The sequence below is a fragment of the Parafrankia sp. FMc2 genome, from assembly GCF_041008525.1.
Lineage (GTDB): Bacteria > Actinomycetota > Actinomycetes > Frankiales > Frankiaceae > Parafrankia.
Genome location: NZ_JBFLUG010000062.1, coordinates 1 through 45,924, shown reverse-complemented (window position 1 = coordinate 45,924; position 45,924 = coordinate 1). Strand labels below are relative to the sequence as shown.

The window sequence follows — 45,924 nt, the reverse complement described above, 5'->3', positions numbered from 1 at the left end:
GGTGTGGATCTTTCCGGGGTGGGTGGCGGGGGTCTGCCGTTGGCACATGCGGTGGAGGTGGCCGCCCTGGTGGTCGAGGGCGGTCGGGAGGCGGGTGACGAGCGCAGCGGTCCGGTGCTGCGGGCGTGGTGGTCGTGGGCGCCGGCGCTGTTCGACGGAGGTGAGGTGGAGCAGCTCGCCCGTCGCTGGGTGGACGCGCTGACCGACCTCGCCGCGCTGGCCACGCGGGCACCCACGGGCCCCGGCCAGCCGGGTGGACCACGCCCGGGGCTGCCGGCCGGCGGGTACCTCCCGTTCGACTTCCCTCTGGTGCCGCTGAGCCAGGCCGAGGTGGACGAGCTGGCGGACCGGGTGCCGGGCCTGGTCGACGTGCTGCCCATGGCCCCTCTGCAGGAGGGCCTGCTCTTCCACGCCCTGTACGACGATGACGGCGGGCGGGACACCCCCGGGCCGGGCACGTCCGACGTCTACACCCTCCAGCTGGCGCTGGACCTCGCCGGAGCTGTCGACCCGGCCCGCCTGCGCCAGGCGCTGGAAAGCGTGGTGGCCCGGCACCCGGCCCTGCGCGCGGCCTTCCTGACCGGTCTCGACAGCATGGGTGAACGCCCTGAAGCCGCGTCCCACGGCCCCGGGCTCCGAGCGGTCCAGGTGATCGCCGGCGCGGTCACCCTGCCCTGGCGGGAGTTCGACCTGGCGGGCCTGCCCGCCGCCGAACGCGAGGCCCAGGCCGAGCGGATCGCCCGGGCACAACGGGCCGAGCGATTCGACCTCTCCCGGCCGCCACTGCTGCGCGCGGCACTGCTTCGACTCGGCTACGGGGAAGCCCGGGGGGATCGGCTGCGGCTCCTCCTCACCCACCACCACATCCTGCTCGACGGATGGTCGTTGCCGCTGCTGCTCGAGGACCTGCTCCGCGCCTACGCGGGAACCGGGCCGGAGACACCCGCCAGGCCCCACCGGGACTACGTGGCCTGGCGTGCCGGCCGGGACCGCGAAGCGGCGCGGCGCGCCTGGGAACAGGCACTCGCCGGGATCACCGGGCCGACCCTGCTCGCCGCGGCGGCCGCCCCGGCCGGGACCGCGGCAGCACCGGCTGTGGCGGCTGTGGCGGCTGTGTCGGCGGCGCCGGCTGCCGCACCGGGTGTGCTGCCCGGGCAGGTCCACATCGACGTACCGCCGGGCCTCGCTCTGCGGTTGCGGACCTGGTCGCGGGCCCAGGGCCGCACCTTCGGCACCCTCGTCCAAGGGGCGTGGGCGCTGGTGCTGGCGCGCGTGACGGGCCGCTCGGACGTCGTGTTCGGCACGACGGTCTCGGGGCGTCCCGCCGAGCTCGACGGTGTCGAGTCCATGATCGGCCTGTTCGTGAACACGGTGCCGGTGCGGGTGCGGACGTCCGCCGCGGACACCCCCGCGCAGCTGCTGGGCCGGCTTCAGGAGGAGCAGGTACGCCTGCTCGACCACCATCATCTGGAACTGCCGGAGATCCTGCGGCTGACCGGTGCGCCGCAGCTGTTCGACACCCTGGTCGTCGTCGAGAACTACCCGCTGGGGGAGGCGACGGACCGTGCCCGGGCAGCCGCCGGGCTGCGCGTCACCGACGTCCTGATCCGTGACGCCACGCACTACCCGCTGACCGTGGTCGCGTTCGCGCACGGGGGTGCGCTGCGGCTCCGGCTGGACCACGCCCTCCCTCTCGTCGACCGGGCCACGGCGACGGTGCTGGGCGAGCGGCTGCTGGCAGTGCTCACGGCGATCGTCGACGGCCCGGACCTCCCGCTGGCCGGCATCGACGCGCTCACCCCGGCCGAACGCCGCCGGATCCTCGGCGACTGGAACCGGCCCAGCACCGACGGCGGGCCTGGCTCGGGGACCCTTGCCGACCGGCTCGCGCGGGGCCCGCGGCTGCCCGGCGGCGCGGTGCCGGCGAACGTGCCGGAGGTGTTCGCGGCCCGGCTCCACGCTGCACCCGACGCGGTGGCGCTGCGCTCCGGCGGTACCACCTACACCTACGCCGAGGTGGACCGGTGGGCCGCCCGCCTCACCAGCCGGGTCACGGCGGCGGGAGTGCGGCCCGGCGACCGGGTCGGCCTCCTGCTCGAGCGCGGTCCCGCGATGGTCGTGGCGATGCTCGCCGTGCTGCGCGCCGGCGCCGCCTACGTGCCGGTGGACGGACGGCTGCCGGCCGGGCGCCAGCGCGTGCTCCTGACCGTGACTGGCGCGCGGGTCCTGCTGGTCGACGGCACCACCGACGCCGGGCCTCTCACCGATCTCGCCGTCCCCCTGCCCGTCCCGCCGACCGCCCTCGGCAGCGACGGTGCCTGGGACGTCGACGTCGACGGCGACGGCGACGGCGCCTGTGCCGACGACCGTGCCCGTGACGGAGCCCCTGGCAGCGAGCTGCCCGGGATCGGGCTCGACAGCGCCGCCTACGTGATGTTCACGTCGGGGTCGACCGGTGTGCCCAAGGGAGTGGAGATCACCCAACGCGGGGTGCTCAGCCTCGCCCTCGACCAGCGGTGGGTGCTCGGGCCCGGTGAGCGGGTGCTGGTGCACTCGCCCTACAGCTTCGACCCGTCCACCTACGAGGTGTGGATGCCGCTGCTCGGCGGCGGCCAGCTGGTCTTCGGGCCACCCGGCGAGCCCGATGTCGACGCGCTGGCCGCCGTCATCCGCGAGCACGGGGTGACATCGGCGCTGCTGACCGCCGGCCTGTTCCGCATCGTCGCCGAGGAGGACCCGCTCGCCCTCGCCGGAGTGCGTGAGGTGCTGACCGGCGGCGACGTGGTCTCCGCGGCCTCCGTGCGGCGGGTCCTGGACCACTGCCCCGACACGCTCGTGACGGACATCTACGGGCCGACCGAGATCACCCTGTTCGCCACGCAGCATCCGATGCGGGCCGGGGACGACGTCCCGGCGAGCGTGCCGATCGGCCGTGCCCGCCAGGGGATGCGGGCCTACGTGCTCGACGACGCGCTGCGGCCGGTGCCGCCGGGAACCGTCGGTGACCTGTACATCGCCGGTGACGCGCTGGCCCGCGGGTACGTGGCGGCCCCCGGCCTGACAGCCACCCGTTTCGTCGCGGACCCCTTCGCCGACCTTCTCGGGGACCTGGGCGCCGCCGGCGGCGATCGCATGTACCGGACGGGTGACCTGGCCCGCTGGACGTCCGACGGCACGCTGGTGTTCGCCGGCCGCGCCGACGAACAGATCAAGATCCGCGGGTACCGGATCGAGCCCGGTGAGGTCGAGGCCGCGCTCGCCGCCCATCCGGACGTGACCGACGCGCTGGTCGCCCCGCTGGTCGGCCCGGCGGTCGGCGCCGACGAGAGCTTCTTCGCCCTCGGCGGCGACAGCGTCCTGTCGATCCAGCTGGTGAGCCGGGCCCGGCGGGCCGGGCTGCTGTTCAGCGCCCGTGACGTGTTCGAGCGGCGCACCCCGGCCGGGCTCGCGGCGGTCGCCCGCCCGGCCGCCGCCGGAAACAGGCCGGCGGGCAGCGCGGCGCGGGCGGATGACGCGACCGGCGATGTTCCGCTCACCCCTGTCATGCACTGGCTGCGGGAGCTTGTCCGCGGCCTGCCCGACGGCCCGGCCGGCGGCACCGACGCCGGTCCGCTCGCCGGCTTCGCCCAGTCAGTGCTGCTGAGGGTCCCCGCCGGACTGGGAGAGGAGCGACTCGGCCGCGCGGTGCGCATTCTGGCCGACCACCACGACATGCTGCGGGCCCGGCTGATCCAGAACGGCGGGTGGCACCTGCACGTCCCTGCCCGCGGTAGTGCTGCCGGCGCAGGTGCGGGCGAAGCCGCGGGCGCAGGCGCAGACGCGGGTGCGGGTGCCGGCGAGGAGCTGACGCCGGTCAGCCGCGTGGACGTCACGGGTCGGTCGCCTGCGGAGGTCACGGAGACGGTCCGGGCGTGGCTTGCCGCCGCCACCGCGGACCTGTCGCCCCTGACCGGCCGGATGCTGCGGGTGGTCTGGTTCGACGCGGGCGACGCCGCCGGCCTGCTGCTGCTGGTCGTCCACCATCTGGCGGTCGACGGGGTGTCGTGGCGGATCCTGCTGCCGGATCTCCACGAGGCCTGGGAGCTCGACCCCGCCGGCCCCACCCCCAGCCCTGGGAGCCTCGCCCCGGTCGGCTGTTCCTTCCGGGCCTGGGCCCGGCAGCTGGTGGCCCGCGCGACCACTCCCGACGTACTCGCCGAACTGCCGTACTGGTGGGGGGTGCTCTCCCGCGGCGTTCCGCTGGTGGCAGGCCGACCGGACCCGCTTCGTGACACGTGGGCGACATCGGGCCGGTACGCGGTGTCGCTTCCGACCGAGGTGTCGCGATCGTTGCTGGTGGAGGTGGCGCCGCGACTGCGCTGCGGGATGGAGGAGCTGCTGCTCGGGGCGTTGGCCGTCGCGCTGGACGGATGGAGCGCCGCCGGTCCGGGCACCGCTGCCGCGCCGGAGACCGGTGCGGGTCCGGAGGCGGCTGAGGGCTCGGGCGGGGTGCTGGTGGAGGTGGAGCGGCACGGGCGCGACGAGGGGGCGGATCTGTCGCGGACGGTGGGGTGGTTCACGGCGCTGTTCCCGGTGCTGGTCGAGGTCGGCGGTGTGGGTGTCGTGGGTGCGGTGCGCCGGGTCCGGGAGATGCTGCGGGGGGTCCCGGGTGACGGATCGGGCTATGGCCTGCTGCGGTATGTGAACGGGCAGTCGGGCGCGGTGCTGGCGGGCGCGGGTGCCGGTGCGGGCGTGGGGTTCAACTATCTGGGCCGCAGTGATGTGGGCGTGGGCGTGGGTGCAGAACCGGGCGCGGGCGGATGGTCGATGACCGGCGATGTGGATCTCTCGGGTGCGGGCGGCGGTGGTCTGCCATTGGCACATGCGGTCGAGATCGGTGCGCTGGTGGTGGAGGACGCCGCGGCGAACGGCCCGGTGCTGACGGCGTCGTGGTCGTGGGCGCCGTCGCTGGTCGGCGCGGACGAGATCCGTGACCTCGCCGACCGCTGGGTCCGCGCGCTCACCGACCTCGCGGACCCGGTCCTGCGCGACGGCCCCGTCCCGGCGGACGAGGTCGAGCCTGGCCCGGCCGATCTGCGCCGCGACGTCCCGCTGGTGGCGCTCACCGCGGCGGGGTTGGCGGACCTGCGGGCCAGGGTGCCGGGCCTGGCCGACGTTCTGCCGCTGGCGCCGCTGCAGGAGGGCCTGCTCTTCCACGCGCTGTACGAAGCCGGGAACGGCGGCCCGCGCAGCGGGGACGGTGCCGACGGCGGCGGCGCGGCGGACGCGAAGGCCCCCGGCGCCGGTGAGGGTGGCGGTGAGGGCGGCGGGACGCCCCACGTCGATCCGTACACGGCCCAGCTGGTGGTGGATCTCGCCGTGCCCGTGGACCCGGGCCGGCTGCGCGGCGCCTTCGAGGCCGTCCTGGCCCGGCATCCGGCGCTGCGGGCGGCGTTTCTGACCGGGGTACCCGGCGTCACCGGTGACGAGGACGGCTCACGCTGGGCCGTGCAGGTCATCGCCGGGACGGTGGAGCTGCCCTGGCGGGAGGTCGACCTCGCCGGCCGGCCGGAACCGGAGCACGCCGCCGCCCGGATAGCGGCGGCGGAGCGGTCCGCCGGTTTCGACCTCGTCCGCCCGCCGCTGATGCGGGTGGCGCTACTGCACCTCCCGGCGGGCAGCGCACCGGCCGACAAAGCACCGGCGGGCAGCGCGCCGGAGGGCGGGGCCGGGGCGATCCGGGCGCGGGTGGTGCTCACCCACCATCACCTTCTGCTCGACGGCTGGTCGATGCCGCTGCTCGTCCGTGACCTGCTCGACGCGTACGAGAGCGGCGGCCGACTGGCGCCATCGGCCGCCTCCTACCGCGACCACCTGGTGTGGCTGGCCGGCCGCGACCGTGCCGCGGCACGCGCGGCGTGGGCAGCCGAGCTCGCCGGGCTCGCCGAGCCCTGCCTGGTCGCGCCGGGTGCGCCCGAGATCGCCCCGGTCGCGCCCGCCCACCACGAGGTCGAGCTACCCGCGGAGCTGGGCGACGCGATGCGCCGTTTCGCCCGCGACCACGACCTGACCCTCAACACCGTGGTGCAGGGAGCCTGGGCACTGCTGCTGGCCCGCCTGACCGGCCGCGCGGACGTCGTGTTCGGGGCGACGGTGTCGGGACGTCCCGCCGAGCTCGACGGTGTCGAGTCGGTGATCGGGCTTTTCATCAACACCGTGCCGGTGCGGGTCCGGGTCGACCCCGCGGAGCCGGCGGCCAGCCTGCTGAGCGGTCTCCAGCAGGCCCAGGCCCGGCTCCTCGACCACCAGCATCTCGGCCTCGGCGAGATCACCCGGCTCGCGGGACTGCCGCGCCTGTTCGACACCCTTGTCGTCTTCGAGAACTACCCGCTGGACGAGGCACCGGCCGACCCGCGCCTGGTCGCCGTCACCGGGCACGACGCCACCCACTACCCGCTCACCCTCGTCGTGCTGCCGGCGCGCCGCCCGCGGCTGCGGCTCGGATACCGGCCGGACGCCGTCGGCGCCGACCTGGCCGAGGCGATCGGCCGCTGGCTGACCCGCCTGCTGACCGACCTGACGGACGTCCCGCGGCACGGCGGCGCACCCGGGCGGCTGGCCGGGTCGTTCGACCTGCTCGACGAGAAGGAGCGCCACCGGGTGCTCGTCGAGTGGAACGACACCGCGGTCACGCTGCCCGCGGCCACCCTGACGGACCTGCTCGACGCCCAGATCGCGCGGACCCCGGACGCGGAGGCCGTCGTGTTCGAGGGCACGCGGCTGCGCTACGCCGAGCTCGATGCCAGGGTCACGGCCGTCGCGGCCTACCTGCGGGCTCGCGGGGTGGGTCCGGAACACCGGGTGGCCGTGGTCATCCCGCGCTCGGACGGGCTGGTGGTCGCCGTGCTCGCCGTGCTGCGGGCGGGCGCCGCCTATGTCCCGGTCGACCCCGGGTACCCCGCGGAACGGGTCGCCACGATCCTGCTGGACGCGGCGCCCACCTGGATCCTCACCTCGGCGCAGCTGCGCGCGGCCGAGGCGTCCGGCGCCGGGGACCTCACCGGGGCGCCTGGCGCGAGGGCGGGCGGCGGGTCGCGCCGGCTCGACCCTCGGCACCCGGCGTATCTGATCTACACCTCGGGGTCGACCGGCGAGCCGAAGGCGGTCACGACCAGCCACGAGGCGATCGTCAACCGGCTGCGCTGGATGCAGGCCACCTACCCGCTCAGCCCCGGCGCCCGGGTGCTGCACAAGACCCCGGCCACCTTCGATGTGTCGGTGTGGGAACTGTTCTGGCCGCTGATCGCCGGCGCCACCGTGGTCGTCGCCCGACCGGACGGGCACCGGGATCCCGGCTACCTGGCCGATCTCGTCGCCACCGAGCGGATCGACACCGCCCACTTCGTCCCGTCGATGCTCGAGGTGTATCTGGACGAGATCGCGCGGCCTGGCCGGGACGGCCCTGCGGCGGCCCCGCGCCGGGTGCTGTGCAGCGGCGAGGCGCTGCCGGGCGAGCTGGTCCGCCGCTTCCACGAGGTGCTCGGCGACCCGCCCGCCGGCGGCTCCGGCGGCTCCGGCCGGACCGAGCTGCACAACCTGTACGGGCCGACCGAGGCGGCCGTCGACGTCACCGCGTGGCCGTGCCCGCCCGAAACGCCGCGGACGGTGGCGGGGACGACGGGGATGACGGGGACGGTGCCGATCGGCCGGCCGGTGTGGAACACCCGCCTCCACATCCTGGACGCGGCGCTGCGGCCGGTGCCGCCGGGCGTGCCCGGCGAGCTGTACCTGGCCGGGACGCAGCTTGCCCGCGGGTACCACGGCCAGCCGGCGGTCACCGCGGCCCGGTTCGTCGCCACGCCCTTCGGCCCGCCCGGGTCCCGCATGTACCGCACCGGTGACCGGGCCCGCTGGCGTGCCGACGGCGCGGTCGAGTTCCTCGGCCGCGTCGACGACCAGCTGAAGATCCGCGGGGTCCGGGTCGAACCCGCCGAGATCGAGCACGTGCTCGCCGCCCATCCGGGCGTGGCCCGGGCAGCCGTCGCCGCCCAGCCGGGCCCCGGAGGTACGCGCCTCGTCGCCTGCGTGGTGCCCGTGCCGGGCGTACCGGCCGACGTGGGCGACCTGCGCGCACATGTGGCCCGGGCGCTGCCCGAGCACTGCGTGCCCTCGGTCGTCGTCATGGTCGACGACCTGCCGCGGACAGCCAACGGCAAGCTCGACCGCCGAGCGCTGGTGGCGCTTGCCGCCGCGGGGCCGGCGGCGCATCAGCCGGAGCTGCCGGTGGCGCCCGACCCGTCGCCGGGCACGCCCGCAGTGGCGTCTCACCGGGCGCGGGCGCTGGCCGACCTGTTCGCCCAGGTCCTGGGCCTGCCTGAGGTCGGCCCGCAGGACGGGTTCTTCGACCGGGGCGGGCACTCGCTGCTCGCGATGCGCCTGGTCGGGCGGATCCGGGACGAGCTCGGCCTGGTGACCGGTATCCGGGACCTGCTCGCCGCGCCCAGCCCGACCGCGCTCGCGCAGCGGCTCGCCGACCAGCACCCGGCCCCGCACCGGCGGCTGGAGGGGGCGTTCGATCCGGTGCTGCCCCTGCGGGCCGGTGGCGGGAACCCGCCGCTCTTCTGCGTCCACCCCTCGTCCGGGCTGAGCTGGGCCTACACCGGGCTGCTACCCGGTCTGGACCGCCGCCAGCCCGTCTACGGCCTGCAGGCGCCCGCGCTCGCAGCCCTCGGCGCACCGATCGGTGCCGGTGCCGGTCCCGCCGCCGGGCCAGCTGGGGTGGGGGCCTCCGTCGGCGAGCTGGCCCGGCGCCATCTCTCGGCCCTGCGCACGGTGAGCCCGGGTGGCCCGTACCGGCTGCTCGGCTGGTCCTTCGGCGGGGTCGTCGCGTACGAGATGGCGGTCCGGCTGCAGCAGGCGGGCGAGCAGGTCGAGCTCCTCGTCCTGCTGGACGCCTACCCGCCGGCCGGCGCGACCGCCGCCGAGAGCGAACCGACTGCCGAACCGACTGCCGGACCAGTCGCCGGCGCCGGTAGGCGGGTGCCGGAGGAACTGCGGGAGCACGCCGCGCTTGCCCGGCTCGACGAGGCGGCGCTCGATCGGCTCGCGGCAGTGTCCGCGGAGCACGAGCGGGCGCTGGCCGGCTTCGCCCCGGGGCGGTTCGACGGGGATCTGGTGCTGTTCACCGCGGGCCAGGACCGGCGCCCCGGCGCGACGGGGACCGCGGCGTGGGCGGGGCACGTCACCGGCCGTGTCGTCGAGTATCCGCTGCCCTGTACCCATCACGAGATGCTCCGGCCGGAGCCGGCCGCCGCGATCAGCGCGGTGCTCGCCGAGCTGCTGGCCCCGGCCGACCCGGCCGACCCGGCCGACCGGGTCACTGAAACCGGATTCCGCTCACGCGGGTCCTCCGACGGCGAAGGAGCCGACCGATGACGACCAACCCGTTCGACGACGAGAGCGCCGACTTCCTGGTTCTGGTCAATGACGAGAACCAGCACTCGCTGTGGCCGGTGTTCGCCGACGTCCCGGCCGGCTGGAGCTCGGTGCACGGCCCGGCCGGCCGGGCCGTGTGCCTCGACTACATCGAGACGCACTGGACGGACCTGCGTCCGCGCAGCCTCGTCCAGCAGATGTCCGCCGGCTGACCCGTCCGCCCACCAGCAGACGTCGATCCCGGAGGGGCGGTCCATGCCCAAGAACACCTCTACCGACACCCTGACCCCGCAGACGGCGGCGGCCGAGCCGCCGGCGCGCCCGCTGACCGTCAGCCACGTCGTCTACTTCACCGCGGATGCGCCCACCGCCGCCGCGGACTTCGCCGACCGGTGGGGATTCCACCCCGTCGCCACCGCGGACGACGACGGAACCCCGGACGGCCCGGGCCGCGCGGTCGCGCTGCGCCAGGGCGGGCTCAACCTGGTGGTCTGCGAGGGCCGGCATCCCGACCATCCCGCCGCGCGGTTCGTCGAGCGTCACGGGGACGGCTTCGGCGACCTCGCGCTGCGTACGGACGACGTGCGCACCGCGGTCACCGACGCCGTCGGGCGCGGGGCGCGGGTGGTCGCCGAGCCCACCGAACGGGACGGGCTGGTGTGCGCGGTGCTCGGCGGCTTCGGCGACATCCGGCACACCCTGGTCGAGCGGCCGGGGGCGGGGGAGGCCTGGCTGCCCGGGTTCACCCCGGTGGCCGACGGGATCGGGTTCGGCCCGGCCTCGGACGCGGACCCGATGACCGGGCTGACCGGGCTCGATCACGTGGCCGTCGCCGTCGAGGCCGGCACGCTGGACGAGACCGCGGCCTACTACCACCGCGTCTTCGGCTTCCGCACCGTGTACTCGGAGATCATGGTCCGTGACGACGAGGCGATGGACTCGAACGCCGTCCGCAGCCCCTCCGGCGACCTCACCCTGACGCTGATCTCCCCGAGCTCGGACCACAAGCCAGGCCACATCGGCGACTTCCTGTCCTGGCACGGCGGCCCTGGGGTGCATCATCTGGCATTCGCGTCCACCGACCTGACCCGTACCGTCGACATCCTGCGTGACCGCGGTGTGGCCTTCCTCGACCCGCCGGATCTGTACTACGAGCGGCTCGTCAGCCGGGTCGACCTCACCCGGCACCCGCTCGAGGAGGTGCAGCCCCGTGGGATCCTCGCCGACCGCGAGGAGGGTGGCCTGCTCTATCAGATCTTCACCCGGTCCAGCCATCCACGGCGCACGCTGATCTTCGAGGTCATCGAGCGGGACGGCGCCCAGGCGTTCGGCAACCGGAACGTGCGCGCGCTCTACGACGCGATCCAGGCCGAGAACGCCGAGATCGCCGGTCAGGTCGCCGTCCCGGCAGCCCCGGCTCCGGCTCCGGCTCCGGCTCCGGCTCCGGCCCCGGCTCCGGCTCCGGCTTCGCTGCTGACACCGGCGGACGCCGAAGAGGCCGCCGCCCGCCTGCTGCCCGCCGACATCTGGGACTTCGTGCGTTCCGGCGCGGGCACCGAACGCACGCTGACCGCCAACACGACCATGCTCGACCAGGTCAGCCTGCTGCCCCGGGTACTCGTCGACGTCTCCGCGGTCAGCACCGCGGGCCGGCTGCTCGGCAGCGACGTCCCGGCGCCGATGGCCGTCGCCCCGATGGCCTACCAGCGGGCGGTGCACCCCGACGGAGAGCTGGCGGCCGCGGCCGGCGCGCTGGCCGCCGGGGTGCCGTTCACCGTCAGCACGTTCAGCAGCGTCGCCGTCGAGGACATCGCCGTCACCGGTGCGGACCTGTGGTTCCAGCTGTACTGGCTCCGTGACCGCGGCGCGGTCGCCGAGCTGGTCGCCCGGGCTGAGCAGGCGGGTGCCCGGGCCCTCATGCTGACGGTCGACACCCCCCGGATGGGCCGGCGCCTCGCGGACATGCGCCGGTCCTTCACCCTGCCGCCGGACGTCACCGCCGCGCACTTCTCCCTGAACGCCGAGCGCCTCCCGGCCGGCGTCTCGGCCCTCGCCGCCCAGACCGCCGCGCTGGTCGACCCGGCGCTGAGCTGGGCGGATCTCGACTGGCTGCGGGAGCGGACCAGCCTCCCCCTGATCTGCAAGGGCATCCTGCATCCCGACGACGCGGTGCGTGCCGCGCGGGCGGGTACCGCGGCGGTGGTCGTCTCCAACCACGGCGGGCGCCAGCTCGACGGGGCGGCGGCGAGCGTGACCGCGCTTCCCGCCGTCGTCACCGCGGTGCGGGCCGCCGTCGGTGACAAGGTCGACGTGCTTCTGGACGGCGGCGTGCGCACGGGATCCCACCTGCTCAGCGCGCTGGCTCTCGGCGCCGGCGGGGTGCTCGTCGGTCGTCCCGCGCTGTGGGGCCTGGCGCTCGGGGGCGCGACCGGCACCGCCCGGGTGCTGGGTCTGCTGCGCGCGGAGCTGGAGGACGCGATGGCGCTCGCCGGCTGCCCGGACCTCGCCGCCGCGGCGCGCCTGACCGCCATCCACTGACCGCCATCCACTGACCGGCACCAGTTCGCTGACCGGGAACCGGTCGACGGAGCACTAGGGGTCGGTCTGGGGAAGCCCAGCCCGCCGACATCACGCGACTATCGAGAGGGCTGACGGAATTCCCGGCCCGGAACAGGTTCTTCCCGGTTCATCGTCTTGCGACGGAGGATAGGCCGAGCATGCGGCGTACATTCAAGGACTTCGACATCTCGGTGACGATGAAGCGGGATGACTTCCTGCGTACCAAGGGCGTCGGCCAGCGCAATCTCCTGCTCGGCCGCGCGGTCGTCGAGTTCGCCAGCGACCTGGCACACCTCGACGAGATCCAGCGGGAGTTCGTCGGAGGTGCCTCCCGCCCGCTGATCAGGGGTGACTGGGAGGGCAGCCCGGCCGACTACAGCGACCCGTCCCAGCTGGTGATCCAGGGCCAGCAGGTCATGCAGGACTGGGAGCTGCCGCTGATGAAGGTGCTGGCCGAGAACGCGGCCGCGAACGGCGGTGACCTCCTGGAGGTCGGATTCGGCATGGGAATCTCGGCGACCGCCGTCCAGGAACGCGGAGTGCGCTCCCACACCCTGATCGAGATCAACCATGATGTCGCGGAGCAGTTCGAGCAGTGGCGCCGAGGCTGGCCGGACCGCGACATCCGGCTGGTCTTCGGGGACTGGCGGGACGTCTTCGGCGAGCTCGGCGAGTTCGACGCCATCCTGTACGACGTCTACCCGACGAACGAGCAGGACTTCGTCCGGACGCTCGGCCCGCGGGCCGTTGTGCTCGCCGCCGAGTTCTTCGAGCATGCCGCAGCGCATCTGCGGCCCGGCGGTGTCCTGTCGTACTACACCAACGAGATCGACTCGATCGGCCGCGCGCACCAGCGGGAGCTGCTGAAGCATTTCACGTCGTTCACGGTGCGCCTGGTCACCGGGCTGCAGCCGCCGGCCGACTGCACCTACTGGTGGGCCGGCACGATGGCCGCGGTGACCGCATACCGGTGACCGCATACCGGTGACCGTGTACTCCGCGGGTCTCAGAGCAGACCGGCGGTCACCGCCGCCATGACCGCCTCGGTGCGGTCGGAGACGCCGAGCTTCTGGAAGATCCGCACCAGGTAGGTCTTCACCGTGGCCTCGCCGATGTGCAGCTCGCGGCCGATCTCGGCGTTGGTGTTGCCGCGCGAGACCAGCCGGAGCACCTGGACCTCCCGCCCGGAGAGCGGCCCCGGCTCGGGGGCCCGCATCCGGTCGAACAGGCGGGCGGCGACCGACGGGGAGAGCACCGTCTCCCCGCGGGCCGCGGCGCGGACCGCCTGGGCCAGGTCGGCGGGGGTGGTGTCCTTCAGCAGGTAGCCCGCGGCACCGGCGCCGACCGCGGGCAGGATGTCACCGTCCGCCTCGTAGGTGGTCAGGACGAGCACCTTCGTCGCGGGCAGCGCCGCCCGGATGCGGGCGGTGGCGGTCACCCCGTCGCCGTCGGGCATCCGCAGGTCCATGAGGACGACCTGGGGGAGGAGCGCCTGCGCCAGCCGCACGGCGGCGGTGCCGGAGGACGCCTCACCGACCACGCTGATCCCCGGGTACGGATCGAGCATCGCCCGGATCCCCGCGCGGACCACCGGATGGTCGTCGACGAGCAGCACCCGGATCTCGGCACCCGCGGCACCCGCGCCGTTCGCGCCCATCGCGCCGTTTATGCCGTTCGCGCCGCTCGTGCCGTTCAATTGCCTCGCGTCGTTCATGTCGGTCACGTCGGCAGCTCCAGCCGGACGGTCGTGCCGGCGGCCGGCGCCGACGTGATGGTCAGCCGGCCGCCGGCCCGGTCGACCTGCCGGCGCAGTGACGGCAGGCCGTGCCCGGCCGGGCCGCTCGCGGGGCCTGCGCCGGACGGCGCGAAGCCGCGGCCGTCGTCCTGGATCTCGAGGGTCACCGCGTCGTCGCGGTAGCGCAGAGCGATCGTGACCCGGGACGCGGCGGCGTGCTTGGCGACGTTGGCCAGGGCCTCCTGGCCGCCGCGCAGCAGGACGACGTCCCGGGCGGTGCCCAGCGGGCGGGCGGTGCCCTCGACCCGCAGCGTGCCCGCGACCTCGTGGAGCTCCGCCAGCCGGTCCAGTTCGGTGCGCAGGGCGTGTCCGAGGGAGGCCGGCGCGGCGCGCGGGGCGGGGCGGGCGGCGACGAGCGCGCGGGCGTCCGCGAGGTTCTGCCGGGTGGCACGCAGCGCGAGGTCGAGGTGGCGCCGGGCACGCGGCGGGTCGGTGTCGAGAGCGGCGTCGAGGGCCTGCATCAGCATCATGACGCTGGACAGGCCCTGCGCGAGCGTGTCGTGGATGGCCTCGGCGTAGCGTTCCCTTTCCGCCGCCCGGCCGGACTCGTAGGACAGCCGGCCGAGCTCGGCGCGGGTCGTCTCCAGCTCCCGGATGAGGGCCGCCCGCTCGGCGCTCTGCCGGATGATGTGGTGCGCCCACACCCCGATCACGATCGCCAGGAGCAGGGCGACGAGTGCGAGCAGCGCGAGCGGGAGCGGCCCGCCGGCGAGCCGGGGCAGCTCCGGCCCGGCGAGCAGGGCGGTGAGTAGCCAGCCGAGGTTGAGCGCGGTGACCGTGAGCGCGGCGGCCGCGGCGCCGACCATCAGGAACGCCTGCGCCCCGAGGGCGAACAGCATGACCGAGCTGGCGGCGACGAGCCAGGCCGCCGCGGTGAACAGCGCGACGACGGCGGCCTGGTAGACCAGCGCGGGCCAGCCCTGCCGGCGGCTGCGCACCAGCCGCCGGCCGACGGCGAGGTAGCCCAGGCCGAGCGCGGCGACCAGGAGCGCGCCCGCCCCCCGCCGGTCGGCGGGGACGTCGGGCCCGAGCAGCACGAACCCGAGCGCCACGGCGACGACGAGGGCGAAGTAGGCGTCCCAGAGCGGGAGCCGGCGCAGCCACTCGTCGCCGTCGCCGTCGCCGGTCACGAGTCCCGGCGGCTCCGCCAGCGGAAGGTGGTCAGGCACAGGATGAGCCCCCCGATGCACCAGGCGGACAGGACGAGCGCGATGCGGCCGTGCTCCCAGGCACCGGCCGGTTCCAGGGCGACCCCGGAGTCGGGCAGGAACACGGAGCGGAAGCCCTGCGCCATCCACTTGAGCGGGAACAGCGCCGCGACATGCTGGAACAGCGACGGCAGCTCGGTGATGGGCACGATGAAGATGCCGGAGATGAACTGCAGCACCAGGAACGGCAGGTTGACCACCGGGGCGGCACTGCGGATGGACCGCGGGACGCTGCTCATCGCCACCCCGAGCAGGGCGCAGCCGGTGACACCGAGCAGGAAGACCCAGGCCAGGGTCAGCCAGTGCCCGAGGTCGGTGGGCAGCCTCAGGTCGAACAGGGCGATGCCGACGGTCATCACGATCGCCACCTCGGCCAGCGCGGTGACCAGGACGAGGATGACCTTGCCGAGGAAGTAGGCGATGGGCGGCATCGGCGCGCCGCGCAGCCGCTTGATCGTCCCGTCGTCGCGGTCGCTGCAGATGCCGATGGCGAGGTTGACGAAGCTCGTCGACGCGATGCCGGCCGCGATCATGCCGGCGGTGAGCAGCTGGCTGGCGGGGATGCCGGGCACGATCGCCCGGTCGTTCAGCTGGGTGTCGAAGATGGAACCGAGGAGGATCAGCAGTACCGCCGGGAGCGCGAAGGTGAAGACCACCGCGTCCCGCTCCCGGAAGAACTGCCGCAGCTCCAGCGCCCCGCGGGCCAGGACGAGCCGCCACAGCGCGGGTGGCCTCCCGACCGGCCGTACCCAGGCCGCTCCAGCTGCTCCAGCTGCTCCAGCTGCCCCGGAGGCGCGGGGGCTGTGGGTGGCCGGCTGGGTCGTCACGAAGAGCTCCCGATCAGGGTGAGGTAGACGTCCTCAAGGGTCGGGCGGGTGATCGTGAGGCCGGGAATCTCGCCGCCGAGGCGTTGGGACAGCGCGTGGGCCGCGGCTGTCGGCTCGGGCGTCTCGAGGGTGCGCACGGCGCCGCCCTCGATCCACCGCAGCCGGGCGTCGGCGGCGCTGCGCCCGCCCAGGGTGGCCGGCGGGCCGACGGCGACGATGCGCCCGGCGCTGATCACGGCCACCCGGTCGGCGAGAGCCTCGGCCTCGTCGAGGTAGTGCGTCGTCAGCAGGATCGTCGTGTCCTGGGTGCCGGCGAGGTCGCGCAGCAGGTCCCAGAACTGGCGGCGGGCCTCCGGGTCGAAGCCGGTGGTCGGCTCGTCGAGGAACAGCAGCCGGGGCCGGCCGATCACCCCGATGGCGACGTCGACCCGGCGGCGCTGGCCGCCGGACAGCATCCGGATCCGTTTGCCGGCCGCCGCGGTGAGGCCGACGAGCTCGATGACCTCCGCGGGGTCGCGGGGGGTCGGGTAGTAGCGGGCGAAGTGGGCGACGGTCTCGGCGACCGTCAGCTCCGCCATGTCGTGGGCGTCCTGCAGGACCAGGCCGATGCCGTACCGCCAGCTCATCGGGGCCCGCTGCGGGTCGGCGCCGAGCACGGTCACCTCACCGGCGTCCCGCTTGCGGAACCCCTCGAGGATCTCGACGGTGGTGGTCTTGCCGGCGCCGTTCGGGCCGAGCAGCGCGAAGATCTCGCCGTGGGCGATGTCGAGGTCCACACCGTCCACCGCGGGCACCCCGCGGTAGAGCTTGCGGAGACCTCGCACGCGAACCGCATCTGTCACGGGTGCAGTGTGGGCGCCGTCCGCCGACTGGCGGGACCGCCGAAGGACGGACATGGGTGTCCCCCGTTCGATGGACAGAAGGTGCGCCGGCGGCGGGCCGGCACCTTTCGGCGGGCGGTTGCGCGCGCCGGTGCCCGCCCGCCCGGGCGTCAGGAGATCTCGCTGAACTCCGCCGGCAGCTTCGCCGGCAGATCATTGCGGCGGGTGACGCCGATCTTGCGGTACACCCGGGTCAGGTGCTGCTCCACCGTGCTCACCGTCACGAACAGCTTGTTGGCGATCTGGCGGTTGGTGTCGCCCTGCGCGGCGAGCGCCGCGACGCGGCGCTCGGCCTCGCTCAGCGCGTTCAGCGTGGCGGTGTCCACGGTGGGCTGCGGCTCCGCGGCGTCGGCCTCGTCGAAGTCGGGCAGCAGGACCCGGCGCAGTGCGTCGGCGTGGCAGTCGGTGGCGAGCTGCCAGGCCCGCCGGACGGTCACCCGGGCCCGGGTGGAGTCGCCGGCGACCTGGTACGCCCGGCTGAGGTCGGCCAGGGTGTACGCCAGCTCCAGGTCGTCGCCGACCCGCCGCAGCATCGCGGCCGACTCGCGCAGCAGTGCGATGCGCTGGGCCACCGGGCTGATGGCGGCCAGCAGCCGGTGGGCGAGGCCCATCGGCCGGTTCGGCACCGAGCCGAGCTGTGCCACCTGCACCTCGATCAGGTTCCGCGCCTGGTCGGTGTCACCGAGGTCCAGGTGGGCGCGGGCCGCGTCCAGCCGCCACGCCACGATGTCCGGCAGGTCGATGTTCCACCGGTCCATCAGGTCGCCGCAGGTGAGGAAGTCGTCGAGGGCGGCGTCGGGCCGCCCGGCGGCAAGGTAGTAGCGGCCGCGGGCCTGCAGGTACTCCAGCCCCCAGATCGTCTGGAACGTCTCCTCGGGCACCGGCTGGTCGAGGTGCGCCGCCGCCTCCTCGATCATGCCGCGGGACGTCATCGCCTGGATCAGCGTCGCCAGCGGCGCGCCGAGCGATGTCGCCCAGCTCTCGACGGACATCCGGGCCAGCGCGGCCTCGGCATGCCGCTGCGCGTCGAGCATGCGGCCCTGGCGCAGCGACACCTTCGCCCGCACCGAGCCCAGCACCGCCTGCCAGGTCGGCGCCTCGTGCTCGGCGGCCTGGGCCAGCAGCCGGTCGCACCACAGCGCCGCGGTCTCCAGATGGTCGGCGTGCACCAGAATCCCGAGGGACGCCGCGATCGGCGCGAGCGTGGCGTCCCCGAGCGTGCACTGCTGCAGGAACTGCTCCGCCGCCGTCACCGCCTGGTTGCCGGGGGCCTTGTTCAGCACCGTCTCCAGGACGCAGGCCAGTACCTCCCGGGTGCTGGTGCGGTCCCGTGGCCGGCGGCCGGGTGCGTCGAGGTCCGCCGCCGGACGCCCGACCGAACCCGGGTAGGCGAGGTTCGCCCAGACCTGCGCGAAACGGATCTCGGCCTGCTGGTCGTCGTCGACGGCGCGGGCGGCCAGGCGGTCCAGGACCGCCCGCGCCTCCCGGACCTGCCCGAACCAGAGCATGCCGTGGACGGCGAGGATGCCGTGCGGCAGCGACAGCGTCCCCTCGCGGGCCATCGCACCCAGCTGGGGCAGCCGGTGCCGGGCCTGGGCCGGGTCGGCACGCCATTCGATCTGCAGCAGTATCGCCCGCAGCGCGGCCCGCTCCTCCGGGTCGCCGCTGATGGCGTGTGCCAGCCGCAGCAGGCGGATCGCCAGGGCGCTCTCACCCGGCTCACCGAGCAGTTGCTCGGCCGCCTCCCGCAGCACGGGCACCGCCCACGGGTCGAGATCACCCCCGGTACGCACCAGGTGCCGGGCGACGGACACCGGCGTCGCGCCCTCGTCGTAGAGCAGGCGGGCGGCGCGCAGGTGCAGCTGTGCGACCTCCGGGGCCGGCATGCCGTCGAGGACGGCCTGGCGGGCCCGTGGGTGCGGCAGCCGCCCGGAGCGCAGCAGGCCGGCCGCGGCCAGTACGGAGGCGCTGCGTTCGACGGTCGCGCTGTCCAACGCGGACAGCCGGGCCAGCGGCATGATCCCGGCCGGCAGCTCCACGTCGAGGATGGCGGACGCGCGCAGCACCCGCTGGGCCTCCGGGTCGCAGCGGTCCAGGCAGCGGTGGACCGCCCGGGCGTACTCCGCCCCGGCCGCCACCTGCCCGCCCCGGTCGACCTTGGCCCGGGAGTCGGGGAGGCCCGCGAGATCGGTGGCGAGCGCCTGTACGAGCAGCGGGTTTCCCCCGGTCGCGGCCTTGCAGGAGGCGACCAGCGCGGGGGAGGCGTCCGGCAGCCGTCGGGTGAGCAGGTCGCGGACAGCGACCGAGGAGAGGGCGGGTACCCGCAGTGGCCCGCCGGGAGCCTGGTCGATCAGCTCGGCATAGAGCAGAGGGTCCGTCGGCTCGCTGAGATCCCGTCCGCACAGCAGCGTGATGATGCGCGACTGGTCGATGCGTCGGGTCAGGTAGAGCAGACAGCGCAGCGAGATCGGGTCCGCGTGGTGCAGGTCGTCCACGGCGACGAGGACCGGGCGCTGTTCGCTGACCTGATGCAGCGCCGCCGCAGTGGTGTGCAGCAGCTGTGCCAGCCAGCGGTCGGCGAGTTCGTGGGGAACGGTGGCGAACTCCTCCGACGCCCGGTAGGAATGCGCGAAATGGCTGTGTGCGACCTGGCGAAGGACCGGTGAGCCATGGCAGAACTGGTCCACCAGGCCCAGCGGGAGCCGCCTTTCCGTACGGGTTCCTGTTCCCTTCAGAACGAGAAATCCCTCCTCCGTCGCGCGATCGGTGAATCTGCGGACGAGGCTGGACTTCCCGCTGGCGAGCGGTCCGACGATCGCAACCGACGTCCCGACGCCCTCCGCGCAGCGGGTGAGCGCGTCCTCGAATCTGCTCATGTGCTGTTTGCGTTCGACGAGCACCGTTCCTTGCTCTCTCTTGCACACCCGGGAACGTGGATGTGTACGACGGACATTCGCTCTATTCTTTCGCCGGCTGCCTGGACGGACAGTCGGGTGAACATCTGAAGCAGGCACCGCGTCCATGGTGGTCTGCGTCGGCGCGCGGCAAGGTCGCGCGGAAGTCCTCGGTGTGGTGAGTATGTCACTCTTTCGGGCCAGCCGACAACGAACATCAGGTTGACCGAAGTTTTCCGGGACGTGTCGTGATGGTTGTTGCAGGATCGGTCCCAGCGCCGCACAGTGCATTGTTTGCGTGGCGGCTGGTTATCATTCCGTCGCGACGCGCGCCCGGATTCGCCGCAACTGTTAGGTCGCGCACAGTGTGTCGGGGCGTCCTGTGACGGCAGGCAACCCGCTGTCACCAGGGAGGTTGCGCCGCCGGGAGCCTGTCCGCCGCCAGGGAATGCCGGCGGGGCGCCGATCCGGTGGGCCCCGGCCGGGCGTGGCGGGAGTAGCGGTCTGGACCGCCGACCGTCCGGCCTGGTCTCACCCGGACTTGGCTCGGCCGGTACCAGTCCATTACCTGCCGATTTCGGCCCGGTTTAGTGGTTGCGTGATTCGTGTTGTATTATTGCCGGCCCGCAAGGCCGTTCCGCATCGGCGGCGGCTGTCCTCCATGCCTGCCGTTGCGCAGGCGAACCCGTGATCGTCGGGTCAGGTTGCTAGGGGAACGTCTGGGGTGGCCGCGGCCGCGGGCCGCCGCACAGACTGCCGCCAAAGACGTGCGGATCGGGGATGCCTCCGTCACCCCTCTTCCCGGTGCGGCGCACGGGACTGGCCCTGGCCGCACCTGTCGTGGGGGCCGCACCTGTCGTAGGGAGGAACCGCGGATGTGCGGTGTCGTCGGCTGGGTGGACTTCCGGCGTGACCTGCGGCGGGAGGGCGCCGTCGTGCGTGCGATGACGGCCACCATGGCGCTGCGCGGCCCCGACGCCGAGGGGATCTGGCTGGACCGCAGTGCCGGCCTCGGCCACCGCCGGCTCGCGGTGATCGACCTGGCGAACGGCGCCCAGCCGATGACGGTCGAGCACGACGGGCGGATCCTCGCGGTGATCACCTACAGCGGTGAGGTGTACAACTTCACCGAGCTGCGCGAGGAGCTGCGCGGCCACGGGCACCGCTTCCGGACGGCGAGCGACACCGAGGTCGTCCTGGCGGCCTACCTGCGGTGGGGCGAGTCGTTCGTCGACCGTCTCAACGGCATGTTCGCCTTCGGCCTGTGGGACGCGGCCGAGCGCCGACTGCTGCTCGTCCGCGACCGGATGGGCGTCAAGCCGCTCTACTACCGGGCGACGCCGGACGGCGTGGTCTTCGCCTCCGAGCTCAAGGGCATCCTCGCCCACCCCGAGGTCCCCGCGGAGATCGACGGCGACGGGCTGCGGGAGCTGCTGTCGTTCGCGACCACCCCCGGTCATGCCGTGTACCGGGGCGTGCGGGAGGTGCTGCCCGGCGAGGTGGTCCGCGTGGACGCCGATGGCCTGCACCGCCGGCGCTACTGGCAGCTGACCACCCGGGAGCACGAGGACGATCTGCCCACCACCATCCGTACCGTCCGCGAGCTGCTGGCGGACATCACCGCACGACAGCTCGTCGCGGACGTCCCGCTGTGCGTGCTGCTCTCCGGCGGCCTCGACTCGTCCGCGCTGACCGCCCTCGCGCAGGGCGCCGCGCGGGCCGGCGGTGCCGGCGGCGACCTGCGTTCCTTCTCGGTCGACTTCGCCGGGCAGGCGGACAACTTCCAGCCGGACGACCTGCGGTCCGCCCACGATGCGCCGTTCGTGCGCGACATGGTCAGCCACACCGGCACCGTGCACACCGACATCGTGCTGGAGGCCGCCGAGCTGATCGACCCGGTGCACCGCGGCCGCACGTTCCTCGCCGGCGACCTGCCCTCACCGTTCGGCGACATGACCGTGTCGCTGTACCTGCTGTTCCGTGCCATCCGCGAGCACTCGACGGTGGCGCTGTCCGGGGAGTCGGCCGACGAGGTGTTCGGCGGCTACCGCTGGTTCCACGAACCCGACCTGGTGGCCGCGGACACCTTCCCCTGGATGGCCGCCCTCAACCCGGCCGGCGAGGGGACAGACGTCAGTCAGAGCTCGATGAGCCTGTTCGACGCCGGTCTGGCCAGGACCCTCGACCTGACCGGCTACTGCGACGCCGCCTACCGCCAGGCACTCGGCGAGGTCGAGCACGTGGCGGGCGCCGACCCGACCGAACGGCGGATGCGGGAGATCTCCCACCTGAACCTCACCCGGTTCCTCAAGGGCCTGCTCGACCGCAAGGACCGCACCAGCATGGCCAACGGCCTGGAGGTCCGGGTGCCGTTCTGCGACGACCGGCTCGTCCAGTACGTCTACAACGTGCCGTGGGCGATGAAGACGTTCGACGGCAGGGAAAAGAGCCTGCTGCGCGCGGCGGTCGCCGACCTGCTGCCGGCGTCGGTGCTCGAACGCCGCAAGAGCGCCTACCCGAGCGTGCAGGACCCCTCCTACGACCCGGCGCTGAGGGACCGGCTCAACGCCGCCCTCGATGACACCGGATCGCCGCTGCTGCCCCTGCTCGACACCGGCCTCACCCGGATGCTCGGCTCCTTCGCCTACGAGGGCACACCGCTCGCCCCCGTCATGCGGCGCGGCGTCGAGCTGGTGCTCAGCCTCGACGAGTGGTTCCGGCGCATCCCGGTCCGCATTGTTCTCGACTGAGTCCCGCTTCTCTTTTCTCCCGCGGTGAGGCCGGCCAGGGCGGCTAGGGGCAGCACAGGGGTTGGCCCTTCATCACCGCGATCCATAGCCTGCACCCAGTCTCCCCGGCCATGGCCGCAGCGGCCGGTGTTCGAATCCGGTCCGCGGCCGAGCGGTGTTGAACCCCGGGGCCTGCGCCCGCGGAATTCGGGAAGGACGGGATCTCATCCGATGACCGCCACCATCTTCGCCACCGACTCCGCGCAGACGCTGGAGGATTTCGAGCGGACCGCCGTCGCGGTCGCCGGCGTGCTGGGAGAACGCGGGGTTTCACCCGGCACCCGGGTGATGCTCAAGGGCGGTAATTCCGCGGGTTACGTCACCGTGCTGTTCGCGCTGATGCACGCGGGCGCGTCCATCGTGCTCGTCGACCAGCAGGACCTGGCGCCGGAGACCACCCGGATCTGCCGGCTGGGCTCCGTGGCGCTCGCCGTCGTGGACGACGACGCCAGCCCGCCCGACGGCGTCCCGACGATCTTCCTGTACGAGCTCCTCGCCGCGGCGGTCGGCCACGTCGGTCAGCCCGGCCACGTCGGTCAACCCGGTCAGGTGGGTCAGCCCGGTCAGCCCGGTCAGCCCGGTCAGCGCGGGACCGGCGCGGGGCTGGTGCTCGACACCTGGCGCGGGCTGCCCGACGGGCTCATCATGTGGTCGTCCGGCTCGACCGGAACCCCGAAGGGCGTGGTCAAGACCGGCGCCCGGTTCCTGGAGAACCTCGAGCGCAACGCGCGGCACATGGGCCACCGGCCGGACGACGTCCTGCTGCCCCTGCTGCCGTTCTCGCACCAGTACGGGCTGTCCATGGTGGTCATCGCCTGGCTCGTGCGCTGCTCCCTGGTCATCGCGCCCTACCGCCGCCTGGACCGCGCGGTGCGGATGGCCGGCCAGACCGGTGCGACGGTGATCGACGCGACGCCCGCGACCTGGCGCACGCTGTGGAACATGGTGCGGCGCGGGTCGGCATCCGCCGACGACATCGCGACCGTGCGGATGCTGTGCACCGGTGCCGCGCCGCTGGACCCGACCCTGGTCGAGCGGTTCGTCGACCTCGTCGGCCAGCCGCTGCTCGACAGCTACGGCAGCACCGAGCTCGGCAACATCACCTTCGCGACCCTCGACAACCCGGTCGGCGCCGGCCGCCCGGTGGACGGCATCCGGATCGGGGTCGCCGACGACGAGGGCACCTGGCTGCCGCCCGGTGAGCTCGGCGAGATCCTCGTCGACTCGCCGGACATGATGGAGGGCTACCTCCAGGAGAGCGGCTCGGTGGAGCCGGCGGAGCGCGGCTGGCGGCGCACCGGCGACCTCGGCCACCTCGACGAGGGCGGCAACCTGTTCGTCCGCGGGCGGAAACTGGCCGTCCACCGGATGGGCCACACGCTGTACCCGGAGGTCATCGAGTCGCGGCTCGCCGCGGGCGGGTGCCCGGTGAAGATCGTCCCGCTGCCGGACGACCGGCGGGGCAGCTCCCTGGTCTTCTTCGTCGAGGACGAGGCGGGCGCCGAGGCGGCCCTGTGGCGGGAGCGGATCTGCGCCGTCCTGCCGCCCTACGAGCGGCCCAACCGGGTGGTGGTCCTCGACCGGCTCCCGCTCAACCGCAACGGCAAGCCCGACCGCAAGGAACTGATCAGACTCGCCACCGAGGCCACGAGCGGGCCCGCAGCCGACGCCGTGGTGCCGGTGGATGCCGTGGTGCCCGCGCAGGCCGTTTCGACCGAGTCCACCGGGGCCGGTGCGTGACCGCCGCCATCGTCTTCCCCGCGTTCGCACCGGTACGTCCGCGGGAGCTCGGGAAGTACCTCCTCCTCGACCCGCACGCCCGCCGCCGGCTCGCCGAGGCCGACGAGGCACTCGGCCACCACCTGGCCGACGCGCTCGCCGACGCCGACGAGAACGACGACCAGTCCGTCGCCGTGCAGCTCGCGTTCGCGGTGGCGTGCCTGGCCCTGGCCGACAACGCCGAGGCGGAGGGCCTGGACGCCGCCTACTGTGTCGGGCCGAGCTTCGGGGAACGGCCGGCGCTCGCCTACACCGGAGCCCTGCCCTTCGGGTCCGTGATCCAGATGGTGGACGAGATCGCGCGGGTCGAACGCGAGTACTTCGCCACCGAGCACCGAGACATCGTCACCCACTCGTTCGTCCGGGTCGGCGGCCAGCAGCTGGCGGACCTGCTGGCCGGCCTCGACGCCCGCGGCGTGTGGCACGAGATCTCCGGCTATCTCGACCCCGACTTCCACATGCTGTCACTGCCCGAAGGCGAGCTCGACGCGCTGAAGACCGCGATCAGCGACGCCGGCGGGTACTCGCTGCACACCACCTGGCCCCCCGCCCACGCCGCGATCTTCGCCGGTCTGCGGGACCGGATGGTCCGCGAGGTGTACGACCGGTACGAACTGTCCGCGCCGCGGATCCCCGTCGTCTCCTACCAGGACGGCCGGCTGATGAAGGACCCGGCCGAGCTGCGCGCCGACCTGGCCGACGGCCTGGTGCGCCCGATCCGCTGGCTGGACGCCGTGCAGGCACTGCGCGACCTCGACGTCACCGAGCTGTGCGTCGCCGGACCGGACTCGATGTTCCACCGGCTGAAGTCGTCCCGCGACCTGTTCCGGACCACGCTGGTCGACCACCGGCGGATCCTGCGCCGCCCGCGCCGCCGCCCCGCCTGACCGATCAGCTCGCTCCGGTTCAGCAGGATCCGCTCCCGCTGAGCAGCACCGACACCCGGGCAGCCCCGGATCCAGCGGGGCCCCTGGTCTGCTCACGCGACCGTGTGCCGGAACCTGCCGGCCTCGGCCAGGGCAGGAACGCGCTCATCCGCATCACGGCCCGAAGCCTGGCGCAGCCCAGCCGCGGCGGACGGCAGCAACACCTGGGCCCGACCGCGGCTCATCAGGGCCGGTCCGGCCGGCCGCATGCCAGCCCCGTTTCGTCCGGACCGCAACGAACTGGGGTCGATCCGAGTAATGTGCGGAATGTGACCGGTGGGGGTGCCGTTTTCATCAGCCATACCTCCGAGATGGCCACGTACCCGTTGGGTCGATCATTTGTGCAGGCAGCGGTCGAGGCGGTGCTGAAAGCCGAACTGCGCCCGGTCGACATGGCGCAGTTCGCGGCACGCGGCCAGCCGCCGGCCGAGTACTGCCGGCAGCAAGTCCAGATGTGCGACGTGTACCTCGTGATTGTGGGTTTCCGCTACGGCTCACGCGTGCCGGACCGTACTGACGGGGTCTCGTACACCGAACTGGAGTTCCTCACCGCGACCGCGGCCGGGATACCGCGTCTCGTCTTCCTGCTGGACGAGGAGACGGCGGTGCCGCGGTCACTGGTCGACCGAGACAGCGCCGCCGTCGACGGTTTCCGTGAGCGCCTGCTCCGCTCGGACCTGGTGGTCAAGACAGTGGCCACGCCGGACGAACTGGACGATGCGGTGCTCCACGCGTTGTACGAGCTGCGACTGCAGTGGAGCCCGTCACCGCCCGCCCTTCTCGGGCCGGGGCAGAACGGCCCCGTCGTCGGCGACCCGGCGACAACCCGCGGTCGGCCGTGGATGGCCCCGCCGCTGGATCGAATGGTGGAACGACCCGATCTGGGAGATCGGCTGATCGCCGCGCTGCTCGCACCCGGCCCGGCCGAGGTCGGGCTGACCACCACTCTGGAAGGCGCCGGCGGCTTCGGGAAGACGACGCTGGCCACGTGGGCATCCCACCATCCGGAGATCAGACGCCGCTTTCCCGGCGGGCTGCTGTGGGTGACGCTGGGCCAGGAGGTGCACGGCACGAACCTCGCCGAGCGGATCAACGACCTGGCCTTCGTTCTCACCGGCCGCCGACCGGCGATCTCCGATCCGGACGCTGCCGGAGCGGAGCTGGGCCGGCTGCTCGACAGGCAGGAGCCGGTCCTTCTCGTCATCGACGACGTCTGGGAGTATCCGCAACTGCGGCCGTTCAGGTTTGGCGGCCGATCGTGCACCCGGTTGGTCACCACCCGGATCCCGGCTCTGCTACCGCCGGACGGGCCTCGGATCGCGGTCGACGTCATGTCCGTCGACCAGGCCGCGACGATGGTCGTCGACCGGGTCGATGACCTGCCTGCAGCAGTGGTGGACCGGCTGGCGACGGTAGCCGGCCGCTGGCCGGTGCTGCTGAACCTGATCAACGGCGTACTGTGCCGCCAGGTGCGACGAGGGCGAGGTCCCGCCCACGCGGCCGAGGACATCCTGCGCCTGCTCTCGACGCACGGACCTGCCGCGCTCGATCCGGCTCGGCCCGCGGAACGGGCCCGGGCCGTCACGGCGACCGTCGAGGCGAGCCTCGACCTGATCGCTGCCGATGATCGCGAACGCTGCGTCAGTCTCGCGATCTTTCCGGAGGACGTCGACATTCCGCTGGACGTCCTCACGCTGCTCTGGACGAACTGCCAGGTCGAGGCATTGTGCGACGACCTGGCCGGGCTCGGGCTGGTAGCCGACTACCGGATGGACCTGCCCGGCCCGCGGCTGGTTCTGCACGACGTGATCCGGGCCTACCTGCGCCAGCAGATCGGTGTCGACGAACGGACCGCGGCCCACGGTCGGCTTGTCGACGCGGCCGCCGCCCTGCTGCCGGGGCCGGTGACTGAGGATGACCGAACGCCGTGGTGGAACCTGCCAGATGATCACACCTACCTGTGGCGTTTCCTGCCGCACCATCTGCACGAGGCCGGCCGACATGAGCACCTCGTCGCCCTCGTCAGCGACCTGCGCTGGGTCGAGGCCAGAACCCGGCGGCTCGGATCCGTCGTCGGGACGGTGGCGGATCTCGAACTGGCGGGCACATCGCTGTGCACCGCGTTGGCCACGCGGCTGGAACAGTCCGCGCACCTGCTCGGACCGATCGACCCGCCGGCAGCCCTCGGCGCGACCCTGGCCAGCAGGCTGGACGGGCTGCCCGGCAGCGAGACCTCGCTGGCGCGTTACCGCGCGGCCCTCCCCAGGCCGCGCCTCGATCCCGCCTGGCCGCCACCTGACCAGCCCGGCTCAGCCCGGCCCAGCTCGGCGACAGCCGGCCATGCCGGCGGCATCTACAGCTGCGCGTTCTCCCCGGACGGCAGCACTGTCGCCACCGTCAGCGACGACGGCACGGCGCGGTTGTGGACTCTCGGGGACACGGTCGTGCGCACGGTCCTCACCGGGCATACCGCCGCTATCTGGCGGTGCGCGTTCTCCCCGGACGGTGCCCTGCTCGCGACCGCCGGCAACGACCACTGCGTCCGCCTGTGGACTGTCGCCGACGGCACCATGCGGTCGGCGTTGCACCATCCGGCCGCGGTGACCGGCTGCGCGTTCTCCCCGGACGGGACCCTCCTCGCCACCACCGGCAGGGACGGCTCGGTGCGGCTGTGGGGAATCGCGGACGGGGCTGAGCGCTGGTCTGTCGACGGGCACGGCGACGAGGCGTGGAGCTGCGCGTTCTCCCCGGACGGCCGGCTGGTGGCCACAGTCGGCGGCGACCGGACGGTCCGGCTCTGGAACAGCGCCGACGGCACCCCGGCCGGAGCGCTGTACGGACACCAGGGCGTTATCCGCGACTGCGCGTTCTCCCCGGACGGCACGCTGCTCGGGACGGTCGGCGATGATCAGATCGCCAGGCTCTGGACCATCGCCGACCGTGCCCCGGCGGCGGCGCTGACCACGAGCGCGGGCCGGCTCTGGGCGTGCGCCTTCTCCCCGGACGGCCGGTCGCTGGCCACCAGCGCCCACGACGGGACGACCCGCCTCTGGGACATCACCGCGGGAACGGCGGAGAGGCTCCTCACCGGTCACAGCGCGGCCGTGCGGGGGTGCGCGTTCTCCCCGGACGGAACCCTGCTCGCCACCGCCAGCCACGACCAGACCGTCCGGGTGTGGAATGTCGCCGACGCCTCGGTCCGGAGCATGCTGACCGGCAGCACCACCCGTCTGAACAGGTGCGTGTTCTCGCCTGATGGCTCCCTGCTCGCCACCAGTGCGGTCAACGACGCCGTCACGCTGTGGCGGGTCGCCGACCGGGCGCAGATGCGGCGCATCGGCCAGATCGGAGGTATCCGGGGCTGTGCCTTCTCTCCGGACGGGTCACTGCTCGCCACCACCGGCAACGACGGCACTGCCCGGCTCTGGGATCTTGCCGACGGCCGTGAGGTGGCCCGCCTGAACGGTCACCTCGGATGGGTGCGCGACTGCGACTTCTCCCCGGACGGAACTCTGCTCGCCACCTGCGGGCAGGACCAGACCGCACACCTGTGGAGTGTCCCCGACGGTGCCGCGCGGGCGGTGCTCGCCGGCCACAAGGACGTGGTCAACCACAGCGGCTTCTCCCCGGACGGCGCCCTGCTCGCCACCACCAGCAGCGACGGAACAGCACGGCTCTGGAACGTCGCGGACGGCACCGAGCACGCTCTCCTGAGCGGACACGCGGACGCGGTGATGGGATGCGCGTTCTCGCCCGACGGTGCCCTGCTCGCCACCACCAGCGATGACCACACCGTGCGGCTGTGGGCGGTTTCCACCGGTGAGGTCGTGCAGGTGTTCACCGGTCACACGCACTGGGCGGAATGCTGTGCGTTCTCCCCGGACGGCACCGTGCTCGCCACCGCCGGCAGCGACGGCGCCATCAGGCTCTGGGATGTCGCCGGCGGGCGATGCCGCTGCGCGCTGCGGGTGACCGGCCCCCTCGTCGGCATCTCCTGGCATCCCGACGGCACCGTCCTCGCGGCGGCGGGCGGCGCTGGCATCCACCTGTTCACCTACCTGACCTGAGCGCGAGCACCTGTCGGACAACGACAGCGCCAGCGCAGGGTCAGTCGTAGGGCAGGTCGACCGGGGCGATGGCCCGGAACACGTCGCCGGGGCCCGGGTTGGCGGGCGTGGTGTGCCCGCCCAGGTGGCGCAGCACGCCCCACACCGCGTTCAGTCCGGTGGTGACCGCTCCCTCGGCGAAACCACCCGTCCACGACACGTCGTCCCCGGCGAGGAACACCCCGCGCTGGTGGTCGGGCAGGTCCGCCTGGACGAAGTGGTTGAACAGCCGGCGCTGGTAGCGGTAGTGCCCGGGCAGGTTGGCCTTGAAGGCGCCCATGAAATGCGGTTCGGTCTCCCACGTGACGGCCACCGGGTCGGCGATGATCCGCCGGCGGATCTCGACGTCGGGGTAGATCCGGCCCAGTCTGCGCAGCATCAGGTCCAGGCGTTCGCCGGCCGGGAGGGCGGCGACCTTCAGTGAGTCGTCGTTCCAGGTGTAGGACAGGCACATGACACCGGGGCGGTCCGGCCCGTCGTCGAAGAGGTAGATGCCGCGGGGTGTCCGGTCGGTCAGGGTCGTGCCCATGAGCGGGAGCCCGGTCGCCGGGTTCACCTCGCGCCAGAACGGCCGGTCGGCGAGCGCGAACAGCTTCGAGGAGCCCTCGTAGTGGGTCCGTTCGATCGCCGTCCACACCGGAGTGGGCAGCAGCGACTCGTCGCAGTCGATCCTGGTGAGCAGCAGCCGGGCCTGCGGGGTCAGAACGACGGCGGGAAAGACCTCGGCGCTGTCCGCCGTCTCGACCCGGATGCCGGCGCCGTCCCGCGCGATCCGGGTGACCGCCGGGCGCGGGCCTGCGGGGTGCAGGGCCGCCAGGGACGTCCCTGCCGGCCAGTGGGCGAGGGCCTCCGGTGTGTGCTCCCACAGGCGCAGCGGGAGGCGCTGGCAGCCGCCGACGATGCTGACGTGCCGGTCGTCGGCGTGGGTGTAGACGACCCGCAGGACCTCGAGGATCGAGTTCGGGAAGTCCGTGTCCCAGCCGCCGGTGCCGAAGCCGACCTGGCCGAAGAGCTCCCGGTGCCGGAAGGACACGAAGGCCGGGGCGGTGGAGAGGAAGCCGTAGAACGACTGGTCGTCCAGCTCCCGCACGAGCCGGTTCCAGATCGACTTGATGGTCGTCTCGTCCCGGCGGCGGATCGCGTCGTCCATCGCGGAGAGTTCGGCGCCCTCCTGCAGCGCCTTGGCCCAGGCGTCGCCGACGGCCTGGTAGACGACCGGGAGATCGGCGCTGGTGCGTGCCCAGTGCCGCGTTCCGTTGATGTCGATCAGGGTGGCGTCCGTCGCGTCGGCCAGCGGGTTCGGGAACGGTCTGGTTCCCAGGCCGACCAGGTTGACGTAGTGGAAGAACGCGGTGGCCGACGGCGGGAACCGCATCGCGCCCAGCTCGGCCACGGTGTCCGGGTGGCCGGGGAAGCAGGCGGAGCGCATTCGCCCACCGAGCTGCTCGGCCTCGAAGACCACGGGGCGCAGCCCGAGCCGCATCAGCTCGTAGGCGGCGACCAGGCCCGCGATGCCGCCGCCCACGATGCCGACGGGCTGGCCCAGCTGGTGCGGCGGCAGCTGCCCGAGGCCGGCCGGGTGGTCGAGCCAGCGGTCGTAGCCGAACGGGAAGTCGGGGCCGAACATCGTCACCGGTGCGGTGACGGACGGGCCCGACCCGACGATCTCGGTGGTCGGCACGGTCACGACGCACCGGCCACGGGGTGGTAGAGGTCCGGCCGGCGGTCCTGCAGGTAGGTGGTGGCGTGCCGGGCGGCGGCCAGGTCGGCGAGGTCCAGGTCGGTCACGAGCAGCGTCTCCCCGGTCGGGTCGGCCGCGGCCAGCGTCCGGCCGTCCGGGCCCACCACCCGGCTCAGGCCGCAGTAGCCGTCGGCCTGCGGGCCGGTCCAGTTGACGTAGGCGATGAACAGCTGGCTTTCGAACGCACGGGTGGGTACCAGCGTGTGGGAGACGAAGTCCCACGGCCGGCGCAGCGCGGTCGGCACGGCGAGCAGCTGGGTACCGGCCAGCGCGTGCATCCGGACGAGTTCGGGGAACTCGACGTCGTAGCAGATCAGCAGCCCGACGCGGAGGTCGCTGTCCGGCTGCGCCGCCTGGATGACCGCCTGGACGACCGGTTGGTCACCCGCGCGGAACGTGGCGGTGTCGAACTCGCCGTACAGGTGGGTCTTGCGGTAGTGCGCGGCCACCTCGCCGTCGGCACCGATCAGGTGGACGGCGTTGTGGACCACCCCGTCGGCGGTCTCGGGCCAGCCGTAGACGATCGCCAGACCGGTCGCGGTCGCCAGCCGACCCATCGCGTCGCGCAGGGGGCCGTCGGCCGGCTCGGCCAGCGCGGCGGTGCGCGCCGGGCCGAGCTGGTAGCCGGTGGCCGACATCTCGGGGGTGATGAGCAGGGCCGCGCCCGCGTCGGCGGCGCGGGCAGCGACGTCGCCGAACCGGCGCACCGGCGCGGGTCCGTCGGGACGCTGGCCGGCCTGCCAGCAGGCAACCCGCATCGTGTCGTCTCTCCTCGCGGGAGTTCGACCGGAAAGAAAACGTGCCTCCGGTGCGTGCCGCATGCAGGTTTGAAGGTGTGCAGGCTTGAAGGTATGCAGGAAAAATGCTGCGTTGCATTGTCCTGACCGGGCAACCCCTAGTCGACCCTGAGTACTCTCCCGCCCCTAGAAAAACCCCTGCCCCGGATGCGCAATTAGCCATCCGGGGAGCCTGGATGGTAAGAAGGTCAACCGGGGCAACAACGCTTCGGCCCCGCCCGTTCCGCAGCTCGGATGTCGGCTGTGAACGAGGCTCTTCCAGACCACTCACGCACCGCCGTGGCGGCCCTTTAGGGGCAGCCTAGGGGGTGTGGCGGAACTGTCGGCAAAGTTAGCCTGCGGCGTTAGCTTCGGGTGTTTGCTGACATTTTCGCAGAACGGGTGGCGTGACATGGTGAGCTCGTCCGAGGACAGCGGTATGGCAGCGGGGGACGCTGCGGCGGCGCGGGACGGCGCGGGTGAGTCGGCCAGCGACGGCGGCTTCCGCGACCGGTTGGCCGGGCTGGCTGCCCGCGACCGGCACCAGGTCCTCCTCGACCTGGTCACCGGTCTGGCGACCGGAGCCCTGCGCCGCCCGCCGGAGGATCCGGTCGACCCGGCGGCAACGTTCTTCGAGTCCGGCTTCGACTCGCTCACCGCCGTCGAGCTGCACAGCCGGCTGACCGCCGAGACGGGCCTCGCACTGCCGGTCACGCTCGTCTTCGACCACCCCACGCCGGCCGCGCTGGCCCGGCATCTCGAAGCCGAGCTCATGGACCTCGCCCCGGAGGCCGTCGCCGGCGAGCTGCTCCCGCCCCGGCACGACGAGCCGATCGCCATCGTCGGCATGGCCTGCCGCTTCCCCGGCGGCGTCACCTCGCCGGAGGAACTGTGGGCCCTGCTGATGGCCGGCGGGGACGCGATCGGCGAGTTCCCCACCGACCGCGGCTGGGACCTCGAGGCGCTCTACCACCCCGACCCGGACCGGCCCGGCACCAGCTACACCCGGCACGGCGGCTTCCTGTACGACGCCGACCAGTTCGACGCCGACTTCTTCGGCATCAGCCCGCGTGAGGCCCTCGCCATGGACGCCCAGCAGCGCCTGCTGCTGGAGACGTCCTGGGAGGCCTTCGAACGGGCCGGCATCGACCCGACCGGGCTGCGCGAGGAACGGGTCGGTGTCTTCGTCGGCGCCGAGACGCAGGAGTACGGCCCGCGTATCCAGGACGCCGCCGACGGCCTCGAGGGCTACCTGCTGACAGGCAACGCCGCCAGCGTCGCCTCCGGCCGGGTCGCCTACACCCTCGGTTTCACCGGCCCGGCGATGACCGTGGACACGGCCTGCTCGTCGTCCCTGGTCGCGCTGCACCTCGCCGCGCAGTCGCTGCGCCAGGGCGAGTGCACGATGGCCCTGGCCGGCGGCGTGGCGGTCATGGCCAGCGCGGGGTCGTTCGTCGCGTTCAGCCGCCAGCGCGGGCTCGCGCCCGACGGCCGCAGCAAGCCCTTCTCCGCCGCCGCGGACGGCACCAGCTGGTCCGAGGGTGTGGGCATCCTCCTGGTCGAGCGGCTCTCCGACGCCCGGCGGAACAACCACCCGGTCCTCGCCGTGATCCGCGGCAGCGCCGTCAACCAGGACGGTGCCAGCAACGGCCTGACCGCCCCGAACGGCCTCGCCCAGCAGCGGGTCATCCGCCAGGCGCTGGCCGCGGCCCGGCTCACCGCCGGCGAGGTCGACGTCCTGGAGGCCCACGGCACGGGCACCAGGCTCGGTGACCCGATCGAGGCCAACGCGGTGCTCGCCACCTACGGCCGGGCCCGCCCCACCGATGACCCGCTGTGGCTCGGCTCGCTCAAGTCGAACATCGGTCACACCCAGTCGGCCGCCGGCGTCGGCGGGGTCATCAAAATGGTCCTGGCGATGCGGCACGGCCAGCTCCCGGCCACCCTGCACGCCCACGAGCCGACGCCGCACGTCGACTGGAGCTCCGGCACCGTCCGGCTGGTGACGGACACCGTCGACTGGCCGGCCCGCGACCGGCCGCGCCGCGCCGCCGTGTCCTCCTTCGGTATGAGCGGGACGAACGCCCATCTCCTCCTGGAGGCAGGCGACCTCGCCACCGAGCCCGAGCCCGAGCCCAAGGCCGAGCCTGCGCCCGCGTCCGCGTCTGCGGCGGCCGGGGGGCTCCCGGCCGTGCCGCTCGTCCTGTCGGCGGCCAGCCCCGAGGCGCTGCGTGGCCAGGCCGCGAGGCTGCTGGCCAGACTCGCGGACCTGGACTCCGACGGCGTGGACTCCGACGGCGTGGCCGGGGCAGCCGCGCACGGGCGGCTCGCGGACATCGGCCTGTCCCTGGTCACCACCCGGGCCCTGTTCCGGCACCGGGCCGTCGTCCTCGGCACCGACCTCGAAGGCGCCCGGGCGGGGCTCGCGGCCCTGGCCGCCGGAGAGCTCTCACCCGCGGTGATCCAGGGGGTCGCCGGCCCCGGCCGGACGGCCGTCCTGTTCACCGGTCAGGGTTCGCAGCGGCTCGCGATGGGACGGCGCCTCGCCGAGACGTACCCCGCGTTCGCCGCCGCGTTCGACGAGGCCTGCTGGCACCTGGACCGCCAGCTCGACCGTCCGCTGCGCACGGTGATCTTCGATGAGCGGGAGCTGCTGGAACGCACCGGGTACGCCCAGCCCGCGATCTTCGCGGTCGAGGTCGGCCTGCTGGCCCTGCTGCGCGCCTGGGGCGTCGAACCGGAGGTCGTCGCCGGGCACTCGATCGGAGAGATCGCCGCGGCGCACGCGGCCGGCGTCCTCGACATCTCCGACGCCGCCGCGCTGGTCGGTACCCGCGGGCGGCTGATGGAGGCACTGCCCGACGGCGGCGCGATGCTCGCGGTCGAGGCGTCCGCCACGGACGTCGCCGACCTGCTCGGTGACGGCGTCGACCTGGCCGCCGTCAACGGGCCGGCCGCGGTCGTCCTCTCCGGGCCGCGGGACGCCATCGCCACGGCGGCGGCCACCGCCACCGAACGGGGCTGGCGGACCACCCGACTGCGTACCAGCCACGCGTTCCACTCCGCCCTGATGGAACCGATGCTCGCGGACTTCCGCCGCCTGCTTCGCTTCCTGTCGCCGCAGGAGCCGGCCGCCACGGTCGTCTCCACGGTGACCGGTCGCCGGGTCGAAGCCGGCCAGTGGACGGACGTCGACTACTGGCTGCGCCAGGTCCGCGAGCCCGTCCGGTTCGCCGACGCGATCGAGACCCTCACCGGCCTGGGCGTCACCCGCTTCGTCGAGGCCGGCCCGGACGCCGTGCTCACCCCGCTGGCCCAGCGCTGCCTGCCGGCCGAGACCACCGCCGTCTGCGCCCCGATGCTGCGCCGGGACCGCGACGAGGCCGTCACCGTGCTCGTCGCCGTCGCCACCGCGTTCGTCCACGGCACCGTGGTGGACTGGCCGGCGCTGCTCGCCCCGACCGGTGCGCGTCCCGTCGAACTGCCGACGTACGCGTTCCAGCGCCAGCGGTACTGGCTGGCGCCCACCCCCGCGCTCCCCTCAGCCGGCGCCGGCGCCGGTGACACCGACGGCACGGGTCTGGCGGACGGCGGGTCGCTCGAAGCCGACTTCTGGGCCTCGGTCGAGCAGGCGGACGTCGCCGGGCTCGCCGGCCAGCTCGGCGTCGACCGCGGGCCGCTCGCGGACGTCCTGCCCGCCCTGGGTTCGTGGTGGGCGCGGCGGCGGATGGACTCCGCGACGCGCTCCTGGCGGTACCGGGTGCGCTGGCAGCCGCTGGCCGACCCGGCCCCGGCCGAGCTCACCGGCACCTGGATCATGGTCGGCGACGCCACCGGGCTCGCCGAGGCGCTGACCGGCGCCGGTGCCACCGTCCACGCCGTCCCGGCCGGACTGGACCGCGCCGCCCTCGCCGACGCACTGCGCACCGCCCCGAACCCGGAGCTGTCGTCATCCGCGGGGGTCGCGGGGGTCGTGGCGGTGAGCGCGGGGCCGCTGGCCGGTGCGCTGGCGGTGATCCAGGCGCTCGGCGACGCCGAGATCGCGGCACCGCTGTGGCTGGTGACCCGCGGCGGTGTGTCCACCGGCCGTTCCGACCAGCGGGTGGACGTCGCCCAGGCCCAGGTCTGGGGCCTCGGACGGGTCGCGGGCCTGGAACATCCGGACCGCTGGGGCGGTCTGCTCGACCTGCCGGAGCCGCTGGACCGGCGGGCGGCGTCCCGCGCGGTCACCGTGCTGGCCGGGCTGCCCGGCGGCGAGGACCAGGTGGCCGTGCGCGGCAGCGGGATCCTGGTGCGACGGCTGACCCACGCGCCCACCGCCGGCATCGGCACCGGTCCCGCTCCCGGCACCCCGGCCGCGTCCGACACCGACACCGACACCGACACGGGAACGGGAACGGGAGGCGGAACCGGAGCAGGCGCCGGATGGCGGCCCCGGGGCACCGTGCTGATCACTGGCGGCACCGGGGGGCTCGGCGCCGAGGTCGCGCGGTGGGCCGCGGCGGGCGGCGCGGACCGTCTCGTCCTGGTCAGCCGGCGCGGGCCCGATGCCCCGGGTGCCCAGGAGCTGGTGGCGGAACTGTCCGCCGCGGGCACCGACGTCGAGCTGCGGGCCGTCGACGTCGCCGACCGCACGGCCGTCGCCGCGCTGCTCGACGCGGTCGGGCCGGTCACCGCGGTCGTCCACGCGGCCGGGGTGGCCGAGGACGCCCCGCTGGCGGCAGCCGACGCCGACCACCTGGAGCGGGTGGTGTCGGGCAAGGTGTCCGGCGCGCTGCACCTGGACGAACTGCTCGGCGACGCACCGCTGGACGCCTTCGTGGTGTTCTCGTCCATCGCCGGGGTGTGGGGCAGCGGCGGCCAGGGTGCCTACGCCGCGGGCAACGCCGCGCTGGACGCCCTCGTCCAGCGTCGCCGCGCGGCCGGCCGTCCCGGCACCGCCGTCGCCTGGGGCCCGTGGGACCGGGTCGGCATGGCCACGGACCCGCAGGAGCAGGCCCAGCTGCACCGCCAGGGCCTCGTCGCCATGGACCCGCGGCACGCCGTCGCCGCCCTGGCGCTGCTCGTCGGTACCGACGAGGGCCTGGTCACGGTCGCGGACGTCCGCTGGGACCGCTTCCTGCCCGTCTTCACCGCGGCCCGTCCCCGCCCGCTGTTCGCCGACCTCCCCGAAACCCGTGCCGTCGCCGAGACGGCCGACACGCGCGGTGTCGCGGCGTCGTCATTCGCCCAGCGCGTCGCGGACCTGCCGGCAGCCGAGCGGGAGCGGCTGGTCGGCGAGGTCGTGCGCACCCACGTCGCCGCGGTGCTCGGCCACACGTCGACGGACGCCGTCGCCCCGTCCCGGGCGTTCCGCGAACTCGGTTTCGACTCGATGAGCGCGGTCGACCTGCGCAACCGGCTGACCGCGGCGACGGGCCTGCCGCTGCCGGCGACGCTGGTCTTCGACCACCCGTCCGTGGACCGTCTAGCCAGCCACGTTCTCGAACGCCTCCTCGACACCGGCCCGCGCCCGGAAACAGGCAGCGCGGCCGGCGCCAGCGCCGGGGTCGGGGTCCGCGCCGCCGGTGCGCGGCATCTGCCCGGGCTGGCGGCGCCGCTGGCCGACGACCCGCTGGCGATCGTCGCGATGGCATGTCGCTTCCCCGGCGGCGTCCGCTCACCCGAGGAGCTCTGGGACCTCGTCGCCGCCGGCGGTGACGCCATCGGCTCCTTCCCCGCCGACCGCGGCTGGGACCTCGACGCCCTGTACGACCCGGACCCCGACCGCAGCGGGACGTCCTACACCCGCTCCGGTGGCTTCCTCCACGACGCCGGCGAGTTCGACGCGGGCCTGTTCGGCATCTCGCCGCGTGAGGCGCTGGCCATGGACCCGCAGCAGCGGCTGCTGCTCGAGACGTCCTGGGAGGCACTGGAACGGGCCGGCCTCGACCCGACGTCCCTGCGCGGCGCGCAGATCGGCGTCTTCGCCGGCTCGAACGGCCAGGACTACGTGGTCGACCGCCAGCGCGTCCCCGCCGACATCGAGGGCTACCTGGGCACCGGGACGGCCGGCGCCGTGATGTCCGGCCGGATCGCCTACACGTTCGGCCTGGAGGGGCCGGCGGTCACCGTGGACACGGCGTGCTCGTCGTCGCTGGTGGCACTGCACCTGGCCGGGCAGGCGCTGCGCGCCGGCGAGTGCGAGATGGCGCTGGTCGCCGGCGTCACGATCATGGCCACACCCGAGGCGTTCATCGACTTCTCCCGCCAGCGCGGCCTGTCCGTGGACGGCCGCTGCCGCTCCTTCGCCGCGGGCGCGGACGGCACCGGCTGGTCGGAGGGCGCCGGGGTGCTGCTGGTGCAGCGTCTGTCGGACGCCCGCCGGGCCGGCCGTCGGGTGCTGGCGGTGGTCCGTGGCAGTGCGGTGAACCAGGACGGGGCGTCGAACGGTCTGACGGCGCCGAACGGCCCGGCGCAGCAGCGGGTGATCCGCCAGGCGCTGGCCAGCGCCGGGCTCTCCCCGTCGGACGTCGACGCCGTCGAGGCACACGGCACCGGAACGACGCTGGGTGACCCGATCGAGGCGCAGGCCCTGCTCGCGACCTACGGCCAGGACCGGCCGGCCGAAAGCCCGCTGTGGCTGGGCTCGGTGAAGTCGAACATCGGCCACACGCAGGCCGCCGCCGGCCTGGCCGGAATCATGAAGATGGCCCTGGCGATGCGGCACGGGATCCTGCCGGCCTCCCTGCACGTCGACGCCCCGTCGCCGCACGTGGACTGGGCGGCCGGCGCGGTGGAGCTGCTCACCGAATCCCGCCCCTGGGAGGAGAACGGGCACCCGCGCCGTGCCGCGGTGTCGGCGTTCGGCGTCAGCGGGACCAACGCGCACGTCATCCTCGAACAGCCCCCCGCGGACGACCTCGACGCGCCCGCGGGTGCGGGCGTCGGTGCCGGGTCCGGGCTGCCGGCCCCGGTGCGTCTGCCGGTCGTGCCGGTCCTGGTGTCGGGGCAGGACGAGGCGGCGCTGCGCGCGCAGGCCGAGCGTCTGCTGCCGGTCGCGGACGCCGCCCTCGCCGCCCCTGCCCCTGCTGTCCTCCTCGCGGACCGCGACGGCGCCGTGCCCGCCGTGCCCGCCGTGCCCGCCGTGCCCGCCGCGCTCGTCGATCTCGGCGCGGCCAGCACCCGGCGTGCCGCTCTCGACCACCGCGCGGTCGTCCTGGCCGACGATCCGGACTCCCTGCACGCTGGACTCGCCGCACTCGCGGCGGGTGACGCCTCGCCGTCGGTCGTCGCGGGCGCGGCGGGCGAGGGGCGCCTGGCGGTGGTCTTCACCGGTCAGGGCGCCCAGCGGATCGGCATGGGCCGGGCGCTGTACGACGCGTTCGCAGTGTTCGCGGATGCCTTCGACGCCGTCTGCGCGCACCTCGACCTGCACCTCGACCGGCCGCTGCGGGAACTGATCGGCGGCGGTGACGGCGACGGTGGTGACGGTGACGATCCGGCTCTGCTGGATCAGACGGGGTATGCGCAGCCGGCGTTGTTCGCGGTCGAGGTGGCGCTGACCGCGTTGCTGCGGCACTGGGGTGTGACGCCGGATGTGGTGGTGGGTCATTCGATCGGTGAGGTCGCCGCCGCGCACGCCGCCGGGGTTCTGGACCTGGCGGATGCGGCGGTGCTGGTGGCGGCACGGGGCCGGCTGATGCAGGCGCTGCCCGCCGGTGGGGCGATGCTCGCGGTGCAGGCCGGTGAGGCCGATGTCCTCGCCGCGCTGGCGGAGGCCGGTGTCGCGGTGGACCTGGCCGCGGTGAACGGCCCGACCGCCGTGGTCCTGTCCGGTCCGGCGGAGGCGATCGGCGCGGCCGCGGAGCTGGCGGCTGCGCGCGGCTGGAGGTCATCACGCCTGCGGACCAGTCATGCGTTCCATTCGGCGCTGATGGAGCCGATGCTGGCCGAGTTCGCCACGGTCGTCCGCGGATTGACGTTCCGGGAGCCGACGCTGCCGGTGGTGTCCACGGTGACGGGCCGTCCGGTCGGGGCGGGCGAGTGGACGGATCCGGCGTACTGGGTGCGGCAGGTCCGGGAGCCGGTCCGGTTCGCCGACGCTGTCGCGACGCTCGCCGAGAGCGGGGTGACGCGGTTCGTCGAGGCCGGTCCGGACGGTGTGCTGACCGCGATGGCGCGCCACGTGCTGCCCGACGCCGACGGCGCCGTGTTCGTCCCGCTGCTGCGGCGCGAGCGCGACGAGACGTCCACGATCCTCACCGCGCTGGCCCGGCTGCACGTCCACGGTGTCGTCGTCGACTGGGCGGCGCTGTTCGACGGTTCAGGTGCGCGGCCCGCGGTGGAGCTGCCGACCTATGCGTTCCAGCGCCGGCGGTACTGGCTGGAGACCACCCCCGTCGAGGTGATCACCACGGGTGACGTGGTGGAGACCGCCTTCTGGGAGTCGGTGGAGCGGTCCGACCTGGCCGGGCTGGCAGAGCGGCTCGAGGTGGACGCGGCGTCGCTGGAGCCGGTCCTCCCCGCGCTGGCCTCCTGGCGGGCGAAGCGCCGCCTGGCGGCTGCCACGGACGGCTGGCGGTACCGGGTGGTCTGGAAACCGGCCGCCGATCCCGGCCAGGCGTCCCTGACCGGAACCTGGCTGCTGCTCGACAGCGCCGAGCCGGTGGCCACGACGACCACCGCCACCGCCACGGTTGCAGGCGCAGTCTCGGCGTCGGCCCCGGAGCAGGCAGCCGGGCCGGTGTCTCCGACGGCGTCCGCGTTGGTCTCCCTGGCGACGGCCGCGGGGGCGGTTGTCGTCCCGGTCGCGGTCGAACCGGGCGAGGATCGGACGGCTCTCGCCGAGCGGCTGCGCTCGCTGGTGACCAGCCCGGAGGAGCCCACCGGCCCGATCGCCGGAGTGCTGTCGCTGACGGGGCTCGGAACGGCGCCGCTGGCGGACAGCCTGACGGTGGTGCAGGCGCTGGGTGATGCCGAGATCGCGGCGCCGGTGTGGTTGGTGACGTCGGGTGCGGTGTCGACGGGTCGTTCCGATGGTGCGGTGGATCCGTTGCAGGCGCAGGTGTGGGGTCTGGGCCGGGTGGTGGGTCTGGAGCATCCGGAGCGGTGGGGTGGTCTGCTCGACCTGCCTGTGGGGTTGGACGGGCGGGAGCTGGAGGGGCGCGCGGCGTCCCGGGTGGTCGCGGTGCTGGGCGGGCTGTTGGACGGGGAGGACCAGGTCGCGGTCCGCGGCAGCGGCCTGCTGGTCCGGCGGCTGGTCCCGGGTCCGCTGACGGCCGCGGACGCGGGGGGCGGTTCCGGGGCAGGCGCCGGGTGGCGTCCGCGCGGCACGGTGCTGGTCACCGGCGGCACGGGTGGGTTGGGCGCTGCGGTGGCGCGGTGGGCCGCGCGTGGTGGTGCGGAGCGGTTGGTGCTGGTGAGCCGGCGTGGGCTGGCTGCGACGGGTGCTGCCGAGCTGGTGAACGAGCTGTCCGCCGACGGCGTCGTGGTCGAGGTGCTGGCGTGTGATCTGGCGGATCGGGCGGCGGTGGCGGGTCTGCTGGCGGATGTGGGTGAGCTGTCGGCGGTGGTGCACGCGGCCGGTGTCGGTGAGGACCGGGCGCTGGCCGAGGTGGATGCCGATCATCTGGATCGGGTGGTGTCGGGGAAGGTCGCGGGTGCACTGCATCTGGACGAGCTGCTCGGCGACGCCCCGCTGGATGCCTTTGTGGTGTTCTCCTCGATCTCGGGGGTGTGGGGTAGCGGTGAGCAGGCCGCCTACGGCGCCGCGAATGCCGCGTTGGATGGCCTGGTCCTGCGCCGCCGCGCTGCCGGCCGGGTCGGTACGGCGGTGGCGTGGGGCCCGTGGGCGCAGGTCGGGATGGCGGCCGACGAGACGGTCGCCGGGCAGCTGCGCCGCCAGGGCCTGACCGCGATGGACCCGGAGCGCGCGGTCTCCGTACTCGCCCAGGCGGTCGGCTCCGCACCTGTGGCCGGCTCCGTCGCGGACGGTGCAGCCGCTGATGACGTGGTTGTGGTGGCGGATGTGCGGTGGGATGTGTTCCTGCCGGTGTTCACCGCGGCGCGTCCCCGGCCGTTGTTCTCCGATCTGCCGGAGGCGGTCGCGCTGGCGGCGTCGGCAGTGGCCGGCGGTGGCGTGGTGTCGTCGCTGTCGCAGCGGCTGGCGGGTCTTCCTGTGGGTGAGCGGGAGCGGGTGGTCGTCGAGCTGGTGCGTTCCGAGGTGGCCGGGGTTCTCGGGCATGGTTCGGCGGATGAGGTGCCGGCGGACCGGGCGTTCCGGGATCTCGGTTTTGATTCGCTGACGGCGGTGGAGCTGCGGAACCGGCTGGTGCGGGTGACGGGTCTGCGGTTGCCGGCGACGTTGGTGTTCGACTATCCGAACGCGCAGCGGCTGGCCGGTTTCCTGCTCTCCGAGGTCTCCGGGGCGGCCTCGGTCGGGGCGTCGCTCGTTCCCCTGGTCGTGTCGACGACCGACGACCCGGTTGTGATCGTGGGTATGGGGCTGCGGCTTCCGGGTGGTGTGGACACGCCGGAGGCTCTGTGGGATCTGCTGGCCGCGGGCGGGGATGCCATCGGTGGTTTCCCAACGGACCGTGGCTGGGATCTGGATTCCCTGTACAACCCGGACCCTGACGCTCTTGGGACGTCGTATGCCCGCGATGGTGGTTTCCTCTATGACGCGGGCGAGTTCGATGCGGGGTTGTTCGGGGTTTCGCCGCGTGAGGCGTTGGCGATGGATCCGCAGCAGCGTCTGCTGTTGGAGACGTCGTGGGAGGCGTTCGAGCGGGCCGGTATTGATCCGACGGGGTTGCGTGGGCGCCCGATCGGTGTGTTCATCGGCGCGACCCAGATGGGCTACGGCAACGGACCCGCGGAATCCCTGCGCGATCTCGAAGGCCATCTTCTGACCGGTACGGCGTCGAGTGTGATCTCGGGGCGGTTGGCGTACACGTTCGGTCTCGAGGGCCCGGCGGTCACCGTCGACACCGCGTGTTCGTCGTCGCTGGTCGCCCTGCATCTGGCCGCGCAGGCGATCCGCGCCGGCGAGGCGGAGATGGCACTGGTCGGCGGCGTCACGGTCATGCCGAACCCGGATGTGTTCGTGGAGTTCTCGCGTCAGCGGGGTCTGTCGCCGGATGGCCGGTGCCGGTCGTTTGCCGCGTCGGCGGACGGGACGGGTTGGTCGGAGGGTGCCGGGGTGCTGCTGGTGCAGCGTCTGTCGGACGCGCGCCGGGACGGCCGTCGGGTGCTGGCGGTGGTGCGTGGTTCGGCGGTGAACCAGGACGGTGCGTCGAACGGGTTGACGGCGCCGAACGGCCCGGCCCAGCAGCGGGTGATCCGCCAGGCGCTGGCCAGCGCGGGCCTGTCGCCTGCCGACGTGGACGCTGTGGAAGCCCACGGCACGGGTACGACGCTGGGTGATCCGATCGAGGCGCAGGCGCTGCTGGCGACCTACGGCCAGGGTCGGCCCGAAGGTCAGCCGCTGTGGTTGGGGTCGATCAAGTCGAACATCGGTCACACCCAGGCCGCCGCCGGAGCCGCCGGCATCATCAAGATGGTCCTGGCAATGGACCAGGGGATGCTGCCGGCGACCCTGCACGTGGATGCTCCGTCCCCCCACGTCGACTGGGCCGCGGGGGCGGTGCAGCTGCTCACGGAGTCCCGGGCGTGGGAGGAGAACGGCCGGCCGCGGCGCGCGGGAGTCTCCTCGTTCGGCGTGAGCGGCACCAACGCCCACGTCATCATCGAGCAGGCACCTGACATCGATCTGCCGTCCGAACCCGTCAGCGTGGCGCTGCCGGTGGTTCCTGTTCTGATCTCGGGCCATGACGAAAGCGCATTGCTGGCCCAGGTGGAACGCCTGGCCGGCGTGGCGGCGGACCTTCCGGCTCTTGGCGCGGCTTCGGTGCGGCGGGCGGTGCTGGCGCATCGGGCGGTGGTCCTCGCCGCCGACGGGACTGGTTTCCGGGCTGGTGCGGAGGCTCTTCGTTCTGGTGTTTCTGCGTCGAATGTGGTGCGTGGGGTTGCGGGGTCGGGCCGGTTGGCGGTGGTGTTCACCGGTCAGGGTGCGCAGCGGATCGGTATGGGCCGGGAGCTGTATGACGCCTTCCCGGTGTTCGCGGACGCGTTCGATGCGGTCTGTGCGCATCTTGACCTGCACCTGGATCGGCCGCTGCGGGAGCTGATCGACGGCGTCGTCGCCGTCGACGGCGACGAGTCGGGGCTGTTGGATCAGACGGGGTATGCGCAGCCGGCGTTGTTCGCGGTCGAGGTGGCGCTGACGGCGTTGCTGCGTCACTGGGGTGTGACTCCGGACATTCTCGTGGGTCATTCGATTGGTGAGATCGCGGCTGCGTATGCGGCCGGGGTGTTGGATCTGGCGGATGCGGCGGTGTTGGTGGCGGCGCGGGGTCGGCTGATGCAGGCGTTGCCCGCGGGCGGGGCGATGCTCGCGGTGCAGGCGGGTGAGGCCGACGTTCTCGCCGCTGTGGCGGAGGCTGGTGTCGCGGTGGATCTGGCTGCGGTGAACGGTCCGACCGCTGTTGTCCTGTCGGGTGACGCGGAGGCGATCGATGCTGCTGCGGAGCTGGCGGCTGTGCGTGGGTGGAGGTCGACGCGGCTGCGGACGAGTCATGCGTTTCATTCGGCGTTGATGGAGCCGATGCTGGCCGAGTTCGCGGCCATTGTTCGGGGGCTGAGGTTCGAGGAGCCGACTGTTCCGGTGGTTTCCACGGTGACGGGGCGTCTGGTCGGGGCGGGTGAGTGGTCGGATCCGGCGTACTGGGTGCGGCAGGTGCGGGAGCCGGTGCGGTTCGCGGACGCTGTCGTGGCCCTTGCTGGGGCTGGGGTGACGCGGTTTGTTGAGGCGGGTCCGGATGGTGTGTTGACGGCGATGGTGGCGCAGGTGCTGTCGGATGCCGAGGGCAGTGTGTTCGTGTCGCTGCTGCGCCGTGACCGTGACGAGGTTTCGACGGCGCTGACGGCGTTGGCCCGGCTGCATGTCCATGGGGTGGTCGTGGACTGGGCGGGGCTGTTCGACGGGACGGGCGTTCGGCCGGCGGGGAACCTGCCGACGTATGCCTTCCAGCGGAGCCGGTTCTGGTTGGAGTTGGCGCCGGTTCGGGTGGTGGTCGGTGATGTGGTGGAGGCGGGTTTCTGGGAGTCGGTGGAGCGGTCTGATCTGGCGGGGTTGGCGGAGCGGTTGGAGGTGGATGCGGCGTCGTTGATGCCGGTGCTGCCGGCGTTGGCGTCGTGGCGTGCGCGTCGGCGGGAGGCGGCTGTCACGGATGGGTGGCAGTACCGGGTGGTGTGGAAGCCGGCTGCGGACCCGGGTGCGGCTGCTCTGTCGGGGACGTGGCTGCTGCTCGGCGCCGAGGCCGGGCCGGGCGCGGCGTTGGTGGGCGTGGAATTGGCTGGTGCGCTGGCGGCGGCGGGTGCGGATGTGGTGCCGGTCGCGGTCGAGTCGGGTGCGGACCGGACCGTTCTGGCGGAGTCGCTGCGGTTGCTGACGTCCGGACCGAACGTGCCCGCTGGTTCGGTGGCGGGTGTGGTGTCGCTGGTCGGGCTGGGCGCGGCGCCGTTGGCGGACAGTCTGGTGGTGGTGCAGGCGTTGGGTGATGCCGATATTGCGGCGCCGGTGTGGTTGGTGACGTCGGGTGCGGTGTCGACGGGCCGGTCGGATGGTGTGGTGGATCCGGTGCGGGCGCAGGTGTGGGGTCTGGGCCGGGTCGTCGGTCTGGAGCATCCGGACCGGTGGGGCGGCCTGTTGGACCTTCCTGAAAGCCTTGATCGGCGTTCTTTGGTGCGGGTGGTGGGGGTTCTTTCTGGTTCTTCTGGTGAGGGTGAGGTTGCGGTTCGGGGTAGTGGGGTTCTGGTGCGGCGGCTTGTTTCTGTGCCGGTTGTTTCTGGTGGGGGGTGGCGTCCGCGGGGGACGGTGCTGATTACGGGTGGTACGGGTGGTCTGGGTGCTGCGGTGGCGCGGTGGGCTGCGGGTAATGGTGCGGAGCGTCTGGTGTTGGCGTCGCGTCGTGGGTTGGACGCGGAGGGTGCGGTCGAGTTGGTGGAGGAGCTTTCTTCTGGGGGTGTGTGGGTGGAGGTGGTGGCGTGTGATGTGTCGGTGCGGGGTGAGGTGGAGGGGTTGGTGGGGTTGGTTGCGGGTGATGCGGTGGTGTCGGTGGTGCATGCGGCGGGTGTGGTGGATGACGGTGTGGTGGAGGGTTTGACGGCGGATCGTCTGGTGGGCTG

Annotated in this window: 15 protein-coding genes and 2 pseudogenes; 10 read left to right on the top strand and 7 right to left on the bottom strand. The window is 73.5% G+C overall.

What is annotated here, in order from left to right; all coding sequences use genetic code 11:
- Positions 1–39: 39 nt before the first annotated feature.
- From AB1460_RS21025 to AB1460_RS21010, 5 genes and pseudogenes are all read left to right on the top strand, one after another.
- Positions 40–9,414: an amino acid adenylation domain-containing protein gene (locus tag AB1460_RS21025; protein ID WP_368963485.1), complete on the top strand. Its 9,375-nt coding sequence runs from the start codon at positions 40–42 to the stop codon at positions 9,412–9,414.
- Positions 9,411–9,626, top strand: coding sequence for an MbtH family protein (locus tag AB1460_RS21020; protein ID WP_368963483.1), 216 nt, complete (start codon positions 9,411–9,413; stop codon positions 9,624–9,626). Before AB1460_RS21025 ends, AB1460_RS21020 begins: the two co-directional genes overlap by 4 nt.
- Before the next feature lie 43 nt (positions 9,627–9,669).
- Positions 9,670–10,782, top strand: a pseudogene (gene hppD, locus AB1460_RS38385) (4-hydroxyphenylpyruvate dioxygenase); the annotation flags it as partial.
- A 102-nt stretch (positions 10,783–10,884) separates the two neighbouring features.
- A complete protein-coding gene (locus AB1460_RS38380) occupies positions 10,885–11,952 on the top strand; it encodes an alpha-hydroxy acid oxidase (protein ID WP_420497329.1) in 1,068 nt (355 codons plus the stop codon).
- Positions 11,953–12,131: 179 nt separating this feature from the next.
- Entirely contained in the window at positions 12,132–12,947 is an 816-nt protein-coding gene (locus AB1460_RS21010) for a class I SAM-dependent methyltransferase (RefSeq protein WP_368963481.1), read from the top strand.
- A gap of 32 nt (positions 12,948–12,979) precedes the next feature.
- Here AB1460_RS21010 and AB1460_RS21005 read toward each other — a convergent pair whose 3' ends face one another.
- The 5 genes from AB1460_RS21005 to AB1460_RS20985 form a co-directional block, all read right to left on the bottom strand.
- On the bottom strand, positions 12,980–13,630 hold the full coding sequence (locus tag AB1460_RS21005) for a response regulator (RefSeq protein ID WP_368963489.1): 651 nt from the start codon (positions 13,628–13,630) through the stop codon (positions 12,980–12,982).
- 62 nt (positions 13,631–13,692) lie between these two features.
- Positions 13,693–14,937: a sensor histidine kinase gene (locus tag AB1460_RS21000; protein WP_368963480.1), complete on the bottom strand. Its 1,245-nt coding sequence runs from the start codon at positions 14,935–14,937 to the stop codon at positions 13,693–13,695.
- Positions 14,895–15,803, bottom strand: a complete 909-nt coding sequence (locus AB1460_RS20995; RefSeq protein ID WP_420497328.1) for an ABC transporter permease — start codon at positions 15,801–15,803, stop codon at positions 14,895–14,897. The genes AB1460_RS21000 and AB1460_RS20995 overlap by 43 nt, the downstream gene beginning before the upstream one ends.
- Positions 15,800–16,627 carry an ABC transporter ATP-binding protein gene (locus AB1460_RS20990; protein WP_420497327.1) on the bottom strand — a complete coding sequence of 276 codons (828 nt, stop codon included), beginning with the start codon at positions 16,625–16,627 and terminating at the stop codon, positions 15,800–15,802. The genes AB1460_RS20995 and AB1460_RS20990 overlap by 4 nt, the downstream gene beginning before the upstream one ends.
- A gap of 167 nt (positions 16,628–16,794) precedes the next feature.
- Complete coding sequence (locus AB1460_RS20985; protein WP_368963477.1) at positions 16,795–19,707, bottom strand: helix-turn-helix transcriptional regulator; 2,913 nt, start codon at positions 19,705–19,707, stop codon at positions 16,795–16,797.
- A gap of 746 nt (positions 19,708–20,453) precedes the next feature.
- Between AB1460_RS20985 and asnB the strand changes: the two genes are divergently transcribed.
- The 4 genes from asnB to AB1460_RS20965 all read left to right on the top strand — a co-directional run bounded on the left by asnB (position 20,454) and on the right by AB1460_RS20965 (position 29,139).
- Positions 20,454–22,328 carry an asparagine synthase (glutamine-hydrolyzing) gene (gene asnB / locus AB1460_RS20980; protein ID WP_368963475.1) on the top strand — a complete coding sequence of 625 codons (1,875 nt, stop codon included), beginning with the start codon at positions 20,454–20,456 and terminating at the stop codon, positions 22,326–22,328.
- A gap of 210 nt (positions 22,329–22,538) precedes the next feature.
- Positions 22,539–24,107 carry a class I adenylate-forming enzyme family protein gene (locus AB1460_RS20975; protein WP_368963473.1) on the top strand — a complete coding sequence of 523 codons (1,569 nt, stop codon included), beginning with the start codon at positions 22,539–22,541 and terminating at the stop codon, positions 24,105–24,107.
- A complete protein-coding gene (locus AB1460_RS20970) occupies positions 24,104–25,033 on the top strand; it encodes an ACP S-malonyltransferase (RefSeq protein WP_368963471.1) in 930 nt (309 codons plus the stop codon). The genes AB1460_RS20975 and AB1460_RS20970 overlap by 4 nt, the downstream gene beginning before the upstream one ends.
- Before the next feature lie 308 nt (positions 25,034–25,341).
- Positions 25,342–29,139, top strand: coding sequence for a DUF4062 domain-containing protein (locus AB1460_RS20965; protein ID WP_368963470.1), 3,798 nt, complete (start codon positions 25,342–25,344; stop codon positions 29,137–29,139).
- 40 nt (positions 29,140–29,179) lie between these two features.
- On the opposite strand, the gene AB1460_RS20960 is transcribed toward AB1460_RS20965, so the two are convergent.
- Positions 29,180–30,805 (bottom strand): flavin monoamine oxidase family protein, encoded by a 1,626-nt coding sequence (locus AB1460_RS20960; RefSeq protein WP_368963486.1) that lies wholly within the window; start codon positions 30,803–30,805, stop codon positions 29,180–29,182.
- A gap of 56 nt (positions 30,806–30,861) precedes the next feature.
- Positions 30,862–31,677 (bottom strand): carbon-nitrogen hydrolase family protein, encoded by an 816-nt coding sequence (locus AB1460_RS20955; RefSeq protein WP_368963468.1) that lies wholly within the window; start codon positions 31,675–31,677, stop codon positions 30,862–30,864.
- A 469-nt stretch (positions 31,678–32,146) separates the two neighbouring features.
- On the opposite strand from AB1460_RS20955, the pseudogene AB1460_RS20950 reads away from it, so the two are divergent.
- A pseudogene (locus tag AB1460_RS20950) lies at positions 32,147–45,924 on the top strand (type I polyketide synthase); the annotation flags it as partial.

Excerpts from the sequence above, each read along its gene's own strand:
- AB1460_RS21020 (WP_368963483.1), top strand. The coding sequence starts at position 9,411 with ATGACGACCAACCCGTTCGACGACGAGAGCGCCGACTTCCTGGTTCTG.
- AB1460_RS21010 (WP_368963481.1), top strand. The coding sequence starts at position 12,132 with ATGCGGCGTACATTCAAGGACTTCGACATCTCGGTGACGATGAAGCGG.
- AB1460_RS21005 (WP_368963489.1), bottom strand. The coding sequence starts at position 13,630 with ATGGGCGCGAACGGCGCGGGTGCCGCGGGTGCCGAGATCCGGGTGCTG.
- AB1460_RS20985 (WP_368963477.1), bottom strand. The coding sequence starts at position 19,707 with ATGGACGCGGTGCCTGCTTCAGATGTTCACCCGACTGTCCGTCCAGGC.
- asnB (WP_368963475.1), top strand. The coding sequence starts at position 20,454 with ATGTGCGGTGTCGTCGGCTGGGTGGACTTCCGGCGTGACCTGCGGCGG.
- AB1460_RS20975 (WP_368963473.1), top strand. The coding sequence starts at position 22,539 with ATGACCGCCACCATCTTCGCCACCGACTCCGCGCAGACGCTGGAGGAT.
- AB1460_RS20960 (WP_368963486.1), bottom strand. The coding sequence starts at position 30,805 with ATGTTCGGCCCCGACTTCCCGTTCGGCTACGACCGCTGGCTCGACCAC.
- AB1460_RS20955 (WP_368963468.1), bottom strand. The coding sequence starts at position 31,677 with ATGCGGGTTGCCTGCTGGCAGGCCGGCCAGCGTCCCGACGGACCCGCG.